Genomic DNA, 56,321 nt, shown 5'->3' with positions numbered 1-56,321 from the left:
CTTTTTTGCTCAACACTCACATCCTCAACCTCCCCCTTCATACATTAGACATGTGGGAAGGGGGACCGCTTGCATTCGAGCGAGTTGAAGTAAAAACGCCCCCCGAAGGGGCGTTATTACTCAAGTAACGGGTTTGTCGCCATACCAACGCGGCGTATAGACCCACTCGCCACCCTCGGCACGCGGAAACATGCAGGTGGTGGACGAACCAATCAGCACCATGGTGCGCATATCCACTTGGTCCGGGGCCAGTTGCCCCAGTGTGGTGACGCGCAATGTTTGGCCCGGACGGCCGATGTCGCGCCCCAGCACCACGGGCGTTTGCGGTGTGCGATGTTGCGCAACGATTTCCAGTGCACGGCCCAACTGCCATGGACGCGAGCGCGAGATGGGGTTGTAAAAGGCCAGAGCCAGGTCAGCCTCTGCTGCCAGGTCCAGGCGCTTCTCGATGATCGTCCAGGGTTTCAGGTTGTCCGATAAAGACATCACGCAGAAGTCATGCCCCAGCGGTGCACCAGCCTGAGCAGCAGTGGCCAGGGATGCGGAAACGCCGGGAAGGATTTCCAGATCGACGTTGTGCCAATTCGCATCGTTCGACTCGTGCAAGGCCTCCAGCACCGCAGCGGCCATGGCGAACACACCCGGATCGCCGGACGACACCACCACCACCGAACGCCCTTGGGCAGCCAGTTCGAAAGCGTGACGGGCACGCTGCATTTCTTCACGGTTATCGGTGCAGTGCAGCACCTGATCAGCGCGGAATGGACCGGCCATGCGCACATAGGTTTCGTAGCCAAGCACATCGTTGGCGCGCGCCAGCTCTGCCTTGACCGCCGGCACCATCAGGTCGGCAGCACCAGGGCCCAGGCCGATCACGGCCAAACGACCGCGTGGACGACCGATCAGTAGTGGGTCCAGCGGCCGGTCGGCAACCACGATGGCAATCCCGTTGTTTGCATGGACAGACACGGATTTCCCGGCCGCGTTTTCCGCCAGTTCAGCCACAGAGCCAGCCGCCGCAAAACGCAGCGGCACCCCCAATTCCAGCGCCGCTTCGCGCAGTGCCGGGCTGGCCATTTGCTGATCGCTGGCCAACAGACACACCACCGATTGCACAGCAATTTTCGCTTGGCGCAAGGCATTGCGTATGGCGTTCGGCAATTCTGCAACGTCGGCACTCGCCGCCACCAGAACGCTTTTCGGATAGATCAGCAACTCATTGGCCGCAGGCGCGCGTTCGGCGCTGCCAATATGAATGGCTAAATGCGCCTGCGGATCCTGCGGTAACTGCGCCTGCGCCAACCACGGGGCGGCACCTTCGATGCGCACGCTCTCACCGGCCAGCAAGTCCGAAACGAAGCGCTTGCCCAGTTCCAGATCACCCAACGCATAGCCACTCGGCGGGTTGAGCAAGCATGTGCCGAAGCGCAACTCACCGCTGGTGGTGATAGCCGCCGCCACACCCAGACCATCCGCAATCTCGCGGGCCAGCACATTCACCCCGCCCAGCCCCCCGAGCAGCGGCACGACCGCACTGCCATCTTCAGCAACGGCCAGCACCGGCGGCTCAGCGCCTTTTTCCAACAGCAATGGCGCCAGGGTACGAATGACGATGCCAGCGGCGCACAAGGCGATAATCGGCGTGTCGTGTTGATAGAGCTGGCGCAGGGTCGCGCCGAACTCGTGATAAACGTGATCCGCGCCGTCGACCCGCTCGGCCAGGCCATGGATCAAGGCGCCCGGGTACAGCTGTTGGATCTTGCGCGCGGTGGCGAGGCTGCCATTGCCAAGAATGACAATCGCCGGAACTGGACGGGTCATCAGCCTTGCCACCTTTCGCCAGGAACAATGATCAGCGAGAAGTACGGCGAGGACATCGGCTCGACCTGATCCAGCGGCACGATCTTCTGATTGGCCATGGTGGCGCGTTCGACATACAACGCACGCTCTGCCAGACCGAGTTCTTCCAGCACCTGACGGACTTTCGTAAAGTTACGCCCCAGCTTCATGACGACTGCCGCGTCGGCATCGGCCAAACGACGCTTGAGTTCGTCGTGAGGCAGCACGCCGGACAGCACCGACAAGCTCTGATTGCGATACACCAACGGCGCACCCAGCACCGAAGCACCGCCGAGCATCGAGCAGACGCCCGGCACCACTTCGGCTTCGTAGCGCTCGGCCAGGCGATCGTGCAGGTACATGTAGGAGCCGTAGAAGAACGGATCACCTTCGCAGATCACCGCTACATCACGCCCGGCATCCAGGTGCGCGGCGAGCTCTTCGCCGGCCGCATCGTAGAAATCGCTGATCACTTGCTCATAGGAAAGCGGCGGCGCCAGCGTTTCGGTGGTCACCGGGTAGACCAGCGGCAACAAGGTTTGCGCGTCCTGCAAGTGCGCTTCGATGATGCCGAAGGCATTGCCCTTTTTGCCCTTGGCGACGAAGTACGCCACCACCGGGGACTCGCGCAGCAGGCGCAGGGCTTTGACGGTAATCAGTTCCGGATCACCGGGGCCCACGCCCAGGCCGATCAAACGTCCAGGTTGCTGCATCATTCGATCTCCGTCGCGAGCGCATTGACCGCCGCGGCCGCCATGGCGCTGCCGCCCAGCCGCCCTTGCATGATCACAAACGGCACGCCACGGCTGTCCGCCGCGAGCATGGCCTTGGATTCGGCGGCCCCCACGAAGCCCACCGGGAAGCCCAGAATCAGCGCCGGTTTCGGGGCGCCGGCATCGAGCATTTCCAGCAGATAAAACAGTGCGGTCGGCGCATTGCCGATCACCACCACGCTGCCTTCCAGGTGCGGGCGCCAAAGCTCCAGCGCCGCAGCCGAGCGGGTATTGCCCAGCTCACGCGCCAGCTCTGGAACGCTGTCGTCGCGCAGGGTGCAAATGACTTCGTTATTGGCCGGCAAGCGCGTACGGGTCACGCCTTCGGAGACCATTCGGGCATCACACAGAATCGGCGCACCAGCCGCCAGCGCATCGCGCCCGGCCTTGCCCGCACCCTCGGAAAATTGCAGACCGTCGATGGCCTCGACCATGCCGCAGGCGTGGATCACCCGCACCGCGAGTTTTTCCAGATCGGCCGGAATTCGCTCCAGGTTCGCCTCGGCGCGAATGATCGCGAAGGAGTTGCGATAGATCTCCTGACCGTCGCGGATGTAATCAAGCATCAAGGGGGCTCCGTGGGCAGGCGTCAATCAATGCGCCCGCCGTTTCAATAGTAAGGTTGCGTGCTTGCAGGGCGCCGAAACCCGGCTGCCCTGCATCGCGAAAATAGAGGTCGTAATGACCGGGGCTGACCGCCAGCAACGTGACCGGTGCAGTATGCGCAGCGGCGCATGAACGCGGGCAACCGCTCAGGTGCACATTCACGGTGCCGCCCTGGCGTTGCAGCAGCGCGGCCAGTTGCAAGGCGTCGCCCTTGGTGTCGGCCAGGCCTTTGCCGCAACCGGTTGAACCGGTGCAGGCGATCAAGTGCGCCAGGGCCTGGTCAGGTGAACAGAGAAACCCCAATTGCAGCAAACGCTGCGTGACAACGGCGGCATCCTCGCGGCGAATCGAGGGCAGCAGCAGGCTCTGCCATGGGGTAAAACGCAGGCTGCCATCGCCACACTCATTGGCCAGCCGCGCCGCGCCCCTGAGCATCGATGAGTCAAGCCGCCCCAACGGCGTCGCCGCACCGACGTAGACAAGGCCGGTTTCACGCTGTGGATAAGTACCGATGTGCAGCAACGGCCCGGCCTGCGGACGCTGCCAGTCGATTGAGATCAAGGGCACGCGCGCTGCCAGACGCTGCACAACTTCAGCCACCGGCCACTCTGCCAGCAGATGGCGCATGCGTGTTTGCTCGGGGCTGGCCAGGTCGAGGAACAACTCCAGCACCGCAACTACCAACTCATGCCCACGAGAAAGCGTAACCGCGCCCAAAGGCTTGTCCAGCGGCGAGCCTGCCAATCCGAAGGCCAGCAACGGTTCATCGCCGCGCACCAACGCCGATAACCACAGGTCATGGCCATGTTCGAGCATCGTCAGCGCTTCCCCGCCATCGAGTTGCACGGCGAATTTGGCTGACAGGTCATGGAAGCGGGTATTGGTTTGCAGCGTCGCCAGTATCTGCTCGGCGAGCGGTCGGGTATCGATCAGCATGTGTGGGTCAATGCCGGCGCTCGGGCTAAGCATCAGGTTGCGCACATCGTCCCCGGCGGCCGTGGTCGGCCCAAGACCTGCAGCCAGCAGGCTGTCGATCAACGCGGACTGCTCGCTGCCAATGCCGCGAATCTGCAGGTTGGCGCGGTTCGTCGCCTCGATCACGCCCCCGGCGTAACGCTCGGCGGCATCCGCCACCGCATTGGCCTGGGCAACGCTGATCGATCCGCCCGCCAACTTGATCCGGCAAATGCCGCCGTCCAGCGCCGGGACAATGCGCAGCAACCCCGGGCAGGCCGAGGGGCGTAAGGCTGTGGACATCTGGCGTTCGTTCAAAGGAGTGACCGGCTAAGAGGTAGAAGCGCTTCGCGGGCGAAGGCGCGGTATTATGCCTGCTTTGTCCGAAGGCATGAAAAGCCTGCCCGTCGGAACGCACACGTTTGAGGAATATTGATGGCGCCCTGGCTGACAGTCGTAGGCATTGGTGAAGACGGCTTCAAGGGCTTGGGCAAGAATGCCCGGCGTGCCTTGTTGGGTGCCTCGCGGATTGTCGGGGGCCAACGGCAACTGGACCTGTTGCCCGCATGCATCCGTGGCGAGCGCCAGTTGTGGCCCAGTCCGTTTTCCCTGGAACCGGTATTGGCCCGACGCGACGAGCCGGTCTGCGTGCTGGCCAGCGGCGACCCGATGTTCTTTGGAGTCGGCGCCAGCCTGGCGCGGCAGGTGCCGCACGATCAGATGCTGATCATCCCCGCCCCCTCTTCCTGCTCCCTGGCCGCCGCCCGAATGGGCTGGCCGTTGCAAGAAGTCGTCACCCTGTCAGTGGTCGCGCGTCCGCTTGCGGCGCTCAGTGCGCAGCTGTTCAGCGGCGTTCGGCTGTTGGTGCTGAGCAACGACGGCCAAAGCCCGGCGGCGATAGCGGCGCTGTTGCGTGAACGCGGTTTCGGGCCTAGCCGACTCACTGTGCTGGAGCATCTGGGGGGTGAGGCCGAACGGCGTGTCGACGGCAGTGCCAGTGACTGGAGCGACCCAGCAACCGCGGACCTGAACGTGGTCGCGATCGAATGCATCGCCGAACCGAACACCCCGCGCCTGTCACTCCTGGCCGGGCTGCCGGATTCAGCGTTCAAGCATGACGGCCAACTGACCAAGCGCGATGTACGGGCCATCACCCTTGCCCGCCTGGCCCCGGTGCCCGGCGAACTGCTTTGGGACGTTGGCGCCGGCAGCGGTTCGATCGGCATCGAATGGATGCGGGCCCACCCGAGCTGCCGCGTGCTGGCTATTGAAGCCGATGAAGGGCGTCAGCAGTTGATCGAGCACAACCGCGACGCCCTCGGCGTGCCCGGCCTGCAACTGATTCGCGGCAGCGCACCGCAAGCGCTGTCGGGCCTTGAGCGGCCCGATGCGATCTTCATCGGAGGCGGCGTGACCCGTGACGGTGTGCTCGACACCTGTTGGGCCCAGCTCAAACCCGGCGGTCGGTTGGTCGCCAATGCGGTCACGCTGCAAAGCGAAATGACCTTGATGGCCTGGCGCGAACAACATGGCGGTGAACTGACACGCATCCATATCGCTCAGGCCCAGCCACTGGGCGAATTCGACACCTGGCGCCAGGCGTTGCCGATCACCTTGCTCGACGTGATGAAGCCCTTCGATGCGTGACGAAACCGCCGAACAACCCGCGCCCCTGCGCAGCGGCCTGACCACCGGCAGTTGCGCCACGGCCACCAGCCTCGCGGCCGCGCGTTTACTGCTCAGTGGGGCAAGCGCCGACGCGGTGGAGATCGTGCTGCCCAAAGGCAAACAGGTGCAAATGCGCCTGGAGTTCTGCCGCTCCACCGTCGAAGGTGCTGAAGCCGGAACAATCAAGGACGCCGGGGACGACCCGGACGTAACCCACGGCGCGTTGCTCTACAGCCAGGTGCGGTTGGTCAGCGAACCCGGAATTCGTTTCAACGCCGGCAAAGGTGTCGGCACCGTCACCCGTCCAGGGCTGGTACTGGGTGTCGGGGAACCGGCGATCAATCCGGTGCCGCGCAAAATGATCACCGAGCACTTGCAGTTACTGGCCAAAGAGTTCAGTTACGGCGGTGGTTTTGAGGTGACTGTGAACGTCGAGGACGGCGAAGCCCTGGCGCTGAAAACCATGAACCCGCGCCTGGGCATTCTGGGCGGCTTGTCGATCCTGGGCACCAGCGGCATCGTCCGGCCGTTTTCCTGCGCGGCCTACATCGCGTCGATTCATCAGGGCATCGATGTCGCCAAAACCAATGGCTACCTGCACATCGCGGCCTGCACCGGCAACGCCAGCGAAGACACCATGCGCCGGGTCTACGACCTGCCGGAAATCGCCCTGATCGAAATGGGCGACTTTGTCGGAGCGGTGCTCAAGCACCTGCGCAAAGTCCCTGTGGATAAACTCAGCCTGTGTGGTGGCTTCGGCAAGATCAGCAAACTGGCGGCCGGACACATGGACTTGCACAGCCGCCATTCGAGCATCGACCTGCCGCAACTGGCCGAATGGGCCGCTGCCGTGGGCGCCGATGACGCCTTGCAACAACACATTCGCGAAGCCAATACCAGCCAACAAGCGTTAGCCATGGCCAGCGCTGCCGGCATCGCCCTGGGTGATGCGGTGTGCCAGCACGCCCTGGACTTCGCTCGCAGCGTGGTACCCAGGCAAGTTCAGGTCGAGGTATTTGCCATCGACCGTCAGGGCGGCATCGTTGGCCATGCGGGAGCCTTTCAATGAAACGTCTGTTGCTGCTGGGCGGCGTCACCGAAGCCCTGGCGATTGCCCGCACCCTGGGCCCGCAACATATTTACAGCCTCGCGGGCGTGGGTCGCGTGCCAACTGATCTGGCGTGCCGGGTGCGGGTCGGTGGCTATGGCGGCGCTCAAGGCCTGGCACAGTTCATTCAGGAGGAAGGCATCGACCTGCTGCTCGACGCCACTCACCCTTACGCCGCGCAAATCAGCCAGAACGCCGCCACCGCCGCGCAGTTGATCCACATCCCGTGCTGGGCCCTGCGCCGCCCGGCGTGGCAAGCTCAGGCCGGGGATGACTGGCGGGAAGTCAGCGACTGGAGCGCGCTGATCGAAACGCTGAAACCGTTCACGCGGCCGCTGTTCACCCTGGGCCGCGAACCGTTGCAGCACCTGCATGAAATTCCGTCGGAGCAGTTCTGGACCTTGCGTGCGCTGGAGGTTTACCCCGGTAACGAACGCTGTGAAGTGATCGGCGCGCGCGGGCCGTTTTTCATCGAGGATGAACGCGCGCTATTCGAACGTCGGCACATCGATGTGCTGATCAGCAAAAACAGTGGCAGCACCGCCACCGAGCCCAAGCTTGAGGTGGCACGCGAACGCGGGGTGCCGGTGTTGATTCTCAAGCGGCCGGAGTTGCCGGGGGTTGAGCGGGAGTTTGGAAGCGTGTCTGCAGTTTTAGAGGCACTGTCAGCGTCAGACTATTCCTGATCCCTGACTCTCAGAGCGAATCGACAGACAACATTCCCCGAAAGAGCCGTCTGGCCAGACTCAACGGTTCGCCTCAACATCCCCTGAGCGTTCCTGAACCGCTCACCCCAAAAAATGAGAATCAGCCCCGACTGGCAGACTGCGGTCGCCTTGAGAAAAGTGCGTCCTTGCCAACTTGTATCCCAAGAAATACGATCCAACATGATCGACTTCGTGCAGTCACGACCGTTTGCCGATTGGCTTCACTCACTCAAGGACACCATCGGAAAAGCTCGCCTGATCGCCAGACTTCGAGCTGCCGAACATGGGAATTTCGGTGATTGCGCAGCCGTAGGTGAAACGGTCTATGAAATGCGCGTTCATTACGGACCCGGTTACAGGATGTACTTCACTCGTAAAGGTGAAAGGTTCTATCTGCTGTTGGCAGGTGGTGACAAGTCGACGCAACAACGCGACATCAAACGCGCTCAACAGATAGCGCAAAACATCGGTGGTGAGGAGTAAATCATGGCCGAACAATTCACCCGTTTTGACGCAGCCGATTTTCTCAAAACACCAGAGGAAATGGCGGCGTACCTGGATGCCTGCTTTGAAGAAGATGCCGGTGACGGCGTGTTGGTTCGCGCGGCACTCAATGACATTGCCCGGGCAAAAGGCATGACGCAGGTTGCCCGAGAGGCTGGCCTGGGTCGTGAGAGCCTGTACAAAGCCTTGGGCAGCTCTGGCAACCCGGAATTCGCGACTATCATGAAGGTGATGAAGGCCTTGGGTCTCAAGCTGCATGCCACCGCAGCCTGATGTGCTGCGACACCACACCGCACAGCGGCTTTTTACTTATGGCCACCGATCAGGCTAAATACCCCCCTGATCGCCCACCCCACCGGATCTGCCTCATGTCCCGACAACGGCTAGCATTTGCCTGGATCGCCTGCTTTGCAGTGCTGTTCAATATGCTTGCCATGCCGATGTCCGGTGCGATGGCTCAAGGAACCGGTCAGTCGCCCGCCGAGCAGTTGCTGTGGGGCAGTTTCTGTTCTTCCGGCGGCACGAAGCTGGTGGCGATATCCCTGGGCAAGCTTGAGCAAAATGCCCCACAGAATGACGACCATTCGAACATGCAGCATTGCTGGTGCTGTTCGGGCTCAGCGCCGCTGGTTGCGTTGCCGGGCCATGTCCCGCAGCTGTATTTCACGCGTTTGGAGGCCAATCGCAGCCTGCCTCCACCAACCCTCGACAGCCCCACCCCGCGCCAGCAATGGCCGAGTCTCAATCCCCGTGCTTCTCCTCTAGTCTGATTAGCGTCGCAATTGATCTGCGTGTTTAATCGTTCTGGAGAACTGCCATGTTGAAGAAACTTATCGTTCTGGCCGCCTTGCTGGTGCCTGCCTGCTTTGCCAATGCCCACGACTACGCCGCTGGCGAGATCCACATCGCTCACCCGTGGTCGCAAGAACTGCCGCCCAATGCCCCCACCGTGGCGGCCTATTTTGTGATCCACAACAATGGCAAAACTGCCGACCGCCTGCTCAGTGTGGCCTCGCCGATCTCGGGCAAAGCCGAACTGCACGAGCATGTGAAACAGGGCGACCTGATGAAAATGCAGCAAGTGCCGAGCGTCGAGATCCCCGCGGGCGGCGACCTGACCTTTGCCCCGATGGCCTATCACGTGATGTTGCTGGAGCTCAAGGACCGCAGCCTGCTGAGCGACGGCAAGCGTTTCCCGCTGACCCTGCATTTCGAAAAATCCGGGGACGTGACGGTTGACGTCACCGTGCAGAAAAAAGCCCCGGACGGAATGCCAGAGCACGCCCACGCCCAGTAATCACAGCCTGAACTCCCCGTGAACGCAGGGCGCTCGCCCGGCGTCAGGCGATCCGTGCCGCCCCGACACTCCCTGAGAGTCAAACGCGGCAGCTGGATCAGCCTGTTCGCCATGCTGATGATCTTTATCGGTCCACTGATTTCTCAGTCGATGCCGATGGATCAGCGCATGCCGATGTCCATGAGCCATTCGATGGACATGCGCACGGACGAGCCCGGCTGCCACGCCACTTCACAGCCAACCGCCCAACACACCAAGGTCCAGAGCGAACGGCATGTGCTCTGGGAGAAGTGCGGCTATTGCAGCCTGCTCTTCAACTGCCCGGCGCTGCCTGGCAGCCTGTCGTTTGCAACGTTCGACACCCCACCCGCCAGCCCTTTCATCAGCCCTTCTCCCCGCCTAGGCCACGCCCGGCAAACGGTCTTTCCCGGTGCTCGCAGCCGCGCCCCTCCCATCGTCGCGTAACACCCCGCACACCACCTCACACAGCCGACTGTTGAAAAAACAGCCGTAGGCTACCGGCTGTGTTGTTTACGACTGATTGATGGAAGTTTTATGTCCAGGTTTTCTGCTGACACCCGTTTCAACGCGACACCTGCACCCTTTGCCCTGAACGCACCTCGTGCCCGCTTCAAACACGCCACTGCGGTTTTGTGCGGCGCCCTGCTGACGCCATTCGCCTTGGCGGCCGAGCAACCGGTTGACCACAGCCAGCACACCGAAGAACTGAGCCCGACGGTGATCACCGCCATCGCGCCCAGCTCGCCACTGACCATCGTCACCAACCCCAAGGACCCGCGCCAACCAGTGCCGGCCAGCGACGGTGGTGACTACCTCAAGACCATTCCCGGCTTCGCCCTCGTGCGCAACGGCGGCACCAACGGTGACCCGGTGCTGCGCGGCATGTTCGGTTCACGCCTGAACATCCTCACCAATGGCGGCATGGTGCTCGGCGCCTGCCCTGGCCGGATGGACGCCCCGACCTCGTACATATCACCGGAAACCTACGACAAGCTGACGGTGATCAAAGGTCCGCAAACCGTACTCTGGGGCCCCGGTGCCTCGGCCGGCACCATCCTGTTTGACCGAGAACCGGAAAGCTTCGGCGAGCTGGGGACACGGGTCAACGCCAGCATGCTGGCGGGCTCCAACGGGCGTTTCGACAAACTCGTCGACGCCGCTGCCGGCGGCCCGTTGGGCTACGTGCGGGTGATCGGCAACACCGCCCATTCCGACGATTACCGCGACGGCAACAACGACACCGTGCCGTCACGCTACGACAAGTGGAACGGCGATGTGGCCGTCGGCTGGACCCCGGACGCCGACACCCTGCTGGAACTCACCGCCGGCAAGGGCGACGGCGAAGCCCGCTCTGCCGGGCGCGGCATGGACGGTTCGCAGTTCAAGCGTGAAAGCCTGGGGCTGCGGTTCGAGCGCTCGAACATCGGCGATGTCCTGGACAAGGTCGAAGCGCAGGTCTACTACAACTACGCCGACCATGTGATGGATAACTACACCCTGCGCAAACCGTCCGGCACCGGGATGATGGCCGGGCCAATGGCCTCCAACGTCGACCGTCGAACCCTCGGCGCACGGATCAAGGCCACCTGGCATTGGGCCGATGTGCAACTGATCAGCGGTCTCGACGCCCAGACCAACGAACATCGAAAGCGCGCAGCCATGGGTATCGATGCCTACAAGGAAGTGCCACGCGAGAAGGACGCCGACTTCCACAACTACGGCGTCTTCGGCGAACTGACCTGGTATGCCGCCGACCGCGACCGACTGATCACCGGCGCCCGTCTGGACCGGGCTTCGGCCAAGGACTTTCGTCAGACCATCGGCTCCGGGATGATGGCCCGCGCCAACCCGACAGCCGACGAAACCCGTGCCGACACCCTGCCCAGTGGTTTTGTGCGGTATGAGCACGACCTGGCGGACAGCCCGACCACCCTCTACGCAGGCCTGGGCCATGCGCAACGCTTCCCGGATTACTGGGAGCTGTTCTCGCCCAAGTCCGGCCCGGCCGGTTCGGTCAATGCCTTCGATTCGATCAAGCCTGAAAAAACCACTCAGCTAGACTTCGGCCTGCAATACAAAACCCAGGATCTGGAAGCCTGGGCCTCGGGATACGTCGGCCAGGTACGCGACTACATCCTGTTCAATTACACGCCAGGGAAGATGGGCATGACCTCTCAGGCTCAGAACATCGACGCCCGGATCATGGGTGGCGAACTCGGTGCGGCCTACAAGCTGACCCCCAACTGGAAAGCCGACGCGACCCTGGCCTACGCCTGGGGCAAGAACAGCAGTGATGGCAAGGCGTTGCCGCAAATGCCGCCGCTGGATGCGCGATTCGGCCTGACCTACAGCGAAGACAACTGGAGCGCGGGCGCCTTGTGGCGAGTGGTCGCGGCGCAGAACCGTATCGACCAGAACAAGGGCAACGTGGTCGGCAAGGACTATGAGAAGAGTTCGGGCTTCGGCGTGTTCTCGCTCAACGGTGCCTACCGGATCAACAAGAACTGGAAGGTCAGCAGCGGCGTCGACAACCTCTTTGGCAAGGCCTACGCCGAGCACTTGAACCTGGCCGGCAACGCCGGGTTCGGCTACCCGGCCAATGACCCGCAAGCCATCAACGAACCAGGGCGCACGCTCTGGACCAAGGTGGACATGAGCTTCTAAAAAAGCATCGTCGGAACACCGCCCGAAGCGAGCCAGCTCCGGGCGGCGTCCCGACGATCGGTTGCACAGCAACCGCAAAAAAATAACGACACAATCGCCTAGCGGAGTGCTTTTTGATGAGCCAACCGAAACCAAGCTTCTACAACCTGGCGTGGCGCTGGCATTTTTATGCCGGGCTGTTCGTCGCTCCTTTCATGGTGATGCTGGCACTGACCGGCATCATTTACCTGTTCAAACCGCAACTCGATCCGCTGATGTACGGCGAGCTGCTGAACGTCCCGGCCGGGCATCACCGCCTTAGTGCCGACGAGCAATTGAAGCGCGTGCAAGCGGCTTACCCACAAGGTCACATCAGCCAGTACCTGCCGCCGGTCAATGCCGAACGCAGTGCGCAATTCGTCGTGAAAAACGCCGGCAGCGAACTGAACGTATTCGTCGATCCCTACCATGGCGACATCCTTGGCGAGCAGGATGCGAAGAGCAATCTGCAAGCCATCGCCCGGGCCATTCATGGCGAACTGATGATCGGCACCGTCGGTGATCGCCTCGTGGAGTTGGCCGCCAGTTGGGGCGTGGTGCTGGTGGTGTCCGGGGTATTTCTCTGGTGGCCACGCGGCAGAACCGGCGCCGGTATTCTTTGGCCACGGCTGAACGCTCGCGGGCGGTTGCTATGGCGTGACTTGCACGCAGTGACCGGGTTCTGGGGCGCGGCGCTGCTACTGGTGATGCTGCTCAGCGGTATGACCTGGACCGGGTTCTGGGGCAAGCAATACGCTGACCTCTGGAACCGTTTTCCGGTGGCCATGTGGAACGATGTGCCCAAGTCTGACGAAGAAGCCCGCAGCCTCAACAGCGCAACGCGCCAGACCGTGCCGTGGGCGATGGAAAACACGCCGATGCCGATGTCCGGCGATCACGCCGAACACATGGCCCACAGCGCACCATCGACCGGCCCGGCCGCACCGACCATCAGCCTGCAGGACGTGCAGGACATCGCCACCCAGCGCAAGGTCGAGCCCGGTTACAGCATCACGTTCCCGACCACCGCCAGCGGCGTGTTCACGATTGCGGTGTTCGCCGACGACCCACGCAACGACGCCACCCTGCACGTTGACCAATACACCGCAAAGGTCCTGGCCGATGTGCGCTGGCAGCACTACAGCACCGTTGCCCGCGCCACGGAAGTCGGCGTGATGTTGCATGAGGGCAAGATGTTTGGCGCGTTCAATCAGATTGTCGTGTTGTTGATCTGCCTGATGATTCTGCTCAGCGCCGTCAGCGGCGTGGTGATCTGGTGGAAACGCCGTCCTCAGGGCCGGATGGGTGTACCGCCGCTGCGTCATGACTTGCCGACCTGGAAAACCGGGGTCGTCATCATGCTCGCGCTGGCGGTGATATTCCCGTTGGTGGCTGCCTCGCTGATCGTGGTGTGGCTGCTGGACCGAGTGCTGCTGTCGCGCTTGAACCGCCAGCCTGAATCGGCCTCATCTTCATCCTGAATACAGCGAGATGCATGATGCTGCAGCTGGCGCTGTAGAATGCCCGGCCAACGCGCAGTGGCGGCTCCAGGGCTGTAGTGGCGAGGGAGCTTGCTCCCGCTGGGTCGCGTAGCGGCCCTGACATCAAATTGGGCACCCTCCATTTGATTGTGAAGCAGGCCATTGCGCCTGCTTCGCAGCCGAGCAGGACGGTGCGGCGTTGCGACAAGCGCCCTCGCCACAGGGAACCATCGAAAGGAAATGCATGACCTCGCTGAACCTCACTCACCTCGCCTGGACACCCCTGGGGCACGGCCACTGTCATCACCAGTTCCAACTGCGTGACGCCAGCCTGCATGTGGCCACCGGTGAGTTCGTCGGGTTGATCGGGCCCAACGGCAGCGGCAAGACCAGCCTGTTGCGGTGCGCCTATCGCTTCAGCAAGCCGGAAAGCGGTGAGGTCGCGCTCGATCACCAGAACGTCTGGAAACAGTCCTCGCGCTGGTGCGCTCAACGCATCGCGGTGGTGTTGCAGGAATTCCCCGACGCCTTCGGCCTGACCGTCGTTGAGGTGGTCGCCATGGGCCGCACGCCACACAAGGGCCTGTTCGATGGCGATACGTTGCACGACCGGCGCATTGCGCAACAGGCGCTGGAGTCGGTGGGCCTCAGAGGTTTCGAGGACCACGCTTTCGCGACCCTGTCCGGGGGCGAAAAACAGCGGGTGATCCTCGCCCGCGCCTTGGCGCAACAACCGCAACTGCTGATCCTCGACGAGCCGACCAATCACCTCGACCCACGCTATCAGCTTGAGTTGCTGCAATTGGTCAAACGCCTGCAGATCGGCACCCTGGCGAGCATCCACGACCTGAACCTGGCCGCCGCGTTCTGCGATCGACTGTACGTAATCAACCACGGTCGCATCGTCGCCAGCGGCACGCCAAAGGAAGTACTGACCGCCAGCCTGTTGCGCGAGGTGTTCGGCGTCCAGGCACTGATCGATGAACACCCCTTGTCCGGCTACCCACGAATCACCTGGATTACCCACCCATGACCTTGCGCACCCTGCTCCGCTCCAGCCTCGCCATCGCCCTGCTGCTGGGCACGGCCCAAGCCTTCGCCGAAGCGACTCACTACCCGTTGACGATCCAGAGCTGCAACCGTGAGGTGACCTTCAAGGAGGCGCCGAAACACGCGCTGAGTCACGACATCAACATGACCCAGATGCTGATCTCCCTGGGCCTCAAGCCACGAATGGTCGGCTACAGCGGCATCAGTGGCTGGAAAGCCGTGACACCGGAACTGCGGGTGATCCTCGACGGCCTGCCGGAACTCGCGGCCAAGTACCCGTCGGTGGAAACCCTGCTCAACGCCAACGTCGACTTCTTCTACGCGGGCTGGGATTACGGCATGCGTGTGGGCGGCGACCTGACCCCACAAACCCTCGGGCCGCTGGGGATCAATGTCTATGAACTGACCGAGTCTTGCGCCTTCGTGATGAAGCGCCCGGCGGCCACCCTCGACGACACTTACAACGACCTGCGCAACCTCGGCAAAATCTTCGACGTGCAGGACCGCGCCAACCAGTTGGTTAGCGAAATGCAGGCACGCGTGGCCGACGCTCGCAAAGACCTGCCCACCGAAAAGCCCCGCGTGTTCCTCTACGACAGCGGTGAAGACCGCGCCATGACCTCGGGCCGCCTGGGCATGCCGCAAGCGCTGATCGATGCCGCCGGCGGGCGCAACATTCTCGATGACGTTGAGGCCAGTTGGACGCGGGTGAACTGGGAGAACGTGGTCGAGCGCAATCCGCAGGTGATCGTGATCGTCGACTACGGCGAAGTCACCGCCGGGCAGAAGGAGCAGTTTTTGCTGAACAACAAGGCGCTGCAATCGGTGGACGCGATCAAGAACCAGCGCTTCATCGTCATCCCCTACGTGCAGGCCACGCCGGGGATCGACAACGCGCTGGCGGTAGAAGTGCTGGCCAAGGGTTTCCACGGCGAATGATCAATCGTCGTTACGCCTGGTTGCTCACCGCCCTCGGCGCCCTGCTGCTGGGGTCGTGCGTGGTGTCGCTGGGCTTCGGCGCAGCCAGGGTGCCGGTGGACGTGGTCTGGCGGATTCTGCTGCATAAAGCCCTGGGCATCGGCGAGGTGAACTGGAGCGCCGGGCAGGAACATATCGTCTGGCTGATCCGGGTGCCGCGCATGCTGTTGGGCGCCATGGTGGGCGCCGGGCTGGCACTGATCGGCGCGGTGTTGCAAGCGGTCACGCGCAACCCGCTGGCCGACCCACACTTGCTGGGCGTGACCTCCGGCGCCACCCTCGGCGCGGTGATTGTCGTGCTGCATGTGGGGGAAATCATCGGCCTGCTGACCCTGCCGATTGCCGCGTTTATCGGTGCGTTGCTGAGCATGCTGATCGTGCTCGCCATTGCCAGCCGCCATGGCCGACTGGAGAGTGACCGACTGCTGCTGTGCGGGGTCGCCGTGTCCTTTGTGATGATGGCCATCGCCAACCTGTTGTTGTTTCTCGGTGATCACCGCGCCAGCTCCGCCGTGATGTTCTGGATGCTCGGCGGCCTCGGTCTGGCACGCTGGGAACTGTTGGCCGTGCCGGCCGCCAGCGTGCTGCTCGGGCTGGTGCTACTGGTGGGCATGGCACGCCCGTTGAATGCCCTGATGGCCGGCGAGCAAACCGCCGTGACCCTCGGCCTGAACGCCCGCAACGTGCGCTTGCGGGTGTTCGTGATTGCCTCGTTGATGACCGGCGTGCTGGTGTCCATCAGCGGTTCGATCGGTTTTGTCGGGCTGATGGTGCCGCACATTGCCCGGCGCCTGGTGGGCGCTGAACACCGAAGACTGCTGCCAGTGTGCGTGTTGCTCGGCAGTGTGTTTCTGGTGTGGGTGGATGTCGCGGCGCGAACATTGATCGCTCCGGAAGATTTACCAATCGGAGTCGCCACCGCAGCCATCGGTGGCCTGTTCTTCATCGGTCTGATGCGCCGCCGCTAAGATCGGCGCGATCAATTGTGACGAGAGAGCTTGCTCCCGTTCGAGTGCGAAGCAGTCGCAGATCCAGCGCATGCGTTGTATCTGATGGAATGCGCGATCGCAGGTATTGGGGCCGCTTCGCAGCCCGGCGGGAGCAAGCTCCCTCGCCACAGAGTAAGTGCCCGCCCTTGCTCCAAGGTGGCGCACCACAACGCACCAACACGCCAGAGCTGATCCCCGATGGTGCGCTCGCACACCATAAAACCGCTCTAACCCACCATTTACGTGCCTTTGCCCGACCGGGCACAGCCCTTGCTAAAGCCCCTTCAGTCGTCTGCATCTGCCACCCAGAAAATTCATACGTTCATGGAGATCGCACAATGAAGCGTCGCAGCTTGATCAAGGCTTTCACACTCTCGGCAAGTATTGCCGCGATGGGCATGACCTGGGCCGTCCAGGCCGCCGAGACCATCAAGGTCGGTATCCTGCATTCGTTGTCCGGGACCATGGCGATCTCCGAAACCTCGCTTAAAGACATGGCGCTGATGACCATCGAGGAGATCAACGCAAAGGGCGGCGTGAACGGCAAGATGCTCGAACCGGTGGTAGTCGACCCCGCGTCGAACTGGCCGCTGTTCGCCGAAAAGGGCCGGCAGTTGCTGACCCAAGACAAAGTCGCCGTGGTGTTCGGTTGCTGGACCTCGGTGTCACGTAAATCGGTGTTGCCGGTGTTCGAGGAACTCAATGGCCTGCTGTTCTACCCGGTGCAATACGAAGGCGAAGAGATGTCGCCGAACGTGTTCTACACCGGCGCGGCACCGAACCAACAGGCAATCCCGGCCGTTGAGTACCTGATGAGCGAAGAAGGCGGCAGCGCCAAGCGCTACTTCCTGCTGGGCACCGACTATGTCTACCCGCGCACCACCAACAAAATCCTGCGCTCGTTCCTGCACTCCAAAGGCGTGGCCGACAAAGACATCGAAGAGGTCTACACACCGTTCGGTCACAGCGACTATCAGACCATCGTCGCCAATATCAAAAAGTTCTCGGCTGGCGGCAAGACCGCTGTCATTTCCACGGTCAACGGCGACTCCAACGTGCCGTTCTACAAAGAGCTGGCCAACCAGGGCCTGAAAGCCACCGACGTTCCGGTCGTGGCGTTCTCGGTGGGGGAAGAAGAACTGCGCGGCATCGACACCAAACCCCTGGTGGGCAACCTCGCGGCATGGAACTACTTCGAATCGGTGGAAAACCCGGTGAACGCCAAATTCGTCGCCGACTGGAAGGCCTACGCGAAAAAACACAACCTGCCGGGCGCGGATAAAGCCGTGACCAACGACCCGATGGAGGCCACCTACGTCGGTATCCACATGTGGGCGCAAGCGGCGGAAAAAGCCAAGTCCACCAACGTCGACAAGGTCCGCGAAGCCCTGGCCGGCCAGACCTTCGCCGCGCCGTCGGGCTACACCCTGACCATGGACAAGACCAACCACCACCTGCACAAACCGGTGATGATCGGCGAGATTCAGGCCGATGGTCAGTTCTCGGTGGTGTGGCAAACCGAAGGCCCGATCCGCGCCCAGCCGTGGAGCCCATTCATACCGGGCAACGACAAGAAGCCCGAGTTTGCGGTGAAGAGCAACTGAGGCTGACTTGGGTTTTGGGGATGGGGCTGAGATCTATCCCCCTCACCCTAACCCTCTCCCTCAGGGAGAGGGGGAAAGGGAGCTGATCTCTATGGCTTTCAGAATCTGAGTTCGACGCAAGATTGTCAGGTCGATGTTTGATGACCAAACAACTCGGTCAGTCCCCTCTCCCTCTGGGAGAGGGTTAGGGTGAGGGGCGGATTCAAAGCCGAACACCGCTCCATCGGCCACCGCAAGAAAGGAAACACCACCAATGCCCACTGCCCTTTACCGATTTATCCTCGCCATTGCGCTGCTGTTGCCAATGACCACCCACGCCGGGGACGCCGAAGACTTCCTCGCGGCCAATCCCGTGCAGCAAGCCAAGCTGTTGGAAAGTTGGGCCGCGCAGCCCGATCCGGCCCGTGTTGAACTGATCAACGCCTTGCAACAAGGGCAACTGACCGTTGGCGGCCAAGCCAAAACCCTGCGTTTGAACAACCGCCTGCGAGGTCTGACCGACACCGCACTGGCCAGTCATCAGTTGCTCGCCGCCGACACCAAAACCCGTCTGGCCGCCGCGCAGCAATTACAGAAAAGCGCCAAGCCGGCGCAACTGACATTCCTCGACCGGCAACTGGCAGGCGAAAAAGACGACACCGTTCACGCCGCCCTGAGCCTCGCCCTGGCCAACCTGCAACTGGTGGACAGCGACCCCGCCGTGCGTCTGGCGGCCGTGCGTTTGCTCGGCGAAACCGGCGACCCACTGGCCCGCACCCGCCTCGAAGGTTTGCTCCAGCCTGGCGTCGAAACCGATGACGGCGTGCGCACCGCCGCCGAAACCAGCCTGGCCCAGGTCAAACGCAAATTGCTGGTCGGTGAACTGCTCGGGCAGGCGTTCAGCGGCATGTCGCTGGGCTCGATCCTGCTGCTGGCCGCCCTCGGCCTGGCGATCACCTTCGGCCTGCTGGGGGTGATCAACATGGCCCACGGCGAAATGCTGATGCTCGGCGCCTACTCCACTTACGGGGTGCAGTTACTGTTCCAGCGCTTCGCGCCGCAGGCCATCGAGTTGTATCCGTTGGTGGCGTTGCCGGTGGCGTTTTTTGTCACCGCCAGTATCGGCATGGCGCTGGAGCGCACGGTGATTCGCCACCTCTACGGCCGGCCGCTGGAAACCCTGCTCGCCACCTGGGGCATCAGCCTGATGCTGATTCAGCTTGTTCGGCTGGTGTTCGGCGCGCAGAACGTTGAAGTGGCGAACCCGGCCTGGCTCTCGGGCGGCATTCAGGTGCTGCCCAACCTCGTGCTGCCGTACAACCGCATCGTGATCATCACCTTCGCATTGTGTGTGGTGGTGCTGACCTGGCTGCTGCTGAACAAGACCCGCCTGGGCTTGAACGTGCGCGCGGTCACCCAGAACCGCAACATGGCCGCGTGCTGCGGGGTGCCTACCGGGCGTGTCGACATGCTCGCCTTCGGGCTCGGCTCGGGCATCGCCGGGCTTGGCGGCGTGGCCCTCAGTCAGGTCGGCAACGTCGGCCCGGATCTGGGCCAGAGCTACATCATCGACTCGTTCCTGGTGGTGGTGCTCGGCGGTGTCGGGCAACTGGCCGGCAGCGTGTTTGCCGCGTTCGGCTTAGGGATCGCCAACAAGATTCTGGAACCGCAGATCGGCGCCGTGCTCGGCAAGATCCTGATCCTCGCGCTGATCATTCTGTTCATTCAGAAACGCCCGCAAGGTCTCTTCGCACTCAAGGGACGGGTAATCGACTAAGCGGGGCATGCTCACGCCCATTGACGACCGCGCCACTGCCTCGCTGGCGGCGATACCAAGAAGGAAGGGAAATATGTTTTCCATCAACCACATCAAAGCAAGCCCTGCCGCCATCAAGGCTGCGGCCCTACGGGTTGCGACTGTCGACGCGCCATGCCGCGTTGCGGGTCTTGCCGAAGGAATAACCACCACCTGCGACCCGCGCCTTGCCTGGCACGCCGACAGCCAGCACCGCGGTGCGTCACTGGACGTGAGCACGCCCCGATGAACCAGCCTCTGCTACTCACGGCTACACAAAAGGCCGGGCCCAAGGTCACGATTGCCGCTGGCGCGGTGATCCTCGTCCTGCTGCTGGCGTTGCCGTTGCTGTCATTGTTGCCTGCCGACAGCACGTTTCATGTCTCGGCTTATACGCTGACGCTGACCGGCAAAATCCTTTGCTACGCCATCGTCGCCCTGGCGCTGGACCTGGTCTGGGGTTACGCCGGCCTGCTGTCGCTCGGGCATGGCCTGTTCTTCGCCCTCGGCGGTTACGCCATGGGCATGTACCTGATGCGCCAGGCCTCGGGCGACGGCTTGCCGGCGTTCATGACGTTCCTCTCGTGGACCGAGTTGCCGTGGTACTGGACCGGCACCAGCAGCTTCCTCTGGGCGCTGTGCCTGGTGGTGCTGGCGCCAGGCTTGCTGGCGTTGGTATTCGGTTTCTTCGCGTTCCGCTCGCGGATCAAGGGCGTGTACTTCTCGATCATGACCCAAGCCCTGACCTTCGCCGGGATGCTGCTGTTTTTTCGCAACGAAACCGGGTTTGGCGGCAACAACGGCTTCACCAACTTCCGCACGATTCTGGGCTTCGGCATCACCGAACCAGGCACTCGCGCCGTGCTGTTCTGCGCCACCGTGCTGTTGCTGGTGGCGAGCCTGTTTATCGGCTGGCGGCTGGCACACAGCAAATTCGGTCGGGTGCTGACCGCCCTGCGTGACGCGGAAAACCGCCTGATGTTCTGCGGCTACGACCCGCGAGGTTTCAAGCTGTTCGTCTGGGTCTTGAGCGCGGTGCTGTGTGGCCTGGCCGGGGCGCTGTACGTGCCGCAAGTGGGGATCATCAACCCCAGCGAAATGTCGCCGACCAACTCCATCGAAGCCGCCGTGTGGGTCGCATTGGGCGGGCGCGGCACCTTGATCGGGCCGCTGCTGGGCGCGGGGGTGGTCAACGGCATGAAGAGCTGGTTCACCGTGGCGTTCCCCGAATACTGGCTGTTCTTCCTCGGCGCGCTGTTCATTGTCGTGACCCTGTACCTGCCCAAGGGCATGATCGGTTTGCTGAAAAAGAGAGGTGAGCAATGAGCACCACTGCGACGGCCGAGTTAATGCTTGAGCCTGCCTTTCATCCAGAACTTGAGCCGAACAAGGATGCCGGCAGCAGCCGCGATGCCATCGGTCTCGGTCAATCTGCCGGCGAAGGCCTGAACACGCGCCACGGCACGATCCTCACGCTGGAAGACATCAGCGTCAGCTTCGATGGTTTCAAGGCACTGAACGCTCTGAACCTGTACATCGGCGTCGGCGAACTGCGCTGCATCATCGGCCCCAACGGTGCGGGCAAAACCACGCTGATGGACGTGATCACCGGCAAGACCCGCCCCAGCCATGGCAAGGCCTGGTTCGGTGAAACCCTGGACCTGACACACATGAGCGAAGTGCAGATCGCCCAGGCCGGGATCGGCCGCAAGTTCCAGAAACCGACCGTGTTCGAAGCCTTGAGCGTGTTTGAGAATCTGGAACTGGCGCAGAAAACCGACAAGTCGGTGTGGGCCAGCATGCGGGCGAAATTGAACGGCGAACAGAAAGACCGCATCCGCGAAGTGCTGGAGACCATTCGCCTGAGCCCCTCGGTCCATCGTCCGGCAGGGCTGTTGTCCCACGGGCAGAAGCAGTTTCTGGAAATCGGCATGCTGCTGATGCAGGACCCGCAATTACTGCTGCTCGACGAGCCGGTGGCGGGCATGACCGACGCCGAGACCGAGTTCACCGCCGAGCTGTTCAAGACCCTGGCCGGCAAACATTCGCTGATGGTGGTGGAACACGACATGGGCTTCGTCGGCTCGATTGCCGACCACGTCACGGTGCTGCACCAGGGCAGCGTGCTGGCCGAAGGGTCGCTTGCACAGGTGCAGGACAACGAACGGGTGATCGAGGTGTACCTCGGAAGGTAATTTGTCCTTGCTCCTACAGGGAACTGTGTGAAACAGAAGGAATTTGAACATGCTGCAAGTCGACAAGTTGCACCAGTACTACGGCGGTAGCCACATCCTGCGGGGCCTGACGTTTGAGGTGAAGGTCGGTGAAGTCACCTGCCTGCTCGGGCGCAACGGCGTGGGCAAGACCACCCTGCTCAAATGCCTGATGGGGCTGCTGCCGGCCAGGGACGGCACCGTGAGTTGGGAAGGCAAACCGATCACCCCGTTCAAACCGCACCAACGGGTGCATGCCGGGATCGCCTACGTGCCCCAAGGTCGGGAGATTTTCGGCCGGTTGACGGTGGAGGAAAACCTGCTGATGGGCCTGTCACGCTTCCCCGGTGCCGAAGCCCGGGAAGTCCCGGCGTTCATCTACGAGCTGTTCCCGGTGCTGCTGCACATGAAGCAACGCCGTGGCGGCGACTTGTCGGGCGGCCAGCAGCAACAGTTGGCGATTGGCCGCGCACTGGCCAGTCGGCCACGATTGCTGATCCTCGATGAGCCCACCGAAGGCATTCAACCGTCGGTGATCAAGGAGATCGGCGCGGTGATCAAACAGCTCGCGGCGCGGGGCGATATGGCGATTCTGCTGGTAGAGCAGTTCTACGATTTCGCCGCTGAACTGGCCGATCACTATCTGGTGATGTCCCGGGGCGAGATCGTCCAGCAAGGTCGCGGCGAAAATATGGAGGCCGAGGGTGTGCGCGGTCTGGTTACGATCTAGTCTGTAGCGTCCCGACGATAATAAGAAATCATGACCGCACCTGCCCCCCTTTCAATCACTGCTGCGCTGTTCACGCCGAGCTGGCACGCGGAGCTGGAGCTCGGCTACGCCCGGTTCGGCACCAGCACGCGCCCGGTCCTGCGTCGCCATAAAGGCCCGCTGCGGGTGCAAAAGCACCTGTACGCCGAAGGTCCCGAGGTGTGCCAGCACATCATCGTCCACCCACCCGGCGGCATTGCCGGTGGTGATCGGCTGGACATCCACGTAAACGTCGGTGCCGATGCCTGGGCGCAACTGACCAGCCCAGGCGCCGCCAAGTGGTATCGCGCCGCGACACCTGCGTATCAGCAGCTCCACTTGAAGGTAGCCGCCGGCGCCACGCTGGAGTGGCTGGCGCAGGAAACCATTGTGTTCAGCGCCGCTCAGGCTGAACTCAGCACCTCGATTGACCTGCAAGGCGATGCGCGGCTGTTCTACTGGGACGTGGTGGCCCTGGGGCGCCCGGCCAGTGGCGAACGCTTTGAGCGTGGGCACTTTCAGTCGCAACTCGATATCCGTCGCGACGGCCAGTTGATCTGGCACGAACGCCAGCGCATTGTCGGCAATGACGGCTTGCTGGATTCACCGGTCGGGCTGGACGGTCAGCCGGTGTTTGCGACGTTGCTGGTGACCGGCGAAATCGACAGCGAATTGCTGGAGACCTGCCGCTCATTGGCCAATGACGTGCGCGGGGATTTGAGCCAATTGCCGGGACTGCTGGTGGCGCGGTGCCTGGCCAGCGAGGCGCTGCTCGCCCGTGCCTGGCTGATCGATTTGTGGCGTTTGCTGCGTCCCGCGTTGCTGGGACGCGAGGCGGTTGCACCAAGAATATGGAGCACTTGAGAACCCTCCCTCCCCCCGCCCTCTCCCGGAGGGAGAGAGGGCCTGACCGTGTTGCCTGGAAAGAATTTTGCAGTAACCAAAAATATGACTGGCTGACCTAGCCTCGACAAGCGACCGAACCAGTCCCCTCTCCCTCTGGGAGAGGGTGAGGGGCCGCAAGAACCTCACAAATCTGCCCTGATGGACACACACAATGGACCTGACCCCACGCGAAAAAGACAAGTTGCTGATCTTCACCGCCGGCCTGGTCGCCGAGCGGCGTTTGGCCCGTGGCGTGAAACTCAATTACCCGGAAGCCATGGCCTACATTTGCGCCGCGCTGCTTGAAGGCGCACGTGACGGCCAGACCGTGGCCGAGTTGATGCACTACGGCACCACCCTGCTCAGTCGCGAGCAAGTGATGGAGGGCATCCCGGAAATGATCCCGGAAGTCCAGGTTGAAGCAACCTTTCCCGACGGCACCAAACTGGTCACCGTCCACCAACCCATCGTCTGAGGCCGAGCCATGATTTTTCACATCCGTGACGCTTCGCACGCCGACCTGCTGGCCATCCGCGACATCTACAACGACGCGGTGCTCAATACCACGGCGATCTGGAACGAGCAGGCCGTGGACCTCGGCAACCGGCAAGCCTGGTTCGACGCCCGACAATCCCAGGGTTACCCGATCCTGGTGATCGTCGACACCGACAACAACGTGCTGGGCTATGCCTCGTTCGGTGACTGGCGGCCCTTCGACGGTTTCCGCCATACCGTCGAACACTCGGTGTACGTGCGCAACGATCAGCGCGGCAACGGCCTTGGCCCACGCCTGATGGAGGCACTGATCGAGCGCGCCAAAGCCTGTGGCAAACACGTGATGGTCGCGGCCATCGAAAGCGCTAACGCGGCGTCGATTCGCTTGCACGAGCGGGCCGGTTTCATCACCACCGGGCAGATGCCCCAAGTGGGTACAAAATTCGGTCGCTGGCTCGACCTGACCTTCATGCAACTGACCCTCAACCCCGGCGCCCAGCCCCCCGTCATCAACAAGGAGTGAGACACCATGAACACTGCCCAGCTGCGACGCGTCACCCCTGAAAGCTTTGCCCACTACCGGCAGGGTTTGATCGATCTGTTGTTCGACGCGGTGAAGCACGGCGCGTCGATTGGTTTTTTGGCCGACCTCGACGACTCACAGGCCCGCGCCTACATCAACGCGGTGCAGGCCGACCTTGAGAACGGCAGCCTGCTGCTGTGGGTGGTGGTTCATGATGAAAAGGTGATGGCCAGCGTGCAACTGGGCTTGTGCCAGAAAGCCAATGGCCGCAATCGCGCCGAAGTGCAAAAACTGCAAGTGCTGCACGAAGTACGTCGGCGTGGCCTTGGCCAACAACTGATGAATGCCCTGGAGCTTGCGGCACGCCAGCACAAACGCGGCCTGCTGTACCTCGACACCGAAGCCGGCTCTGCGGCCGAGGCGTTCTATCAATCCCTTGGTTACACCCGTGTCGGTGAGTTACCCAACTACTGCCAAAGCCCGGACGGCCGTTACACCTCGACCGCCATTTACTTCAAGACGCTGGGACAACCCGAATGATTCCTGGCGAATATCAGATCAAGCAAGGCGACATCGAGCTCAACGCCGGCCGTCGCACCCTGAGCCTGAACGTGGCCAACAGCGGTGACCGGCCGATTCAGGTCGGCTCGCATTATCACTTCTTCGAAACCAACGACGCCCTGACCTTCGACCGCGCCGCCAGCCGTGGCATGCGCCTGAACATCCCGGCCGGCACCGCCGTGCGTTTCGAACCGGGGCAGAGCCGCGAGGTCGAGCTGGTGGACCTGGCCGGGCATCGCCGGGTATTCGGGTTTGCCGGGCGGATCATGGGCGACCTCTAAGTAATTCGGTGTCTGTGCCGGCCCCTTCGCGAGCAAGCCCGCTCCCACATGGGAATGCGGTCGAATGTGGGAGCGGGCTTGCTCGCGAATCTGTGAGCTAAGCGAACAGCCTCAAACACAATTGAATCCCAAGGCAAGCACATGAAAATCTCTCGTCAAGCCTACGCCGACATGTTCGGCCCCACCGTCGGTGACAAGGTTCGCCTGGCCGACACCGAGCTGTGGGTCGAAGTCGAAAAGGACTTCACCACCTACGGCGAAGAAGTGAAATTCGGCGGCGGCAAGGTCATTCGCGACGGCCAGGGCCAAAGCCAATTGCTCGCGGCCGATGTGGTCGACACGCTGATCACCAACGCGCTGATCATCGACCACTGGGGCATCGTCAAAGCCGACGTCGGCCTCAAGGACGGGCGTATTGCGGCCATAGGCAAAGCCGGCAACCCGGACGTGCAGCCCAACGTGACCATCGCCATCGGCGCCAGCACCGAAGTGATCGCTGGTGAAGGCATGATCCTCACCGCCGGCGGCATCGACACCCACATCCACTTCATCTGCCCGCAGCAGATCGAAGAAGCGCTGATGAGTGGCGTCACCACCATGATCGGCGGCGGCACGGGACCGGCCACCGGTACCAACGCCACCACCTGCACCTCCGGCCCGTGGCACCTGGCGCGGATGCTCCAGGCCGCAGACGCCTTCCCGATGAACATCGGCCTCACAGGCAAGGGCAACGCCAGCCTGCCGGAACCGCTCATCGAACAGGTCAAGGCCGGCGCCATCGGCCTCAAGCTGCATGAAGACTGGGGCACCACGCCCGCAAGCATCGACAATTGCCTGAGCGTGGCCGACCAGTACGACGTGCAGGTGGCCATTCACACCGACACCCTCAACGAGTCGGGCTTCGTTGAAACCACCCTCGCCGCATTCAAGGGCCGTACCATCCACACCTACCACACCGAAGGTGCCGGTGGCGGCCATGCGCCAGACATCATCAAGGCCTGCGGTTTTGCCAACGTGCTGCCGAGCTCGACCAACCCGACCCGGCCGTTCACCCGCAACACCATCGACGAACACCTCGACATGCTGATGGTCTGCCACCACCTGGACCCAAGTATCGCCGAAGACGTGGCCTTCGCCGAAAGCCGCATCCGCCGCGAAACCATCGCCGCCGAAGACATCCTCCACGACCTCGGTGCGTTCTCGATGATCAGCTCCGACAGTCAGGCCATGGGCCGCGTCGGCGAGGTCATCACGCGCACCTGGCAGACCGCCGACAAGATGAAAAAGCAGCGCGGTCCCCTGTCGGACGACGTTGAGGGCAACGACAACTTCCGCGCCAAACGCTACATCGCCAAGTACACCATCAACCCGGCGATCACCCACGGCATCAGCCATGAAGTGGGCTCCATCGAAGTGGGAAAATGGGCGGACCTGGTGCTCTGGCGCCCGGCGTTTTTCGGCGTGAAACCAACACTGATCCTCAAGGGCGGCGCAATTGCCGCGAGCCTGATGGGCGACGCCAACGCTTCGATCCCAACGCCGCAACCAGTGCATTACCGCCCCATGTTTGCCAGCTACGGCGGCTCATTGCACGCCACCAGCCTGACCTTCATCAGCCAGGCTGCACAAGACGCCGGATTGCCCGAAGCGCTGGGCTTGAAGAAGAAAATCGCCGTGGTCAAAGGTTGCCGCGACGTGCAGAAAACCGACCTGATCCACAACGACTACCTGCCCGACATCGACGTCGATCCGCAGACCTACCAGGTCAAGGCCGACGGGGTTTTGCTGTGGTGTGAACCGGCCGATGTGCTGCCGATGGCCCAACGGTACTTTTTGTTTTGAGCAAAAAAATGCCCTGACACCGAGGTCTACACCTCGATGTCAGGGCCTGATTCAAAGCGTCATCAGCTGTGCGAAGCTACCGTGAAAGGGATTTCAATCCGTTGCACTTTTGCCCGGTCCATAGCCTCTTGGGTCAGTTGCTTGAGCAAGGTTTCACGCTCGCTTTTAATCAAGGCCAGCGCTTGTGCATAAGCCTCGTCATTCATGACCTGCCCCGGCGCGAAAGCACTTTCCGGCTGGCCAAGTTCGGCGGCCAGCACGCGGATCCGCTCCTTCAAACCGGCTCTCTCCTGCGGTGACAGATCCGCGCTGGCGGCTCTCTCATCCAGGGCTTCCTTGAAGTCGACCGTGGCAACCTCCTTGCGATCAATCGCCCGGAAGCGTGAACCGTTCAAGCGCTCTACAAAGGACTTCCAGAAAGGTTGCTCGGCAATCGAATCACGCAGCAGATCGCCCTCCTCCAACCCCAGAACCCTTTGATAGGCGCCCTCGATCATTTCACTGGTGACGCCCGCGATCTTGCGAAACTGCATGCCGCGCGCCTGCCATGGCAGGTCAAGCCGCTGCGCCAGGTCCGTCATGAACGCCAGGTGAACCTCAACTTCATCAATCTCCCCTGTCACGTTACCTGCGTCGTCCACACGCCTGAACCGCTCACCCGCTGCCTCTCGGGCGACGATGTGACGCTTGGCAATTCGCTCAAGCTCGTCCAGCCGCGACTTACCCTTTGCCAGGTTCACTAGCTCAGACTCGATCAAACCGTTATTGCCCAGGGCCATTACTTCATGAGCCAGCACCTTCACACCCATGACGTTAAACAACTGGGTAGCACCGTCAACGCATTGGGTACGCGCGTTGGCCTCCTTGAACAACTCTTCGCGCAAGGTGGCGTTTTCAGCCATGGCGTCGAGCATGCGCCAGACCTTGGCCGTCAGAGCGACCCGGTAGGTCCTGCTGGTGGTGAAGTCGGCTGACTGGGTCAGTGCATTGATCTCTTCAAAAAAATCTTGCGAGTTGAGTTCATCCTCCACCTCGTTCCATACATCTTGCTTCTTCACCCACTCTGGCCGGGTCAATCCCTCTTCCCATTGGATGCTGAGCTGTATCCCCGCCGGCGGATAAGCACGGTCAGGGTCCATGCCCGCGGACCGAACGTAGTCCTTGAGAGTTTCCAGATTTTCAGCTGACATCCATTCGGGTTCACGGCTCAGCCACGTGCGCCCCAACAACTCGGCATGCCACGTGCCCGGCGTGACCTGCGGAATGTCTGTCAGTACGTTGTGGCGCAAGTCCAGGAAAAAGTGCCGGAATCGTGGCCGTTCAAAAAGCCCCGGCGGCCAGGTACTGGCCCCGGTGTCAGTCAACACCAGGGTAATCAGGTCAGGCATGCGGCTGATGTCCGGCAATAGCCCCAAAGGGTTTTCACCCAGGCGTAACGAGATCAGTTGGGTGCGGTTCTTGAGCATGTGCTGATCGACGGCGTTAAGCACAATCTGGTTGCTTGTCAGATCCAGGTGTTTGAGATGCGGCATCTCGGCGATGCGCGAGGGCACCCTGCTCAGACGGTTTCTTGACAGGTCCAGCGAGCGGACTTTGCGAAACGACGCTAGAAAAGGTTGCTCGAAACTCGACAGGCCTGTGTTGCTCAACCACAGACCGGTGACATGATCGAAATTGGCCTCCAGTGCCGGCATACCTTCAATGTGCATATTCAAATTCAAATTGCTCAAATTCAGTGTCTGACCCTGCACGTACCCGTTGCCATCCACGTGCCGTGGACCGGTACGCTGCCAACACTGCCTGACCTTTTGGGCAATAAACTTCCTTTCACTCCTTTCGGCAACCCCACTGGGACCGTAACGAAAGTCCCGGGTTGGCCCGTTCACCCAACGCTCCAGCGTTGCAACCATCTGGTTGAATTCGATCTCAAGCCCATGGATCTGCAGGCCAAACGGTATGCCACCCTGGCGCAAGGTCTCGATGAACGTATCGAGTTCTTTATTGGTGAGCATTGGATAAAGGCTGCGCACGCGCAGCCGTGCGGTGCTTTCCCCAGAAACGCCTCGATAGCCGTCCATTCCCCCGAGCAGCTTCTGGGTGTGCGGATCGTAAGTCGGTTTGCGAACCGGATGTTCAAGCAACGTCGACGCGAACTGATCGTGGCTCAGGGGGGAGCGTTGCAGGTCATCCTTGAGTCGTGCGCCTTCGTGAATGCCATACCCCAACGCGTCGCGCTGCGCATCCGGCAGGGCATGCAAGACCGAAGTGTAGAACTCATCGGTGCCGTGCAGATGTCGATCATCCGCGTCCCGCGTCTGATAGCGTCCGTCTTCATCAAGAATCAGCACCCTGCGTATAGGCGCATTTTCCGGCCCCACACTGGCGTGCAGTTTCCCGGCGAACACCAACTCGCGAATCTCGATCCGTACTTCGTCGGACCATCCGGGCAGGCGGCTCAGCGAACCCAGTTCAAGCCTGCGCGAGTCGGCACTGGCCAGTTCCTCAAGGTAGAGGCCCTCATACGCCCGATTCAATCGCACACGGTCTCGTACCTGTCGGGCCTGTTGACGCAAGCGCAGCGGGAGGCGCTGCTTTTGCGCCAGGTGCTGCAGGTCTGCCGGCTCGGCATGCTCCAGCAGTTCCTGAGCAGCGCCGGCCGGTAGCTCCGGAACTTCATTGAGCACTCGCTGTACACGAGCGTCGCTGGAAAGATCCCGACTTTTGTACAGTGCCTCGAACACGGTTTTCTTGTGTCTCCCGGCCTGCATGACCATCTTCTTGCGCAACGCCTCGATACGTACAGGCGTGTCACGCGCAACCTGATCGCCGAGCAGGCCGCCAATCTCGGTATTGTTCAGCGACTCGATGACTCGTTCGGGCAACTTTCCGGCAGCCAGTTCGGAATGACTGACCTTGATCGTCATCGGCTCGGACGCCATGGCATTGCCGTGCTTGAACGAAGCCCCCGAATGATCCGCCGCCTCGAAAACCTCCAGCGCCCAGCGCTCGGGCCAACCCGGCAACTCAACCATGACCTGCGGCACAAAGCCGACCATCGCGTCAGGAATCTGGTTAGTCTCGATGTGCTGCGCAAATCGTTCCGCGCAAGCGTAGGTATTGAAGCGCAGGACGGTATCGCGCAATAGCGCGGGCGGGGCTTCATGCTCGACATGCAACCTGCGCAGCAGGCTTTCGTCTACCCCGCTCACTTGCTGGATCATGCCCAGCGTCTGTGCCGAATATCCGTCCAGTGTGCTGCTCATGCGTTGCATCAACCGTTTCGCTTGCCACTCCAGCGGCCGCTCATTCTCGACCTTCCAGGCCCCGGCGTTGTTGTGCTCCATTTGCGGTTTGTAGGCCATGCGGCGCTGCGGATGCTCCAGTCGGTGCTGCCCCGTCACCGGGTCCCGGCTCACCTGATAGTTTTTTCCCTCCAGCGGCAGCCACTGCTTGCCGCCCTGTTCATACAGGCCGATGCCATCGGGCACGGCATTGGCCGACAGCGTCACCGGGTGAGCGTAAGGCCCCACGTCAGGTTTCCACAAGCGGGTCTTGCCATCGGGCATCTCCACCGGTTTCAGGCTGTCGATCAGCGCACTGGGTTTGATCGCCGTGCCCCCCCGAGGCAGTACGTGCCCGGCCCCCATCAACGCCAATTGAGCAAAATTGATCAGCACCCCATTGATGTGGGACGCGGCCTCGTCCCGGTCGCCCTTGCTCCAGTCTTCGAGACCCTCCACCAGTTCGTCGATGATCTGCGCCACCATCACGCCCAACAGCACTTCGCCCACGCCCGGAATCAACATCCCGACGAAGTTGAAGACGTTCCAGCCGATGTCCAGATAACTGGTCAGGCGCTTCCAGCGTGTCGTTGCATCCTCGTCGCCGGTCGGTACTGCGATCACCCGGGCATCGGCGATGGCTTTATCGCGCTGCTCGACATACAGCCAATGCCACAGATCGCCAGCAATCCGGTTGGTGATGGGCTCGGCGGTGGGGTTTTCGACTGCGCTTTCCCGCCACCAGGGACCCATGTCCAACGGCTCGCGTTGCTGCCAGACAATGCGCGTCAGACGTTCGTTGACCCGGGCGAAAAATGTGCCCTTGTCCTTTTGCCTCACGAAGCGGCTGAAAAACGCCTGATACTCCGGCTGGCGCAATTGGCTGATCAGCTCTTTCATGAAATCGGCGAACGAGTTGTACTCTTTCAGCGGGTGCAGGGGATCGTCCGGCACATAGGCAATCACAGGCCCATCCAAACGGCTTTGCTGATAGATATCGTCGTGACGCAGCATGTCCTCCTGCACGCCGGCCGGACCGTTGGCCAGGAACGATTGCAGCAGTTTGAACTTGTCATAATCACTGCCCGGTAGTACCGGCACGCGCTGCGACCAGTTACTCCAGAACTTCAGCGCGTCGGGCGTCAAAGCATCGACCAACGGCTTGAGCCGGGACGGCTGACTCACGGCACTGAACAACACGATGCCGTGCAACGGGAAGCCCATGAGCGATAATCGATGCTGGTGCAGCGGCTGATCATGAAAGGTGATATCGCGTTTGTTATCGCGCACTTGCTGAAGTTTGCCGTAGGCATATTCGCTGATGTCTTTTTTCAAGTAAGCCATCAGTGCACACAGGTTAAAGGACGCTTTCTGCGCGGCCGCCGCGTTCTGTTCCAATAATTGCCGCGCCTTTGGATCGGACGGTAACAGGACACTTTTTATATGGGTTTGATACTGCGCGCCCACGTCCAGACGCCGACACAGGGCTGCAACTTTCGCCACCGTCATCGCTTTATCGAGTTTCAACTCCCCGCGAAAGTTTCTGGCATACACGCCGGAACCGGTCCTGAAATAATCTGCAGCGGTTTCCGGTTCTTCGAAGTTATGCAGCGCGGCCTCCAGCAACGTGGATTCGCGCTGACGGCTGGCGCCACTGTCGATGCCAAAGATAATCCTGTCCGGAATGTACAGCTTGAGTGTCAGCGTGCTGACGTCGACACGGCTGTTGAAATTCGACCAGATGAGCATGGAAAGCAAGGGTTTGGCGAACGCCTGGATGTCCTGTTGCAAGTTTTCCAGCGGGCCGTCGACCTTTGCCTGCAAGCGCCAGCGCTCCTCGACCAGTTCCTTGAGGTAGTGCCGGTTGAGGCTGGAGGCCTGAATGTACCAATCGGGGAAAGTTACGGGTGCAGCGTCCAGTGATAACAACCTGGAGTCTGGCGCGTATTGTATGGCTCTCGGCAGTGCCTGGAGAATACGGACATAGTGAGGACCGCAGTTTTCAACGGGACTAATTGAACTTTGCGCAACGTCATCCAACCCTTTTAATTCAGACATTATGTAATAACCAAAGATAACGATAGAAGTGACCAGCTTAAGCAGCACGCTCTAAAACAAAAGACTAAAAACCTGCTCACCTCACGCCCACCTCATCACATTACCGTTCAACTATTAAAGAGCTGAATATACATAAGTAACACCCTTACTTTCCGTTGGTCTTATGCCCTCGCCACGCGCTGTTTCATGTGTGTGCCATGGCGTTATGATGCTCACTCATTACCCGAGGCTTCGACCATGCGTTTAGCTGAATTCATCGTTCAACACGTGGATCGCATCGTCGACGAGTGGGAACAATTCGCCAAAGGCATCACCCCGGACGACTCGTTCGACCGCATCACCTTGCGCGATCACGCCAAAGCCATCCTGTTGGCCGCTGCCCGAGACATGCGTACCGCCCAAACGGCCTGTGAGCAAGCGGCCAAAGCCAAGGGCGAAGGCCCGGAGAAAACCCCCAGCCTGAATCAAGCCGCCGCCAGCCATGGCGAACTTCGGCATAACGTGGGGTTTGATCTGGTGCAGATGACCTCTGAATTTCGCCACTTGCGGGCCAGCGTGATTCGCCTGTGGGTCAACAGCCTGGAGTCGCCGGATGTGGCGTACTTGCAGGACATGATCCGTTTCAATGAAGCCATTGACGAAGCCCTGGCTGAATCCACCGCGGCCTACGCCGAGCGGGCCAATCGCTCACGAGACATCTTCCTGGCCATTCTGGGTCATGACCTGCGCACACCTTTGCAAGCGGTGAACATGTCCACCGAGATACTGCTGCGCAAGGCCAAGCTGGACGCCGACGCCCAACGCTACGTGACCAGCATCAAGAGCAGCACCCGACACATGGCGGCGATGGTGAACGACTTGCTGGAACTGGTGCGCAACCGCTTGGGCAGCGACCTGCCCATCGAACCGGCACCGATGGACCTGACCACCGCCGCAAAAGCGGCGCTGGACGAGGCCGATGCCGGGCAGCCCGCCTGCCACTCACAACTGAAAATCGAAGGCGACACTCACGGCGTCTGGGACCGCGCGCGCCTCGACCAGCTTCTACAGAACCTGGTCGGCAACGCTCTGCAGCACGGCGCCAATCACCGTCCGGTGACACTGAGCATCATCGGCAGCGAAAACCAGGTGACGCTGACCATGCACAACCATGGCGAGCCGATCCCCGCCGACGCACTGCCGACGATTTTCGACCCGCTGGTACGCAGCGCCAGTGAAGAACTCGCCGGCCCTTCCACCAGTCTTGGGCTGGGCTTGTTCATCGTCAAACAAGTGGTGGATGCGCATCAGGGCACGATTGAAGTCAGCTCCAGCGAAACCGACGGCACGACATTCAGCGTGGTGTTGCCGAGGGTGTCACGGGCGGTGCTTTAGTGGTGTATTTCGTTAAGACAGTGGCTGGTAGACCGACGCTTGACAACCTCGCCCCGCCAGACTCGCTGCAAGGCTGCGCTGTGGCGTGGGAGCTCACTCGCGCGGGACCAGGCTGGCGTTCCAGCGCGAAGCGGTCCCAATACGGGCAGTGAGGATACTTCTAAAGGTTCCCATTCGCCGGTTGTGGGGCTGCGACGCAGCCCAGCGGGAGCAAGCTCCCTCGCCACAGGCTAAGTGTTCATTCCTGAACTACTCCACCACCAACCGCGCCAGCCGTTGCTTGAGCATCCGGTTTTCGGCGCGCAGTTGCTGCACTTCTTCCAGCAGGTCGAGCGCCAGGGCGACGCCTTCCCATTCCAGCTCCAGGTCGCGCCGCAACTTGGCGGCGCGTTTGGCCAGCGCCAGCTCAACATCGTTGAACCGCCAGTCCTTGGGCGTAGAGCCCTGAGGTTCGAGGATGCCGTGTTCGACGATTTCGATCACGTAGACGTCCCACTTTTTTCCTGACCGGAATGGGTACCCTTCGTGCTGCAACCCTTCGTTACTATCAGATCTGCTAGTACCCAGCGCTACGTTGATCGAGTAAAACTGAAGGCCCTAATGAGCGAGCCCAACAAGGAAGGTCTCTTCATGCAACGAACCATCCTTCTGGCAACCGACAACAAAAATTCCATCCTGACCGAGCTCTCGGGGGACAAGCCTAACCCCATCGCCTATTCTGCCTACGGCCAACAGTCTGCGCAGCAGGCGGTTGCGACGGGCCTGGGGTTCAACGGCGAACTGCGCGAGCCGCGCCTCAACTGGTATTTGCTGGGTAACGGCTACCGCGCTTACAACCCGACGTTGATGCGCTTTCATAGCCCGGACACTTTGAGCCCGTTTGGGCAGGGTGGGTTGAATGCGTATATGTATTGCGTGGGGGATCCGGTGAATGCCTCGGATCCGACGGGGCATATGGGGCTCTTCAAATTTTTTACAGGGTCATCGCGCGGGGTAGCCAGGTCACCAAGTGCGTCTAGCTTAAACCCCCTCATCTCCAACACCGCTCAAGTACCTCCCGCCGCTACGCCCCTATCGGCGCGATCCAAAGAAATGACGATGGGTGTAACCAATCCGACTTTCGTTGATAAGGGGGCAACGTCCATGGCCAGACACGAAAACATACCGACAATCACCGGAAAATCTCATACGGAAGTAACGACTCATAAACCCATCGCTCCTCGGCTTAAAAGCGAAGTCCCCCCTCCGATTCCGCCAAGACAACAGCCCCGCGTTAATGACACTGGTGGACAGGTAGGAATCATCAGCCCCAACTGGATAGAAGGTGAAGCTTATGCATTCCCTCTCGCTCCTGTTCCCGAACCAAGGACGCTACCAAGTGGTGCTACGAGGTACTACTCTGTGAAATACGACGCTAATGGCAACGCCACACTGAGCGGTCTTAATAGATATAGTTTGCCTTATTTAGGCAGTGCAATCAGAAACGCAGAGAAATAGGCGCTGGAAATCTGACTCATCAACGATGGCAACGGAATGGCAACCATCGTTGATGAGCCCGGCTCCACCGGTTGAGCCTTGACGTATTGCGAGGACGCCTACTCCACCACCAACCGCGCCAGCCGTTGCTTGAGCATCCGGTTTTCGGCGCGCAGTTGCTGCACTTCTTCCAGCAGGTCGAGCGCCAGGGCGACGCCTTCCCATTCCAGCTCCAGGTCGCGCCGCAACTTGGCGGCGCGTTTGGCCAGCGCCAGCTCAACATCGTTGAACCGCCAGTCCTTGGGCGTGGAGCCCTGAGGTTCGAGGATGCCGTGTTCGACGATTTCGATCACGTAGACGTCCGACAAATCGGTCGCCTCACAGAATTCTGCCATGTCCAGTTGAACGATCAGGGGGTTGCTCATAGTCAACGACTCCGTAGCTCTTGGAACAAAAGGGGTCTAGCGGATTAAAAGTGCTCCCGTGGATTAAAAGCGGCCTTCTTCGCCAGCTCTTGCCACAACGCCTTGACGCCCTCGTCGGTGTGTTTGGGCATCACGGCCTTCAGTTGCACAAACAGATAACCGCGATGACCGGCCTTATTCAGCAGGCCGTGGCCCTTGGCGCGCATACGCTGGCCATTCTGGCTCCCAGCCGGGATTTTGAGGTTGATCTTGCCGGTCAGGGTCGGCACGGCCACTTCAGCACCCAACGCCAGTTCCCACGGTGCCAGCGGCAAGGTGATGATGAGGTTCTCGCCCTCGACATCGAACTTGGGGTGCGGCGCGAAGCGAATCGTCAGGTACAGGTCGCCATTGGCGCCACCACCGATACCCGGTGCGCCCTGACCTTTGAGGCGGATGCGCTCGCCATCGGTCACGCCTGCCGGGATTTTCACGTTCAGGCTTTTGCTGGTGTTGCTGACATGCTGGCCGGCGGCATTGTATTGCGGCACCTGGAAGCTGATCTTTTTAGACTCGTTCGACAGGGTTTCTTCGAGAAAAACCGCCAGTTCCATTTCCACGTCTTGCCCTCGACGACCCGCACTGCGGCCCGACTGTCCCCCTCCAAAACCACCACCACGGTTGCCGAAAATCGAACTGAAGAAGTCCGAGAAATCGCCGCTGTCCTGTCCGCCGCCAAAACCACCGGCACCACCCCGCCCTTGCCAGCCCGGTGGGCCCTGGAACGGTTGGCCGTGCTGGCCGTATTTGCGCAAGTCGTCATATTCGGCGCGCTTGTCGGCGCTTTTCAGCGCTTCATAGGCTTCCGAAGCGTCCTTGAACTTGGCCTCGGCGTTTTTTTCCTTACTCACGTCGGGGTGGTATTTACGCGCCAGTTTGCGATAGGCGGCCTTGATCGCCTTATCGTCAGCGGTCGGTTCCACACCGAGAATCTTGTAATAGTCTTTGAAGTCCATCGCGGGAATCACCATCCGTTATCGATATCGCGCCGCCTGCACAGCCTGCGTCATTTGCCTGGCCATAGGCTTGACCGGTCTCAAGGTTGTGACCGGGCGGCACATCAGAAGTTTATCGGCAGCCGGGGCGGATCACTTGATCGCGGTGTGGCTGCCAGGCTCATGCCGGTAAGTTTGGGGAGCAAGGATAGTCTTTCAAGGCGCTTTAAGCTGCGATTTAGCAGATAGTCGGCCTTCGATTCTGCGCCGCACTGGCATACACTGCGCGGCCGTTTTTTAACCGGAACTCGAAAGACATGAAAAACGCATCTCCGGCCCGTGCCTGCGGTATCGACTTCGGCACGTCCAACTCCACTGTCGGCTGGCTGCGCCCTGGCATGGAAACGCTTATTGCGCTGGAGGACGACAAGATCACCCTGCCTTCGGTGGTCTTCTTCAACATCGAAGAACGCCGCCCGGTGTACGGCCGACTGGCGCTGCACGAGTACCTGGAAGGTTACGAAGGCCGCTTGATGCGCTCGCTCAAGAGCCTGCTGGGTTCCAAGCTGATCAAGCACGACACCAGCGTTCTGGGCACGGCGATGCCGTTCAAGGACCTGCTCGGGCTGTTCATCGGCCAGTTGAAGAAGCGTGCCGAAACCGAAGCCGGCCGGGAGTTCGAAGAAGTGGTACTGGGCCGTCCGGTGTTTTTTGTCGATGACGACCCGATGGCCGACAAAGAAGCCGAAGACACCCTGGTCGACGTGGCACGGGCGATTGGCTTCAAGGAAGTGTCGTTCCAGTACGAACCCATCGCGGCAGCCTTCGACTACGAGTCGACCATCGAGCGTGAAGAGCTGGTACTGATTGTCGACATTGGCGGTGGTACGTCCGACTTTTCCCTGGTGCGCCTGTCGCCCGAGCGGCGCGGCATGGATCACCGTCAGGACGACATCCTCGCCACTGGCGGCGTCCATGTCGGCGGGACCGATTTCGACAAGCAACTCTCGCTGACCGGCGTGATGCCGCTGTTCGGCTACGGTAGCCGGATGAAGAGCGGCGCCTACATGCCCACCAGCCAGCACATGAACCTGGCGACCTGGCACACGATCAACTCGGTGTACTCGCAAAAAACCCAACTGGCCCTGGGCAGCATGCGTTACGACATCGAAGACACGGGCGGCATCGACCGCCTGTTCAAGCTGATCGAACAACGCGCCGGGCACTGGCTGGCCATGGAAGTGGAAGAGACCAAGATCCAGCTGACCCACGCCGACAACCGTCACGTACCACTGGACCGCATCGAGCCGGGTTTGAGCGTGGAACTGAGCCGGGCGCTGTTCGAGTCGGCCATCGACGGCTTGCTGGAGCGCGTGCGCAACAGCGTGACCCAACTGTTGAACGACGCCAATGTGCGCGTTGATCAGGTCGACACGGTGTTCTTCACCGGGGGTTCGAGCGGGATACCGGCGCTGCGTAACAGCGTCTCGGCGATGCTGCCGAACGCGCGGCATGTGGAAGGCAACATCTTCGGCAGCATCGGCAGCGGGTTGGCGATCGAAGCGATGAAGCGGTACGGCACTCAGGCCTGATCCGCAAGACCGCAGCGCCTGCTTCGCGAGCAAGCCCGCTCCCACACTGAATCTCCTGTGAACACACGATGTGTGAACACTCGCGATCAAATGTGGGAGCGGGCTTGCTCGCGAAGGGGCCCTGCCAGGCAATACATCTCGGGAATCAGACCATCCCGATCTGCTTCAACTCGCTCTTCAAATACGCGTAATAAATCGGCCCCGCCACCACCCCTGGCAAGCCGAACGCGGCCTCGAACACCAGCATCGCCAGCAGCAACTCCCACGACTTGGCACTGATCTGCCCGCCGACAATCCGCGCGTTGAGGAAGTATTCCAGCTTGTGGATAAAGATCAGGTAGCCCAGCGCTGCCACCGCCACCCAGATCGACAGCGACAAACCGACGATGGTGATCAGGGTGTTGGAGATCAGGTTGCCGATCACCGGCAACAGCCCGAGCAGGAAGGTCAGTACGATCAGGGTTTTGGTCAGCGGCAGTTTGATCCCGAACATCGGCAGGACCACCGCCAGGAAGATCCCGGTGAAAAAGGTGTTGAGCAGGGAAATCTTGATCTGTGCAAACACTATGTTGCGAAACGCCTGGACCAACAGGTGCAAACGGTCGAACAGCGCCGCCGCCAGGGGTTTGCGCTGGGTCAGGTCCGGGATGCGCTGCAAGGCGATGATCGCCCCCAGCACCATGCCGATCAGCAACGTGACGAACATGTGCGCAGCGTCTTTGCCGACCAGTTGCAGGTCGCTCAGGTGTTTGCTCAACCACTCGCCGATGGCCACGCGAAATTCGGCGGCACTGGCCGGCAAGTAGGCATCAATGAACGGTGGTAACTGGCCGCGGGCCTTGTCGACCACGGCCATGAATTTGTCCAGGGAAGCTCCGGGGTTTTCCGCCTCATGCAGCAGAAAACTGATCGCACCAGCAAAAATCAGCGCCAGTACACTCACCACCAGCGTGCCCAGCAAGGCCACGGCCAGCCAGCGCGCACGCCGCCCTTCGATCAATCGTTGCAGTTGCGGGGTGAGCATGTTGACCAGCTCGAAGACCAGCAACCCGGCCAGCAAACTGGGTAACAATCGCAGGGGCAACACCAGCAGCAGGCCACCAAAAATGATCACCCAACTGACCAACAGCAACACGTGACGCTGAGAAAACGTTGGCATACAGCCTCAAAACAAACGGCGTAAAAGGATTGGCAGTCTGCCAGCGTTCGGGCATTGAAGCGAGCGGATGACATCACCCCTGTAGGAGCAAGGCTTGCCCGCGGTGGAACTGATGACCGCGTCATCGTTCATCGAGAGCAAGACTTGCTCCTACAGGGGGGGCGCAGCTTACTTTTTCTTCAGGCAATCACTCATGAAGGCTTTGCGTGCATCGCCCTTCAGCGCCTGGGTGGCGGCGGTGGCGTTGCAGGTTTTCATTTTTTCTTGCTGAGGCGTCATCGGCTTGGCGGCATCGTTGGCTGCGGGTGCAGCCTTGAGGCAGGTGCTCATGAAGGCTTTGCGCTCATCTCCCTTGAGGGTTTTCGCGGTGGCGTCGGCATTGCAGGTGGTCATTTTGTTCTGTTGGGCGGTGGCGGCAAACCCCTGGGAACAGAGCAGCAGGCCGATCATCAACAAAGGGATACGCAGCATCTTCATGGAGTTTTCTCCTTGTTACCGCGCCGATGGGCGCAGCCTTCCGTGAAGTGTAGACAAAGCTTGTTACACCTTCACCTACTATCCAAGGCTGGTCCGGCGGTATTGCTCGGGCGTGCAATCGGCCTGGCGCTGGAACATCGCGATAAACGCCGACGCCGTGCTGTAGCCCATGTCGAAAGCGATTTCCTGAATGCTGCGGGAACTGTCCAGCGCCTCGATCGACGCCAGAAAACGCAAGCGCTGACGCCACTCACCAAAACTCATGCCCAACTCGCGAACGAACTGCCGGGCCAGGGTTCGTTCGCTGACATGGATCAACTGCGCCCACTGCGCCAGCGGGCGGTTATCGCCTGGCGAGGCCTGCAAGGCTTCGAGTATGCCGAGCAATCCGGCGCTGCTGGCGTAAGGCAAATAGCAGTTATGCACAGGCGCTTGCTGAAGCTGGTCGACCAGTACCTCGGCCAGGCGTTTATCGGCCGGGTGTTCGGGGATTTTCACGTCGCGGGCGGCAAAGTCCTTGAGGATCGCCTTGAGGATGTCGCTGATCGCCAGGGTGCAAGCCTGATGCGGCAAGTCCTGGCACAGCAGCGGTGCCAGGCAGACAGCCCGATAGTTGACCGGTTGGTTGCTGTAGAAGCTGTGCTCGGTCTGAGGCGGCACCCACACCGCGTACTGCGGCGGCGACATGAAGCGGCTGCCTTCGATGTCCATGTGCAGCACGCCGTGAGCCGAATACTCCAGCGTGCCCCACGGGTGGTGGTGGGCCGAAGCGTACTCGTGAACGTCAAAGTCGGCGTAACGGAAGTACACCGGGGACGGCAGTTCGCTGAAATCCAGCAGATCGATGTGTTTACTGTTCATGCTGTCCGGAATCAGAGGCAGGTTGTCTGGATCGAAGTATAGGCTTTGATCCAGACAAGCGGATAATCACGCTTCATTAACGCTCTGGTTTCCCCTCATGCAATACGCTTATCCCTTGCTGGCCATTTTCATCTGGGCCGGCAACACCGTGATCAACAAACTGGCGGTCGGCGCAATCTTCCCGGCCGAGATCGGTTTCTATCGCTGGCTGCTCGCCGGGATGCTGTTCACCCCGTTCATGCTCAAACCGGTGATGACGCACTGGGCGGTGATTCGCCCGAACCTGGGCAAGATCTTCGTCCTTGGCGTGCTAGGCATGGCGGTGTATCAGAGCCTGGCCTACTTCGCCGCGACGATGACCTCGGCCACCAACATGGGCATCATCCTGTCGCTGATGCCGTTGATGTCATTGGCCATGGCGATTGTCAGCCTCGGCCAGCGCCTGACTGCCGGCGCACTGGCCGGCGCGGTGTTGTCGTTTGCCGGGGTACTGGTGGTGGTGTCGTCCGGCAGCCTCGGCACGCTGCTGGAGCATGGCGTCAACCTGGGCGACGCGATGATGCTGATCGCCACGCTGGCGTATGCGATCTACAGCACCCTGCTGAAAAAATGGCAGTTGCGTCTGCCACCGCTGGTGTTGCTGTACTTACAGGTGCTGGTGGCGGTGGTGGTGCTGTTTCCGCTGTTCCTGGCCTCGCCGAAAGTCGGCCCGACCCTGCAGAACATTCCGCTGGTGCTGTATGCCTGCCTGCTGGCCTCAATGGCTGCCCCACTGGCGTGGATGCAAGCGGTGGTGCGCCTGGGGCCGAGCCGGACCACGTTGTTCTTCAACCTGCTGCCGCTGATTACCGCGCTGATCGCCGCCGTGGTGCTGCATGAACAATTGGCGCTGTATCACCTGGTCGGTGGCTTGCTGACATTGGGCGGGGTGATTCTTTCCGAGCGCTGGACCACGGTGCTTGGCCGCGCTTGAACTTCTGTGGCGAGGGAGCTTGCTCCCGCTGGGTTGGTGGCCCGCTCGCTTGCGCAGCAACCCTGAGGCCTGTGTCCAGGATCGCCTGGTTTGCGACCGCTTCGCGCTCGAGCGGGAGCAAGCTCCCTCGCCACAAAAACGGCTACACGCCGGCTGCCTTCAACCGCTGCGCATGTTCAACGAACAGCCGTACCGGGTCGGCCCCCTTGCCCACCAGCCCCAGTGACTGGTTGACGATGTCAAAGTGATCGAGCGGGTATTCATCCCCGATCACCGTGCCCAGGTGTGAGCTGTAGCGCCCGACCATGCCATCGCAATGTCCGGCCTCGCGCACGAAGGTGCGGGCGAACAACCGGCAACTGCGGTTGGTGCCGTCGAACAGGTTGCCGCCGCGGTCGGTCTTGCCCGGTTGCAAGGTGCCGGACCAGGAGTAGTAGCGCACGCCGTTGACCACCTCCGGGCCCTGCCCGCCCCAGGTATCCGGCAAGCCCTGTGGATAACGTTGATTGAACAGCGCCACCCCTTCAGTGGTCAGCGATTGGTGCGAGGCGTGGACATCCACCGGCAGCTTCGGCCCGCGACAACCGGTTTCCAGCACGCCCATCACCCACGCCACCGCGCGCAATACGACACTCAGCACACGGCCCTTCGCGCTGTCGTGCGGGTAGTTCTTTTGCAGATAATCCGCCAGTTCCGAGCCATGGTTGGGACCGGCGACCGAGGTGACCGACGCCACCCAGTCCGGCCGCTTGGCGGCGGCATAACGGGCGGTCAGTGAACCCTGGCTGTGACCAAACAGATTGACCTTTTGCGCACCGGTCTCACGCAAAATCGCCTCGATGCGCGTCAGCAACTGCTCACCACGCACCTCGCTGGAGTTGATAGGGGAAACCTGCACCGCAAACACCACCGCCCCGCCCCGGCGCAACGCCGAGACGATCCCGAACCAGTACGGATAGAACAGCAGCCGGATAAACCCGAGCATTCCCGGCACCAGCACCAACGGGTAACGCGTGGCAGTCGCTTGCGACATGGGCAAACATCCTTGTGAACAGAGAGTGGGCCAAGGCATCGGCCACGAGCATCGCCATCGAAGATGACACCTTTACGTCCAGTCTATGACACTCAAGAACTCTGGCTTCAAACCCTCACGCCTCGCCCGGTGGTCGAGGCCATGAGCAGTCCTGACCGTTTGTGGTCAATCGGATAAAACTTTTCGCCGCGTTCATCACTCACACCTTAAGTAGCGATCACGCCAACAGAGCGTGGAGAACCGCCGATAGCCCGAGGAGATCGAGATGAGTGACCTGCAATTGTCAGATGTAAGCACCCTGCGCAAACGCGCCCGCAAACATGTCGAGAATGGCGCCGTGACCGAAGGCTACAGCGCTGATCGCAAGGAGGTCCTGCGCTTGCTCAACGAGTCGCTGGCCACCGAACTGGTGTGCGTGCTGCGCTACAAACGGCACTACTTCATGGCCAACGGCTTGAAAGCCGCCGTGGCCGCCGATGAGTTCCTGGAACACGCCACTCAGGAAGCCGAACATGCCGACAAACTGGCCGAGCGCATCGTGCAACTGGGCGGCGAACCGGAGTTCAACCCCGACCTGCTGTCCAAGAACTCCCACGCCCAGTACGTGGCTGGTAATACACTCAGGGAGATGGTCTACGAAGACCTGGTGGCCGAACGCATCGCCATCGACAGCTACCGCGAAATCATCCAGTACATTGGCGAAAAAGACCCCACCACCCGGCGGATCTTCGAAGACATCCTGGCCCAGGAAGAAGAACACGCCGATGACATGGCGGACATCCTGAAGGATTTGTAAGCACTGCACGACCGCCATCGCGAGCAGGCTCGCTCCCACCTCTGATCTGCGGTGTTCAACAGGTCAAGGGAGGGAGAGAGCCTGCTCGCGATGGGCCGAGACAGACAGCCCATTACCGGGTGGGTTGGACCGTCACCGGGGCCTTGCCTTCTTTCATTTGTGCCAGCAACGGCGCGCATTGATTCGGCTCCCCACCGCTCGGTGCGACCAGTGCAAGCAGCCCGGCCGCGGGCCCGGCAATCACGCCGAGCGCCACCATCCCGGCGCCCCGCAGCATCAACGGTACACCTTTCACGCCCGCCTCCGGCTTGATGAACTTGCCGCGCACATACAGCGGTGAACGCAGGGAGATCAGCCGCCAGCCCTTGGATTGCGGCGTGATGGTCAGGTCCAGTTGTTCGCTGGCCATGTTCGCCGTGCCGTCGATGTAGATGATGGCGTTCTCGGTATCGAACACGAACAGGCGGGTGGTCGCCAGACCGCTCTTGACCCCGAAGTCTGCCGCCGCACAGTTGATCTTCACGTCCTTGTCGCCAAAGATTTTGCCGACCACGTAATTGCCGACGTTGAGCCCCGCCAGTTCCATCAATTCACGGCTGATTGCCCCGTCATTGATCAGCATCTTCACGTCACCCTTGGCACTGCCCAGCAACGCCGCCACCGAGTTGCCCGTGCCGGCAATGTCGGCGTCACCGTTGAGTTCACCGAAGCTGGTTTTCATCGGTTCGAAGGTCGGGAACAACTGCTTGAGCTTGAAGCCGCGCGCCGTCAATTTGGCCTGGCCTTCCAGCGGCGTGGTGCGCCCGTCGAGGCGAATCTGCGCCTCCAGCTTCCCGCCCGCCACGCCAAAGCGCAGGGGCTCCAGGCTGAGTTGGCCGTCGCTGAGCACCACGTGGGTGTAGAGGTCCGTGAACGGCAGTTTTTCGCTGTGGACAATACGCTTGCCGGTGAACTCGACATCCGCATCCATGTCACGCCAGCGCTCGGTGCGGAACGCATCGACCGGCAGCACCTTGTCCGCCGGTTGCTTGCTTTCACCGCCGCGGGCCTTTTGCCTGGCGTTGGAGTCGGCGCCGATCAGCGGCGCGAGGTCGGCGAACAACAATTGATTGGAAACCAGTGCCCCGCTGAGCCTGGGCCGTGGCTGGCTGGCGACATACGCCAGGTCGCCGTGAACATCACTGCCGCCGATGGTGCCGTTGAACGCTTCATAACGGAACGTCGCACCGTCCGGTTCATGCAGGTTGGCGATCAAGTGACCGTCCGTGGCATACGGCGGTGAGTCCGGCAGGGTCACGCCGGTCAAGGGATAGAGGTTACCCAGGCTGGAACCGGCCAGTTTCAGCCGCAGGTCCAGCGCACCGAGGTTCAGTGGATCGGTCAGGGTGCCGGCCAGTTCGATGCGGGTGTCGCCGATGGTCGCTTGTGCCTGCAACGGAAACGGCTTGGCCGCATCCTGCAACGCCAGCAAGCCACCGATCTTGCCCTGCCCCGTGAGTTTTTGACCGTGGTACTGACCATTTACCTTCAGTGCGAACGCGTAATCCTGGGGGGCCGAGCCTTTTTCCAGGGCTTTTTTAGCCGCTCTGTCGCCAACGATGTCACTGAACGGAATCGGCTTGCCCAACGGGTCGATCAACAGGTCGAGTCGGGTTTTCAGGCTTTGATCGTCAAGGGTGACGTGGCCCTTGTCGAAACCGATTGCGCCGATGTCCACCACCCAGTTGGACGGTTCAGCGTTCGGGTCTTTGGGATCAAGCGTGAACGCCCAGTTGGCACGACCGTCGGCCAGGCGTTGCAGGTCGGCAGTGGGCTGCGTCAGGTCGATGCGCGGGATGACCACGCGTTGCGCCAGCAGGGCCAGCGGTGAAATCCGCAGTTCAACCCGCTTGAGCGTGACCATTTGTGGCTGTTTCGACCACTCTGGGTTGCCTAGGCTCAAGTCTTCAGCCACCACGTGCGGCCACGGCACCCAGGCCCGCCAACCGCCTTCGTCAGCCTCACGCTGCCAGACCACGGCGAGGTTGCCATTGATGGCGAACGCACGGTGCAGCTCTTCGGACACCTTGGCATTGAGCGGGGGTTTGATCCGGTTCCAGTCGAAAAACACGATGAGCAGAACCAGCAAGGCAAACAGCACCACGAGGCTGGTGAAGGTCCAGGCCAGAATTTTACGAGTGCGCGTCATTGCACAGGACTCCTGATGACAACTGAGCGCCCGACCTGCGACGCACCTATGAACGGTAGGCCAAAAACTGACCGACGATGGAGACTACGACTGGCAAATAGCCCACAGGTTTAATCGTAAATGCCCCTTCCGGGCGAAATAATCGGTCGATTTCTGACCGACCAGCCAACTCTGCGTTACCGCTTGCGCACACTTGCGATGCGCAAGTGAGTCGAAAATACCCACCTCAGTGCAAAAGCACCCGCCGGAAACGCCCGGTCTAGAGCCGTTTCGCAGAACAATCAATTCTGTTGATTATTACCATTGTCTTTATGAACTTTTATATCGACTTATCGAGAGTAGCATTGCCTCCGTACCCACTTTATCGCCCTTCCAAGGAGCACCCCATCATGAAACGCCCATTACTGCTTGGCCTGACCCTCTCGATTCTGGCCGCCAACGCGTTCGCCCTGCCAGCCGCCGAGCAAGCAACCCCTCAAGTCAAAGACAGCCACTCGGTTTTCACTCAAACCGTCGCTGAAGGGGGTCGTGATCGCCTTGAACAGAAAGGCCTGGTTGAAGATGGCTATGACCGCACCCCACAAGGTCAAACCGTCGCTGAAGGCGGCCGTGATCGCCTTGAACAAAAAGGCCTGGTTGAAGATGGCTACGACCGCACCCCACAAGGTCAGACCGTCGCCGAAGGTGGCCGTGATCGCCTCGAAGAGAAAGGCCTGGTTGAAGATGGCTATGACCGCACCCCACAAGGCCAAACCGTCGCCGAAGGTGGTGGTGACCGTGTGATCGAACGCAACAGCGCTGTGAGCTGAGCCCATGGCGGCCCTGGAAAAAAGCCCGATCCCTGGATCGGGCTTTGACTTTCTATAAGCAGCACTTCCTTCGCACAATCGCCCTACGCAAGTTCGACGCCGACAAAGCTGATTTGCTAGAGTGCGCCGCTGTCCTTGATCAGAAATCAGCCTCCCGATGCTGCCCCGCGCCGAACAGAAACAACAGACCCGCAACGCCCTCATGGATGCTGCCCGCCACCTGATGGAAGGTGGACGTGGATTCGGCAGCCTGAGCCTGCGCGAAGTGGCGAGAACCGCAGGGATCGTGCCCACCGGTTTCTACCGGCACTTTGCCGATATGGATCAGTTGGGGCTGGAACTGGTCAGTGAAGTCGGCCAGACCTTCCGCGAAACCATCCGGCTGGTGCGCCACAATGAATTCGTCATGGGCGGGATCATCGACGCTTCGGTGCGGATCTTTCTCGATGTGGTTGCAGCCAACCGCTCGCAATTCCTGTTTCTGGCGCGCGAACAATATGGCGGCTCGCTGCCGGTGCGCCTGGCCATTGGTACGCTGCGCGACAACATCAGCTCCGACCTGGCGGCCGACCTCTCGTTGATGCCCAAGCTGCAACACCTCGATCTCGCCGGTTTAAGTGTCATGGCCGACCTGATCGTCAAAAGTGTGTTCGCGACCCTGCCGGACATCATCGACCCGCCCGCCGAAGCCTTGCCCGAACACCTGACGCCCCAGGTGAAGATTACGCAGCAACTGCGTTTTATCTTTATCGGCCTCAAGCACTGGCAAGGGCTGGGCAGTACCGAGTAACCCCTGTGGGAGCGGCCCCGCTCCCACATTTGGTGCATTAAGAGTCCTTCACGCACCAACACCACCCAAAATCCTGCAACATCTTGAAACACCTACTACGCTCTGTCAGGGATTTCCTACGTCTCGTCCGATTGGCAAGCCCCTTGCTCTAGCCTGAGCATTGTCCTTTGCAAGGAAGCCTTCCGATGCTGGTGATTCACCGCAGAATCGACCCTCAACCCCTCTGGGCCGCCGAATTGCACCTGAACTTCGAGGCGCGCAGTAAAAGCCGCCTGCGCTGTTTCAGTGCCGAAGGTGAAGACGTCGGGTTGTTTCTGGAGCGCGGTCAGCCGCCACTGCATGATGGCGAATGCCTGCAAGCCGAAGACGGCCGCGTGGTGCGGGTGTGCGCCCGCCCCGAACACTTGTTGCACGTCACCTGCGCCAATGCCTTGGAATTGACCCGCGCCGCGTATCACCTGGGCAATCGCCACGTTGCATTGCAAGTCGGTGACGGTTGGCTGCGACTGCTCGACGACTACGTGCTCAAAGCCATGCTCGAACAACTGGGCGCCCGCACCGACAGCATCGAAGCCCCGTTCCAGCCGGAACACGGTGCTTACGGTGGCGGTCATCATCATTCACGGCACGGCGACGAAGACTTCAACTATCCGCCGAAACTGCACCAGTTCGGCGTGCGTTTATGAACCCGGCCTGGGCGCTGCTGCGCCTGGCCAGCCCGCAATTGCCGATTGGCGGCTACAGCTATTCACAAGGTCTGGAAATGGCGGTGGACAACGGCCGTGTCAGCGACCCGACCTCTGCCAGGCGCTGGATCAGCGACCAACTCCTGCTGAACCTGGCGCGCTTCGAGGCGCCACTGCTGTTTGCCCATTGCACCGCTGCGGCCTGCGAAGACTGGCCCGCGTTGCGCCAACGCGGTGAAGAACACCGCGCCAGCCGCGAAACCCGCGAGTTGCATCAAGAGAGCCGGCAAATGGGCTACTCCCTGCAACAACTGCTCAACGGCTTGCCGGAACTTGATGACGCCGCCCGTGCGTTTCTTGCACAACACGGCGAGCCCCATCTGGCCCTCGGTTGGGCGCTGGCCGCCCGCGCCTGGCAGATCAGCCCGCAAGACGCGCTGGCTGCCTGGCTCTGGAGCTGGCTGGAAAACCAGCTCGCGGTGCTGATGAAAACCCTGCCGCTGGGCCAGCAAGCCGCGCAACGCCTCACCAGCGAACTGCTGCCGCTGCTGCAACAAGCGCAGCAGAACGCCTCAAGCATCGACCCCGACCATTACGGCAGCGCCGCTTTCGGCCTGTCCCTGGCGTGCATGGCCCATGAGCGCCAGTACAGCCGCCTGTTTCGTTCCTAGGGCCTGTTATTTTGGAGAATCACATGAACGCACAACCTCTGCGCATTGGCATCGGCGGCCCGGTCGGTTCCGGCAAAACCGCCCTCACCCTGGCCTTGTGCCTGGCGTTGCGTGATCGCTACAACCTGGCAGTGGTCACCAACGACATCTACACCCGCGAAGACGCCGACTTTCTGGTGCGCAACGAAGCCCTCGCCCCCGAGCGGATCATCGGCGTGGAAACCGGTGGCTGCCCGCACACGGCGATCCGCGAAGACGCCTCGATCAACCTTGAAGCGGTGGATCAACTGAACCGGCGCTTTGCGGGGCTGGACCTGATTCTGGTGGAGTCCGGCGGCGATAACCTGTCGGCCACCTTCAGCCCGGAACTCTCGGACCTGACGATCTACGTGATCGACGTCTCGGCTGGCGACAAGCTGCCGCGCAAGGGCGGGCCGGGAATCTGCAAATCCGACCTGCTGGTGATCAACAAGATCGACCTGGCGCCGCTGGTGGGCGCATCACTTTCGTTGATGGACAGCGACACCCGACGCATGCGCAACGGCAAGCCGTTTGTCTTCAGTAATCAGAAAACCGGCCAGGGACTTGAAGAAATCATTGCCTTCATCGAACGCCAGGGGCTGCTGACCACCGCCTGAGACTTATCCACACGGGTTATCAACAAGGAAGCTTATCCATGACACTCAAACGCCTATTCGCCGCTGCAACCCTGCTGCTCACACCGGCACTGGCCTTCGCCCACCCCGGCCATGGCGACAACGGTTTGCTGGCCGGCATCAGCCACCCGATTGGCGGGCTCGACCACTTGCTGGCGATGCTCGCTGTCGGGTTGTGGGCCGCGCAGCAACAAGGCGCAGCACGTTGGGCGCTGCCGTGTACGTTCGTCGCCACCATGCTGATCGGCGGCATGCTGGGGTTTGAAGGTTTGAACCTGCCGGCGCTGGAAAACGGGATTGCCGCGTCGGTGCTGGCGCTGGGCCTGGCCGTGGCGCTGGCCGTGCGGCCGCCCTTGAGCCTGGCCATCGCCGCCACCGCGCTGTTTGCGTTGTTCCACGGCGTGGCTCACGGCCTGGAACTGCCGGACATGTCCAGCCCCTGGACCTATGCGATCGGCTTTGTCGCCGCGACGGCGGCTTTGCATGCGGCGGGTTATGCGGTGGTACGCGTGTTGCCGCAAGCGGCGGCGCCGCTGGTTCGGGTGGCGGGTGCAGCGTCGGCGGCGACCGGCGTCTGGTTGCTCGCCGGCTGAGTTTTCTATCGTCAGTACCGACCCCATCGCGAGCAGGCTCGCGCCCACAATGGAACTGTGTGCGCAGGGCTAGTGAGGGAGCGAGCCTGCTCGCGATGAGGGCCGGACAGACACTGCTTCTCTCAGGCCTGCTACCATGTCGCGCAAACACTCCCGCCGTGACGACGCCAGCCAATGCCTCATGCTCCCCGCTCTGCCCCCCAGCCTGAATTGACCGCCCTGTTCGCCACGGTGCAGCAGCATTTTCGGGACGTCATCGTGCCGCTCTGGCAAGGCCCCGGCTGGAATGCAGACATGGCGTTGCCGTATGAGGCGCTGGACGCCGAACACCGGCCATTGCCGCCCCAGCGCTACCGGGCCATGGCCTGCGCGCGACAGCTGTACCTGTTTTCCAGCCTGATCGGCGAAGTGCCGGCCGCCGAAGAGCGCGCCGCTGCATTGTTCCGCTCCTTGCAGCGGCACTTCCACGATGCCGAACACGGCGGCTGGTTCTACAGCATCGATGCCCACGGCGCGCCGCTGGATCAGCGCAAAGACCTCTACACCCACGCCTTCATCCTGTTCGCCTGCGCCCATTACTGGGGCAAGGTGCGCGAGCCGCTGGTGGAGTCGGTGCTCAATGCCGCGCTGGAAGTGATTGCCCAGCGCTTCGCCATTGAGGGCGGACTGTACGAGGCGAGCCTGGATCGCGACTGGTCGGCGCTCAATGTCGGGCCCTTGCAGAATCCCTTGATGCACCTGGCCGAAGCCTTCCTCGCGACCCTCTCGGTCCGTGAAGATGCTGCCGTGCAAAGCGCCCTTGTCGCCCTGTGCGACGGCCTGTACAAGCGCTTTATCCACCCCGATGACGGCGTGATGATGGAAAAACCGCTGGGGCTCGAGGACAACTGGTTTGAACCTGGGCACCAGTTCGAGTGGTTTTTCCTGTTGGAGTCTTCGCCGTTGCTGCGCGGCTCGAAACTGCACACATCCTTGACCCGAGCCTTCGGCGCGACCGAGCAGCAAGGGGTCAATGACCAGACCGGCGCCGTGCGCGCCATGCTCGACCCTAACCTGGACGGTCGGCCTCGCGATGAAACCCAGCGTATCTGGGCCCAGGCCGAATATCTGCGTGCCCTGACCCTGCGCCCGGACAGCGAAGCGTTGATTGCGCGCCAGTTGCGTGCGTTGCAGCAGCGCTTCCTGCATGCCGGTGGCTGGTACGAATGCCTGGACGCCAACGGCGCAGTCAGCCGCCGTGACATGCCGTCAACCACGCCTTACCACTTGGCGACCTGCTATCGCGGCCTGGTTGAATATCTGCGCTAACCCTGTGGCGAGGGAGCGTGCTCCCGCTGGGCTGCCGCAGCAGCCCCTGATTTTGTCAGGCACACCGCAGGCGGCTTCGCACCCGAACGGGAGCAAGCTCCCTCGCCACAGCTCACCGACTCAGCCCGCAATCCACTTGCGATCACCGGTAAAACTGATCGTCAGCCAGCGCGCCGCATCCGGCTTGCCGAGCTTCGCCGAGATCTGGTCACGGAGCGCATCCAGCGTGGTCACGTTGTCCAGTCGGTAGTCGGCCGGCAACACCACATGAATCTCGATAAACCGCGCCCGCCCATGCTTCTGCACATAGGAGATGTAGTCGGCAAAGCCATGCTCGGCCTTGGCCTCGTCCATCACCTGACGCACCGTGTCGTCGAGTTGGTCCGGGGCAATCCCCAGCACATCGCGCAGCGCCGGTTTAAGAATCTTCAACGCCGGTGCGAGCATGCTCAGGGCCAGCAGAATCAGGATCAACGGGTCGACGTAGACCGCCCACTCGCCATACCCCTGGGTCTTGAGCAGCAACGCGGTGAGGAAGCTCACCAACAAGCCAACCGACAGCATCGCGTCCACCAGCCAACTGATGTTGTCGAACTGGATCAGCGACGATTTCAGCTTACGGTTGCGATAACGGACGTAGAAGAAATAGGCGAACTCGACAACGGTAAACACCGCCGCATAGATAATCACCAGCCCTAGCTCGATCTCGCGGCCACCGTTGATGATGCCGAACACGCCGTTGAGAAAAGCGTAGATCGCAATCAGCACCAGGAAGCTGCCTTCGATCAACAGGACCATCGGCTCCAGGTGCCAGTAGCCGAACTGGAAGCGCTGGTTGCTTTGCTTGGCAATCAGCTTGGCGGTAATCAGCATCAGGACCTTGATGAAGGTCGCGATCAAAGAAAAGAAACCATCGAACAGGATGGATTGGGATCCGGAAACAAACCCAGTGACAATGCCGGCGATCGCCACGGCGAACATCAGAATCGTCGATTGTTTGAGCAGTACCTGCTCACCTCGGTTACTCACGTAGCCTCCTCTGAAAACCTTGAACACCGCGGGGTGCGGTGAGGTTGTTGGGAGGGGAGTCTACCTTATGTCATGTTTTACCTGTTCCGGCGCCTTCGCGAGCAAGCCCGCTCCCACATTGCATCTGTGGAGTGTCTGCAATACTGGACACAACACATTTCCCCTGTGGGAGCGGGCTTGCTCGCGAAGAACGATAACGCGGTCTTAAGCCTTGCCACCATTGCGCTCAATGGAGAACCCAGCCCAGGTCTGGCTCACCGGCATCAGCTCCAGGCTGTTGATGTTGATGTGCGCCGGAGCATTGAGCACCCAGAAGATCGTTTCGGCGATGTCCTGCGGCTGGATCGGCTCGGCGCCGGCATAGGTCGCGTCGTAACGGGCCTGATCACCGGCGAAACGCACCAGCGAAAACTCGCTTTCACACAGGCCCGGCTCGATGTTGCTGACCCGCACGCCCGTGCCTTGCAGGTCGCAACGCAGGTTCAGCGAGAACTGTTTGACGAAAGCCTTGCTCGCGCCATAAACGTGGCTGCCAGGGTACGGGTAGTTGCCGGCGATGGAGCCAAGGTTGATGATCCCGGCGCCACGACCATGGGCGATCAAGCGCGGTAACAGCAGGCGAGTGCTGTACATCAGGCCTTTGATGTTGGTGTCGACCATGGTGTCCCAGTCATCCAGATCGCACGTGGGCGCAGGGTCCACGCCCAGGGCCAGGCCCGCGTTGTTAATCAGCCCGCGCAGGGTGGTGAAGGACGGCGGCAGGTTGGCAATGGCGTTTTCCATGGCCTTGCGATCACGCACGTCGAGCACCAGGCCATGGACCTCAGTCTGCTTCGACAATTCGGCGCACAAGGCATTGAGGCGTTCCTCACGACGGCCTGTCAGTACCAACTTCCAACCCGCCTCGGCAAAACGGCGGGCACAGGCTTCACCAAAACCGGACGTCGCGCCAGTAATAAACAGGGTGTTGGACATCGTGTTCTCCTCAGTTGGGCTGATGCGCAGCCATTGAAATAAACATTCAGCTGGCAGCATGCCCGGCCTGACAAACAGCGGCAACTGGCGCTCGGCAATTGAGCACCGTGGGCCACTGTCGCCGCCGAGGCCGGTGTGACCGGGCCTGCCAACTGTACAAAAAACGCTCAACGCCTTCAGCGCCATGTCCACCGGGGCTTGCAGCCACCTGCACGCACCTTATCCACAACCCCGTCCACAGTCTTTGGGGGCAAGTGCCAAACCGCAAGAAGCGCTATCCACAAGGCTTTGCGGGGTGATTCGAAAGTTTTTTGCTTGACCCGTGATACCCCCGCGTGCAGGCATCGCCCACAGACGCGACCGGCCAGTCAAATGAGCGATGGCTCCACGCCAGTAACCACGGTGCTTTCCCGAGTCTTTCCAGAGTTTAACCACAGACTTATCCACAGGCTCGCCGCGCTCTTTTCACCCGCGCAGCATCGACAATAAAAAGGTTGACAAGCGCGGCTCAGGGTCATGGAAAAACGCCTGATCAAAAAACAGCCACAACGCCACACACCACGCCAATCAAGGCCTGTAGACAGTTGCACCCACGTTACCCACAGCCAGCTCCACAGCAAACGGGGACAAGTCAAAGCTGTGGAAAAACAGCCAATTGCAGCGTCTTTATGTCGCGCTTTAGCAGGTTGCGAATATTGTTTTCCACAATTCACCGAAAGGGCACCACTGACATCTTGTGGGATCGAGCCTGCTCCGGGCGGCGATCCGACGATAGCGGTGGTTTGGTCTCTTCAATGCTGGATGTGCTGCATCGCGATGCCGGTTCGATCCGGCAGGGGGGAGGTGTAAAAAAGCCCCGGCGATTGCGCTCCGGGGCTGTGGATAGTTCAACAGTGACTCAGTGCCCGCCCAGGTAGGCGTTACGCACCTCCTCGTTCACCAGCAGCTCCTTGCCGGTGCCGCTCAGGCGGATCTCGCCGTTGACCATCACATACGCCCGGTCCGAGAGCCGAAGGGCATGGTTGGCGTTCTGCTCCACCAGGAAGATAGTCATGCCGGTGCCCGCCAGCTCGCGCAGAGTGGCGAAGATCTGTTTCACCACGATCGGCGCCAACCCCAGGCTTGGCTCATCGAGCAACAGTAACTTGGGGCGGCTCATCAGGGCGCGGGCGATGGCGAGCATTTGCTGTTCGCCACCGGACATGGTCATCGCCCGTTGATTGCGCCGTTCCTTGAGCCGCGGAAACAGCTCGAACATCCGCTGCATGTCTTCGGTGACGTACTGGTCCCCAATCGGGATGGTGCCCATCTGCAGGTTTTCTTCGACCGTCATGTCGGGGAACACCCGTCGCCCTTCCGGCGACTGCGCGATACCGTTGGACGCGATGTAGTGGGACGACTTGTGGGTGATGTCCACGCCCCGGTAGATAATCTGCCCGTCGGCGGCTCGCGGCTGACCGAAAATCGACATCAGCAAGGTCGACTTGCCGGCGCCGTTGGAGCCGATCAGGCTGACGGTTTCCCCTTCGTTGATGTGCAACGAAACTTTTTTCAGGGCCTGGATCGGTCCGTAGAACACGTCCAGTTCTTTGAGTTCGAGGATCGGTTGAGTCATACCACCTCCTCTTCGTCGGCACCCAGGTAGGCGGCAATCACTTTCGGATCGTGGCGAATCGCTTCAGGCCCACCCTCGGCGATCACGTTGCCGTGGTCCAGTACCACGATGTGGTCGGAAATACTCATTACCATGCCCATGTCATGTTCGATCAGCACCACGGTCAGATCATGCTCGTCACGCAGCAGCCGGATCATCGCGCTCAGCGCTTCGGTTTCCTGAGGGTTAAGGCCGGCGGCCGGTTCGTCGAGGCAGATGATCTGCGGCCGCGTGCACATGGCCCGGGCAATCTCCAGACGCCGTTGCTGGCCGTAGGACAGCTCACCGGCCAAACGGTTGGCACAGTCCACCAGGTTCACCACCTCCAGCCAGTAAAAAGCGTGGTCCAACGCATCGCTTTCAGCCTTTCGATAACCCTTGGTGTTGAGGACGCCGGCCAGCATGTTGCGGTTGACCCACATGTGTTGGGCCACCAGCAGGTTCTCCAGCACCGACATTTCCTTGAACAGGCGGATGTTCTGGAAAGTCCGTGCCAGCCCGGCACGGTTGATCAGGTGCGTCCCCCCGAACATCTTGTAGAAGAGCCGACTGGCGAAGCTTTTGGGCGACACGAAGTCAGTCGCCTTGAACGGTTCCCCGAGCATTTTGATGACGTTGGTTTTCTCACCGCGCGCGTTCAACTCGATATGCCCACCGGAGGCCTTGTAGAAACCGGTCAGGCAGTTGAATACCGTGGTCTTGCCCGCTCCGTTGGGGCCGATCAGGGCGAAGATCGAGTTGCGTTTGACTTGCAGGCTGACGTCACTCAGGGCCTTGATGCCGCCGAAGTGCATCATCAGGTTTTCAACCTTCAGAACGATTTCATCACTCATGGTGCCACTCCCTTACGTGGGGTCACACCGGTACGGCTGATACGAATCAGGCCGCGCGGTCGCCAGA

At 61.1% G+C, this 56,321-nt stretch carries 54 protein-coding genes and 1 pseudogene (1 of these 55 cut by a window edge); 37 read left to right on the top strand and 18 right to left on the bottom strand.

Annotation, left to right across the window (positions count from 1 at the left end; genetic code table 11):
- Positions 1-120: 120 nt before the first annotated feature.
- From cobJ to cobG, 4 genes are read right to left on the bottom strand one after another with little or no spacing between them, the layout of a single operon-like run.
- The gene (gene cobJ / locus AC1Z1G_RS03335) at positions 121-1,821 is read right to left on the bottom strand and encodes a precorrin-3B C(17)-methyltransferase (protein ID WP_483624856.1); all 1,701 of its coding nucleotides are present in this window, start codon (positions 1,819-1,821) and stop codon (positions 121-123) included.
- Complete coding sequence (locus AC1Z1G_RS03330) at positions 1,821-2,552, bottom strand: precorrin-2 C(20)-methyltransferase (RefSeq protein ID WP_483627741.1); 732 nt, start codon at positions 2,550-2,552, stop codon at positions 1,821-1,823. The genes cobJ and AC1Z1G_RS03330 overlap by 1 nt, the downstream gene beginning before the upstream one ends.
- The gene (locus AC1Z1G_RS03325; protein ID WP_483624854.1) at positions 2,552-3,178 is read right to left on the bottom strand and encodes a precorrin-8X methylmutase; all 627 of its coding nucleotides are present in this window, start codon (positions 3,176-3,178) and stop codon (positions 2,552-2,554) included. The genes AC1Z1G_RS03330 and AC1Z1G_RS03325 overlap by 1 nt, the downstream gene beginning before the upstream one ends.
- A complete protein-coding gene (gene cobG, locus AC1Z1G_RS03320; protein WP_483624852.1) occupies positions 3,171-4,475 on the bottom strand; it encodes a precorrin-3B synthase in 1,305 nt (434 codons plus the stop codon). The genes AC1Z1G_RS03325 and cobG overlap by 8 nt, the downstream gene beginning before the upstream one ends.
- Before the next feature lie 132 nt (positions 4,476-4,607).
- Here cobG and cbiE point away from each other — a divergent pair, with 132 nt between their 5' ends.
- The 25 genes from cbiE to ureC all read left to right on the top strand — a co-directional run bounded on the left by cbiE (position 4,608) and on the right by ureC (position 27,583).
- A complete protein-coding gene (gene cbiE / locus AC1Z1G_RS03315; RefSeq protein WP_483624850.1) occupies positions 4,608-5,819 on the top strand; it encodes a precorrin-6y C5,15-methyltransferase (decarboxylating) subunit CbiE in 1,212 nt (403 codons plus the stop codon).
- Entirely contained in the window at positions 5,812-6,909 is a 1,098-nt protein-coding gene (locus tag AC1Z1G_RS03310; protein WP_483624848.1) for a cobalt-precorrin-5B (C(1))-methyltransferase, read from the top strand. The genes cbiE and AC1Z1G_RS03310 overlap by 8 nt, the downstream gene beginning before the upstream one ends.
- Complete coding sequence (locus tag AC1Z1G_RS03305) at positions 6,906-7,634, top strand: cobalt-precorrin-6A reductase (protein WP_483624846.1); 729 nt, start codon at positions 6,906-6,908, stop codon at positions 7,632-7,634. Before AC1Z1G_RS03310 ends, AC1Z1G_RS03305 begins: the two co-directional genes overlap by 4 nt.
- Before the next feature lie 201 nt (positions 7,635-7,835).
- Positions 7,836-8,138 (top strand): type II toxin-antitoxin system RelE/ParE family toxin, encoded by a 303-nt coding sequence (locus AC1Z1G_RS03300; protein WP_483624844.1) that lies wholly within the window; start codon positions 7,836-7,838, stop codon positions 8,136-8,138.
- A 3-nt stretch (positions 8,139-8,141) separates the two neighbouring features.
- A complete protein-coding gene (locus AC1Z1G_RS03295; protein ID WP_483624842.1) occupies positions 8,142-8,432 on the top strand; it encodes an addiction module antidote protein in 291 nt (96 codons plus the stop codon).
- A gap of 95 nt (positions 8,433-8,527) precedes the next feature.
- Positions 8,528-8,929: a DUF2946 domain-containing protein gene (locus tag AC1Z1G_RS03290; protein WP_483624840.1), complete on the top strand. Its 402-nt coding sequence runs from the start codon at positions 8,528-8,530 to the stop codon at positions 8,927-8,929.
- Between the two features lie 47 nt (positions 8,930-8,976).
- The gene (locus tag AC1Z1G_RS03285; RefSeq protein ID WP_483624838.1) at positions 8,977-9,456 is read left to right on the top strand and encodes a copper chaperone PCu(A)C; all 480 of its coding nucleotides are present in this window, start codon (positions 8,977-8,979) and stop codon (positions 9,454-9,456) included.
- 54 nt (positions 9,457-9,510) lie between these two features.
- Entirely contained in the window at positions 9,511-9,921 is a 411-nt protein-coding gene (locus AC1Z1G_RS03280; RefSeq protein WP_483624836.1) for a DUF2946 domain-containing protein, read from the top strand.
- Between the two features lie 90 nt (positions 9,922-10,011).
- Positions 10,012-12,141 (top strand): TonB-dependent copper receptor, encoded by a 2,130-nt coding sequence (locus AC1Z1G_RS03275; protein WP_483624834.1) that lies wholly within the window; start codon positions 10,012-10,014, stop codon positions 12,139-12,141.
- A gap of 116 nt (positions 12,142-12,257) precedes the next feature.
- Positions 12,258-13,640 carry a PepSY-associated TM helix domain-containing protein gene (locus tag AC1Z1G_RS03270; RefSeq protein WP_483624832.1) on the top strand — a complete coding sequence of 461 codons (1,383 nt, stop codon included), beginning with the start codon at positions 12,258-12,260 and terminating at the stop codon, positions 13,638-13,640.
- 244 nt (positions 13,641-13,884) lie between these two features.
- Positions 13,885-14,673: an ABC transporter ATP-binding protein gene (locus tag AC1Z1G_RS03265; protein WP_483624831.1), complete on the top strand. Its 789-nt coding sequence runs from the start codon at positions 13,885-13,887 to the stop codon at positions 14,671-14,673.
- Complete coding sequence (locus AC1Z1G_RS03260) at positions 14,670-15,629, top strand: ABC transporter substrate-binding protein (protein WP_483624830.1); 960 nt, start codon at positions 14,670-14,672, stop codon at positions 15,627-15,629. Before AC1Z1G_RS03265 ends, AC1Z1G_RS03260 begins: the two co-directional genes overlap by 4 nt.
- On the top strand, positions 15,626-16,636 hold the full coding sequence (locus tag AC1Z1G_RS03255; protein ID WP_483624828.1) for a FecCD family ABC transporter permease: 1,011 nt from the start codon (positions 15,626-15,628) through the stop codon (positions 16,634-16,636). The genes AC1Z1G_RS03260 and AC1Z1G_RS03255 overlap by 4 nt, the downstream gene beginning before the upstream one ends.
- A gap of 359 nt (positions 16,637-16,995) precedes the next feature.
- A complete protein-coding gene (urtA, locus tag AC1Z1G_RS03250; RefSeq protein ID WP_483624827.1) occupies positions 16,996-18,261 on the top strand; it encodes an urea ABC transporter substrate-binding protein in 1,266 nt (421 codons plus the stop codon).
- A 253-nt stretch (positions 18,262-18,514) separates the two neighbouring features.
- Positions 18,515-20,017: an urea ABC transporter permease subunit UrtB gene (gene urtB, locus AC1Z1G_RS03245; RefSeq protein WP_483624825.1), complete on the top strand. Its 1,503-nt coding sequence runs from the start codon at positions 18,515-18,517 to the stop codon at positions 20,015-20,017.
- 73 nt (positions 20,018-20,090) lie between these two features.
- Positions 20,091-20,285, top strand: a complete 195-nt coding sequence (locus AC1Z1G_RS03240) for a hypothetical protein (RefSeq protein ID WP_483624823.1) — start codon at positions 20,091-20,093, stop codon at positions 20,283-20,285.
- Positions 20,282-21,361, top strand: a complete 1,080-nt coding sequence (gene urtC / locus AC1Z1G_RS03235; RefSeq protein ID WP_483624821.1) for an urea ABC transporter permease subunit UrtC — start codon at positions 20,282-20,284, stop codon at positions 21,359-21,361. The genes AC1Z1G_RS03240 and urtC overlap by 4 nt, the downstream gene beginning before the upstream one ends.
- Positions 21,358-22,230, top strand: a complete 873-nt coding sequence (urtD, locus tag AC1Z1G_RS03230; RefSeq protein ID WP_483624819.1) for an urea ABC transporter ATP-binding protein UrtD — start codon at positions 21,358-21,360, stop codon at positions 22,228-22,230. Before urtC ends, urtD begins: the two co-directional genes overlap by 4 nt.
- A gap of 49 nt (positions 22,231-22,279) precedes the next feature.
- A complete protein-coding gene (gene urtE, locus AC1Z1G_RS03225) occupies positions 22,280-22,978 on the top strand; it encodes an urea ABC transporter ATP-binding subunit UrtE (protein ID WP_483624817.1) in 699 nt (232 codons plus the stop codon).
- 30 nt (positions 22,979-23,008) lie between these two features.
- The gene (locus tag AC1Z1G_RS03220) at positions 23,009-23,860 is read left to right on the top strand and encodes an urease accessory protein UreD (protein WP_483624815.1); all 852 of its coding nucleotides are present in this window, start codon (positions 23,009-23,011) and stop codon (positions 23,858-23,860) included.
- 193 nt (positions 23,861-24,053) lie between these two features.
- Positions 24,054-24,356 (top strand): urease subunit gamma, encoded by a 303-nt coding sequence (gene ureA, locus AC1Z1G_RS03215; protein WP_483624813.1) that lies wholly within the window; start codon positions 24,054-24,056, stop codon positions 24,354-24,356.
- A 9-nt stretch (positions 24,357-24,365) separates the two neighbouring features.
- On the top strand, positions 24,366-24,899 hold the full coding sequence (locus AC1Z1G_RS03210) for an N-acetyltransferase family protein (protein WP_483624811.1): 534 nt from the start codon (positions 24,366-24,368) through the stop codon (positions 24,897-24,899).
- A 6-nt stretch (positions 24,900-24,905) separates the two neighbouring features.
- Entirely contained in the window at positions 24,906-25,439 is a 534-nt protein-coding gene (locus AC1Z1G_RS03205) for a GNAT family N-acetyltransferase (RefSeq protein WP_483624809.1), read from the top strand.
- A complete protein-coding gene (locus AC1Z1G_RS03200) occupies positions 25,436-25,741 on the top strand; it encodes an urease subunit beta (RefSeq protein WP_483624807.1) in 306 nt (101 codons plus the stop codon). Before AC1Z1G_RS03205 ends, AC1Z1G_RS03200 begins: the two co-directional genes overlap by 4 nt.
- 141 nt (positions 25,742-25,882) lie before the next feature.
- Positions 25,883-27,583 carry an urease subunit alpha gene (gene ureC / locus AC1Z1G_RS03195; protein ID WP_483624806.1) on the top strand — a complete coding sequence of 567 codons (1,701 nt, stop codon included), beginning with the start codon at positions 25,883-25,885 and terminating at the stop codon, positions 27,581-27,583.
- 62 nt (positions 27,584-27,645) lie between these two features.
- On the opposite strand, the gene AC1Z1G_RS03190 is transcribed toward ureC, so the two are convergent.
- Positions 27,646-32,793 carry an NEL-type E3 ubiquitin ligase domain-containing protein gene (locus tag AC1Z1G_RS03190; protein ID WP_483624805.1) on the bottom strand — a complete coding sequence of 1,716 codons (5,148 nt, stop codon included), beginning with the start codon at positions 32,791-32,793 and terminating at the stop codon, positions 27,646-27,648.
- A gap of 366 nt (positions 32,794-33,159) precedes the next feature.
- Between AC1Z1G_RS03190 and AC1Z1G_RS03185 the strand changes: the two genes are divergently transcribed.
- A complete protein-coding gene (locus AC1Z1G_RS03185) occupies positions 33,160-34,296 on the top strand; it encodes a sensor histidine kinase (RefSeq protein ID WP_483624804.1) in 1,137 nt (378 codons plus the stop codon).
- 249 nt (positions 34,297-34,545) lie between these two features.
- Here the strand turns inward: AC1Z1G_RS03185 and AC1Z1G_RS03180 are convergent.
- Positions 34,546-34,788, bottom strand: a pseudogene (locus AC1Z1G_RS03180) (chaperone modulator CbpM); the annotation flags it as partial.
- 138 nt (positions 34,789-34,926) lie between these two features.
- Between AC1Z1G_RS03180 and AC1Z1G_RS03175 the strand changes: the two are divergent.
- Positions 34,927-35,793, top strand: coding sequence for an RHS repeat-associated core domain-containing protein (locus tag AC1Z1G_RS03175; protein ID WP_483624802.1), 867 nt, complete (start codon positions 34,927-34,929; stop codon positions 35,791-35,793).
- A 98-nt stretch (positions 35,794-35,891) separates the two neighbouring features.
- On the opposite strand, the gene AC1Z1G_RS03170 is transcribed toward AC1Z1G_RS03175, so the two are convergent.
- On the bottom strand, positions 35,892-36,197 hold the full coding sequence (locus AC1Z1G_RS03170; protein WP_483624800.1) for a chaperone modulator CbpM: 306 nt from the start codon (positions 36,195-36,197) through the stop codon (positions 35,892-35,894).
- 44 nt (positions 36,198-36,241) lie between these two features.
- Positions 36,242-37,192, bottom strand: coding sequence for a DnaJ C-terminal domain-containing protein (locus AC1Z1G_RS03165; RefSeq protein ID WP_483624798.1), 951 nt, complete (start codon positions 37,190-37,192; stop codon positions 36,242-36,244).
- A 296-nt stretch (positions 37,193-37,488) separates the two neighbouring features.
- Between AC1Z1G_RS03165 and AC1Z1G_RS03160 the strand changes: the two genes are divergently transcribed.
- Positions 37,489-38,763, top strand: a complete 1,275-nt coding sequence (locus AC1Z1G_RS03160; protein ID WP_483624797.1) for an Hsp70 family protein — start codon at positions 37,489-37,491, stop codon at positions 38,761-38,763.
- 145 nt (positions 38,764-38,908) lie between these two features.
- Here AC1Z1G_RS03160 and AC1Z1G_RS03155 read toward each other — a convergent pair whose 3' ends face one another.
- The 3 genes from AC1Z1G_RS03155 to AC1Z1G_RS03145 all read right to left on the bottom strand — a co-directional run bounded on the left by AC1Z1G_RS03155 (position 38,909) and on the right by AC1Z1G_RS03145 (position 41,260).
- Complete coding sequence (locus tag AC1Z1G_RS03155) at positions 38,909-39,922, bottom strand: AI-2E family transporter (protein WP_483624796.1); 1,014 nt, start codon at positions 39,920-39,922, stop codon at positions 38,909-38,911.
- 168 nt (positions 39,923-40,090) lie between these two features.
- Complete coding sequence (locus AC1Z1G_RS03150) at positions 40,091-40,399, bottom strand: PsiF family protein (protein WP_483624795.1); 309 nt, start codon at positions 40,397-40,399, stop codon at positions 40,091-40,093.
- Between the two features lie 78 nt (positions 40,400-40,477).
- Positions 40,478-41,260, bottom strand: a complete 783-nt coding sequence (locus tag AC1Z1G_RS03145; protein WP_483624794.1) for an AraC family transcriptional regulator — start codon at positions 41,258-41,260, stop codon at positions 40,478-40,480.
- 97 nt (positions 41,261-41,357) lie between these two features.
- On the opposite strand from AC1Z1G_RS03145, the gene AC1Z1G_RS03140 reads away from it, so the two are divergent.
- A complete protein-coding gene (locus tag AC1Z1G_RS03140; RefSeq protein WP_483624793.1) occupies positions 41,358-42,233 on the top strand; it encodes a DMT family transporter in 876 nt (291 codons plus the stop codon).
- A 142-nt stretch (positions 42,234-42,375) separates the two neighbouring features.
- Here AC1Z1G_RS03140 and AC1Z1G_RS03135 read toward each other — a convergent pair whose 3' ends face one another.
- A complete protein-coding gene (locus AC1Z1G_RS03135) occupies positions 42,376-43,266 on the bottom strand; it encodes an esterase/lipase family protein (RefSeq protein WP_483624792.1) in 891 nt (296 codons plus the stop codon).
- 265 nt (positions 43,267-43,531) lie between these two features.
- On the opposite strand from AC1Z1G_RS03135, the gene AC1Z1G_RS03130 reads away from it, so the two are divergent.
- Positions 43,532-44,062 (top strand): ferritin-like domain-containing protein, encoded by a 531-nt coding sequence (locus tag AC1Z1G_RS03130; RefSeq protein WP_483624790.1) that lies wholly within the window; start codon positions 43,532-43,534, stop codon positions 44,060-44,062.
- Positions 44,063-44,174: 112 nt separating this feature from the next.
- Here AC1Z1G_RS03130 and AC1Z1G_RS03125 read toward each other — a convergent pair whose 3' ends face one another.
- Positions 44,175-46,250 carry an AsmA family protein gene (locus AC1Z1G_RS03125; protein ID WP_483624789.1) on the bottom strand — a complete coding sequence of 692 codons (2,076 nt, stop codon included), beginning with the start codon at positions 46,248-46,250 and terminating at the stop codon, positions 44,175-44,177.
- A gap of 389 nt (positions 46,251-46,639) precedes the next feature.
- On the opposite strand from AC1Z1G_RS03125, the gene AC1Z1G_RS03120 reads away from it, so the two are divergent.
- The 7 genes from AC1Z1G_RS03120 to AC1Z1G_RS03090 all read left to right on the top strand — a co-directional run bounded on the left by AC1Z1G_RS03120 (position 46,640) and on the right by AC1Z1G_RS03090 (position 51,763).
- Positions 46,640-47,059 (top strand): hypothetical protein, encoded by a 420-nt coding sequence (locus AC1Z1G_RS03120; protein WP_483624788.1) that lies wholly within the window; start codon positions 46,640-46,642, stop codon positions 47,057-47,059.
- 157 nt (positions 47,060-47,216) lie between these two features.
- Positions 47,217-47,849 carry a TetR family transcriptional regulator gene (locus AC1Z1G_RS03115; RefSeq protein WP_483624787.1) on the top strand — a complete coding sequence of 211 codons (633 nt, stop codon included), beginning with the start codon at positions 47,217-47,219 and terminating at the stop codon, positions 47,847-47,849.
- A gap of 185 nt (positions 47,850-48,034) precedes the next feature.
- Positions 48,035-48,535 carry an urease accessory protein UreE gene (gene ureE, locus AC1Z1G_RS03110; protein WP_483624785.1) on the top strand — a complete coding sequence of 167 codons (501 nt, stop codon included), beginning with the start codon at positions 48,035-48,037 and terminating at the stop codon, positions 48,533-48,535.
- On the top strand, positions 48,532-49,206 hold the full coding sequence (locus AC1Z1G_RS03105) for an urease accessory protein UreF (protein ID WP_483624783.1): 675 nt from the start codon (positions 48,532-48,534) through the stop codon (positions 49,204-49,206). The genes ureE and AC1Z1G_RS03105 overlap by 4 nt, the downstream gene beginning before the upstream one ends.
- Positions 49,207-49,229: 23 nt before the next feature.
- Positions 49,230-49,844, top strand: a complete 615-nt coding sequence (gene ureG, locus AC1Z1G_RS03100) for an urease accessory protein UreG (RefSeq protein ID WP_483624781.1) — start codon at positions 49,230-49,232, stop codon at positions 49,842-49,844.
- A gap of 38 nt (positions 49,845-49,882) precedes the next feature.
- Entirely contained in the window at positions 49,883-50,455 is a 573-nt protein-coding gene (locus tag AC1Z1G_RS03095; protein ID WP_483624780.1) for a HupE/UreJ family protein, read from the top strand.
- Positions 50,456-50,629: 174 nt separating this feature from the next.
- A complete protein-coding gene (locus tag AC1Z1G_RS03090) occupies positions 50,630-51,763 on the top strand; it encodes an AGE family epimerase/isomerase (RefSeq protein ID WP_483624779.1) in 1,134 nt (377 codons plus the stop codon).
- Between the two features lie 120 nt (positions 51,764-51,883).
- Here the strand turns inward: AC1Z1G_RS03090 and AC1Z1G_RS03085 are convergent, their stop codons facing one another.
- The 5 genes from AC1Z1G_RS03085 to livM form a co-directional block, all read right to left on the bottom strand.
- Positions 51,884-52,792, bottom strand: coding sequence for a cation diffusion facilitator family transporter (locus AC1Z1G_RS03085; RefSeq protein ID WP_483624777.1), 909 nt, complete (start codon positions 52,790-52,792; stop codon positions 51,884-51,886).
- Positions 52,793-52,996: 204 nt separating this feature from the next.
- Positions 52,997-53,767, bottom strand: coding sequence for an SDR family oxidoreductase (locus AC1Z1G_RS03080; RefSeq protein WP_483624775.1), 771 nt, complete (start codon positions 53,765-53,767; stop codon positions 52,997-52,999).
- Positions 53,768-54,665: 898 nt separating this feature from the next.
- Positions 54,666-55,382 (bottom strand): ABC transporter ATP-binding protein, encoded by a 717-nt coding sequence (locus AC1Z1G_RS03075; RefSeq protein ID WP_483624773.1) that lies wholly within the window; start codon positions 55,380-55,382, stop codon positions 54,666-54,668.
- The gene (locus AC1Z1G_RS03070; RefSeq protein ID WP_483624771.1) at positions 55,379-56,254 is read right to left on the bottom strand and encodes an ABC transporter ATP-binding protein; all 876 of its coding nucleotides are present in this window, start codon (positions 56,252-56,254) and stop codon (positions 55,379-55,381) included. The genes AC1Z1G_RS03075 and AC1Z1G_RS03070 overlap by 4 nt, the downstream gene beginning before the upstream one ends.
- Positions 56,251-56,321: the 3' portion of a high-affinity branched-chain amino acid ABC transporter permease LivM gene (gene livM / locus AC1Z1G_RS03065; RefSeq protein ID WP_483624769.1), read on the bottom strand. The gene runs 1,213 nt beyond the window's last position; the window shows 71 of its 1,284 coding nt (coding positions 1,214-1,284); the start codon falls outside the window, past its right edge; the stop codon is at positions 56,251-56,253. The genes AC1Z1G_RS03070 and livM overlap by 4 nt, the downstream gene beginning before the upstream one ends.

Source organism: Pseudomonas sp. JL27(2026) (genome assembly GCF_056933555.1).
This window is presented reverse-complemented; position numbering and strand designations above follow the sequence as displayed.

Bases quoted from the DNA above. Each gene is read 5' to 3' on its own strand.
- AC1Z1G_RS03095 (WP_483624780.1), top strand. From the start codon at position 49,883: ATGACACTCAAACGCCTATTCGCCGCTGCAACCCTGCTGCTCACACCG.
- AC1Z1G_RS03155 (WP_483624796.1), bottom strand. From the start codon at position 39,922: ATGCCAACGTTTTCTCAGCGTCACGTGTTGCTGTTGGTCAGTTGGGTG.
- AC1Z1G_RS03170 (WP_483624800.1), bottom strand. From the start codon at position 36,197: ATGAGCAACCCCCTGATCGTTCAACTGGACATGGCAGAATTCTGTGAG.
- AC1Z1G_RS03130 (WP_483624790.1), top strand. From the start codon at position 43,532: ATGAGTGACCTGCAATTGTCAGATGTAAGCACCCTGCGCAAACGCGCC.
- AC1Z1G_RS03150 (WP_483624795.1), bottom strand. From the start codon at position 40,399: ATGAAGATGCTGCGTATCCCTTTGTTGATGATCGGCCTGCTGCTCTGT.
- AC1Z1G_RS03275 (WP_483624834.1), top strand. From the start codon at position 10,012: ATGTCCAGGTTTTCTGCTGACACCCGTTTCAACGCGACACCTGCACCC.
- AC1Z1G_RS03205 (WP_483624809.1), top strand. From the start codon at position 24,906: ATGAACACTGCCCAGCTGCGACGCGTCACCCCTGAAAGCTTTGCCCAC.
- AC1Z1G_RS03135 (WP_483624792.1), bottom strand. From the start codon at position 43,266: ATGTCGCAAGCGACTGCCACGCGTTACCCGTTGGTGCTGGTGCCGGGA.
- AC1Z1G_RS03255 (WP_483624828.1), top strand. From the start codon at position 15,626: ATGATCAATCGTCGTTACGCCTGGTTGCTCACCGCCCTCGGCGCCCTG.
- ureA (WP_483624813.1), top strand. From the start codon at position 24,054: ATGGACCTGACCCCACGCGAAAAAGACAAGTTGCTGATCTTCACCGCC.
- urtA (WP_483624827.1), top strand. From the start codon at position 16,996: ATGAAGCGTCGCAGCTTGATCAAGGCTTTCACACTCTCGGCAAGTATT.
- AC1Z1G_RS03265 (WP_483624831.1), top strand. From the start codon at position 13,885: ATGACCTCGCTGAACCTCACTCACCTCGCCTGGACACCCCTGGGGCAC.
- AC1Z1G_RS03185 (WP_483624804.1), top strand. From the start codon at position 33,160: ATGCGTTTAGCTGAATTCATCGTTCAACACGTGGATCGCATCGTCGAC.
- AC1Z1G_RS03200 (WP_483624807.1), top strand. From the start codon at position 25,436: ATGATTCCTGGCGAATATCAGATCAAGCAAGGCGACATCGAGCTCAAC.
- AC1Z1G_RS03295 (WP_483624842.1), top strand. From the start codon at position 8,142: ATGGCCGAACAATTCACCCGTTTTGACGCAGCCGATTTTCTCAAAACA.
- AC1Z1G_RS03305 (WP_483624846.1), top strand. From the start codon at position 6,906: ATGAAACGTCTGTTGCTGCTGGGCGGCGTCACCGAAGCCCTGGCGATT.
- AC1Z1G_RS03260 (WP_483624830.1), top strand. From the start codon at position 14,670: ATGACCTTGCGCACCCTGCTCCGCTCCAGCCTCGCCATCGCCCTGCTG.
- AC1Z1G_RS03290 (WP_483624840.1), top strand. From the start codon at position 8,528: ATGTCCCGACAACGGCTAGCATTTGCCTGGATCGCCTGCTTTGCAGTG.
- AC1Z1G_RS03300 (WP_483624844.1), top strand. From the start codon at position 7,836: ATGATCGACTTCGTGCAGTCACGACCGTTTGCCGATTGGCTTCACTCA.
- AC1Z1G_RS03140 (WP_483624793.1), top strand. From the start codon at position 41,358: ATGCAATACGCTTATCCCTTGCTGGCCATTTTCATCTGGGCCGGCAAC.
- ureE (WP_483624785.1), top strand. From the start codon at position 48,035: ATGCTGGTGATTCACCGCAGAATCGACCCTCAACCCCTCTGGGCCGCC.
- AC1Z1G_RS03165 (WP_483624798.1), bottom strand. From the start codon at position 37,192: ATGGACTTCAAAGACTATTACAAGATTCTCGGTGTGGAACCGACCGCT.
- AC1Z1G_RS03090 (WP_483624779.1), top strand. From the start codon at position 50,630: ATGCCTCATGCTCCCCGCTCTGCCCCCCAGCCTGAATTGACCGCCCTG.
- urtE (WP_483624817.1), top strand. From the start codon at position 22,280: ATGCTGCAAGTCGACAAGTTGCACCAGTACTACGGCGGTAGCCACATC.
- AC1Z1G_RS03325 (WP_483624854.1), bottom strand. From the start codon at position 3,178: ATGCTTGATTACATCCGCGACGGTCAGGAGATCTATCGCAACTCCTTC.
- AC1Z1G_RS03210 (WP_483624811.1), top strand. From the start codon at position 24,366: ATGATTTTTCACATCCGTGACGCTTCGCACGCCGACCTGCTGGCCATC.
- AC1Z1G_RS03075 (WP_483624773.1), bottom strand. From the start codon at position 55,382: ATGACTCAACCGATCCTCGAACTCAAAGAACTGGACGTGTTCTACGGA.
- AC1Z1G_RS03285 (WP_483624838.1), top strand. From the start codon at position 8,977: ATGTTGAAGAAACTTATCGTTCTGGCCGCCTTGCTGGTGCCTGCCTGC.
- cbiE (WP_483624850.1), top strand. From the start codon at position 4,608: ATGGCGCCCTGGCTGACAGTCGTAGGCATTGGTGAAGACGGCTTCAAG.
- urtC (WP_483624821.1), top strand. From the start codon at position 20,282: ATGAACCAGCCTCTGCTACTCACGGCTACACAAAAGGCCGGGCCCAAG.
- AC1Z1G_RS03240 (WP_483624823.1), top strand. From the start codon at position 20,091: ATGTTTTCCATCAACCACATCAAAGCAAGCCCTGCCGCCATCAAGGCT.
- AC1Z1G_RS03270 (WP_483624832.1), top strand. From the start codon at position 12,258: ATGAGCCAACCGAAACCAAGCTTCTACAACCTGGCGTGGCGCTGGCAT.
- AC1Z1G_RS03125 (WP_483624789.1), bottom strand. From the start codon at position 46,250: ATGACGCGCACTCGTAAAATTCTGGCCTGGACCTTCACCAGCCTCGTG.
- urtD (WP_483624819.1), top strand. From the start codon at position 21,358: ATGAGCACCACTGCGACGGCCGAGTTAATGCTTGAGCCTGCCTTTCAT.
- cobJ (WP_483624856.1), bottom strand. From the start codon at position 1,821: ATGACCCGTCCAGTTCCGGCGATTGTCATTCTTGGCAATGGCAGCCTC.
- AC1Z1G_RS03310 (WP_483624848.1), top strand. From the start codon at position 5,812: ATGCGTGACGAAACCGCCGAACAACCCGCGCCCCTGCGCAGCGGCCTG.
- AC1Z1G_RS03115 (WP_483624787.1), top strand. From the start codon at position 47,217: ATGCTGCCCCGCGCCGAACAGAAACAACAGACCCGCAACGCCCTCATG.
- AC1Z1G_RS03175 (WP_483624802.1), top strand. From the start codon at position 34,927: ATGCAACGAACCATCCTTCTGGCAACCGACAACAAAAATTCCATCCTG.
- AC1Z1G_RS03070 (WP_483624771.1), bottom strand. From the start codon at position 56,254: ATGAGTGATGAAATCGTTCTGAAGGTTGAAAACCTGATGATGCACTTC.
- urtB (WP_483624825.1), top strand. From the start codon at position 18,515: ATGCCCACTGCCCTTTACCGATTTATCCTCGCCATTGCGCTGCTGTTG.
- AC1Z1G_RS03330 (WP_483627741.1), bottom strand. From the start codon at position 2,552: ATGCAGCAACCTGGACGTTTGATCGGCCTGGGCGTGGGCCCCGGTGAT.
- ureG (WP_483624781.1), top strand. From the start codon at position 49,230: ATGAACGCACAACCTCTGCGCATTGGCATCGGCGGCCCGGTCGGTTCC.
- AC1Z1G_RS03105 (WP_483624783.1), top strand. From the start codon at position 48,532: ATGAACCCGGCCTGGGCGCTGCTGCGCCTGGCCAGCCCGCAATTGCCG.
- AC1Z1G_RS03080 (WP_483624775.1), bottom strand. From the start codon at position 53,767: ATGTCCAACACCCTGTTTATTACTGGCGCGACGTCCGGTTTTGGTGAA.
- AC1Z1G_RS03120 (WP_483624788.1), top strand. From the start codon at position 46,640: ATGAAACGCCCATTACTGCTTGGCCTGACCCTCTCGATTCTGGCCGCC.
- cobG (WP_483624852.1), bottom strand. From the start codon at position 4,475: ATGTCCACAGCCTTACGCCCCTCGGCCTGCCCGGGGTTGCTGCGCATT.
- AC1Z1G_RS03145 (WP_483624794.1), bottom strand. From the start codon at position 41,260: ATGAACAGTAAACACATCGATCTGCTGGATTTCAGCGAACTGCCGTCC.
- ureC (WP_483624806.1), top strand. From the start codon at position 25,883: ATGAAAATCTCTCGTCAAGCCTACGCCGACATGTTCGGCCCCACCGTC.
- AC1Z1G_RS03220 (WP_483624815.1), top strand. From the start codon at position 23,009: ATGACCGCACCTGCCCCCCTTTCAATCACTGCTGCGCTGTTCACGCCG.
- AC1Z1G_RS03160 (WP_483624797.1), top strand. From the start codon at position 37,489: ATGAAAAACGCATCTCCGGCCCGTGCCTGCGGTATCGACTTCGGCACG.